The organism is Blastopirellula marina, assembly GCF_002967715.1.
GTDB classification, from domain to species: Bacteria; Planctomycetota; Planctomycetia; order Pirellulales; family Pirellulaceae; genus Bremerella; species Bremerella marina_B.
Genome location: NZ_PUIA01000030.1, coordinates 57672 through 115266, shown reverse-complemented (window position 1 = coordinate 115266; position 57595 = coordinate 57672). Strand labels below are relative to the sequence as shown.

At 56.0% G+C, this 57595-nt stretch carries 53 protein-coding genes and 1 tRNA gene (1 of these 54 running past the window's edge); 32 read left to right on the top strand and 22 right to left on the bottom strand.

The genetic code is table 11. The features are described 5' to 3' along the window. The first annotated feature begins 887 nt into the window (after positions 1-887). Positions 888-1901: a 6-bladed beta-propeller gene (locus C5Y96_RS09785; protein WP_105352571.1), complete on the top strand. Its 1014-nt coding sequence runs from the start codon at positions 888-890 to the stop codon at positions 1899-1901. A gap of 426 nt (positions 1902-2327) precedes the next feature. Here the strand turns inward: C5Y96_RS09785 and C5Y96_RS09780 are convergent, their stop codons facing one another. Continuing rightward, on the bottom strand, positions 2328-3281 hold the full coding sequence (locus C5Y96_RS09780) for a lysophospholipid acyltransferase family protein (RefSeq protein WP_105352569.1): 954 nt from the start codon (positions 3279-3281) through the stop codon (positions 2328-2330). Between the two features lie 141 nt (positions 3282-3422). Beyond that, positions 3423-3926, bottom strand: a complete 504-nt coding sequence (locus C5Y96_RS09775; RefSeq protein ID WP_105352567.1) for a tRNA (cytidine(34)-2'-O)-methyltransferase — start codon at positions 3924-3926, stop codon at positions 3423-3425. 144 nt (positions 3927-4070) lie between these two features. On the opposite strand from C5Y96_RS09775, the gene C5Y96_RS09770 reads away from it, so the two are divergent. From C5Y96_RS09770 to C5Y96_RS09755, 4 genes are all read left to right on the top strand, one after another. Next, complete coding sequence (locus C5Y96_RS09770) at positions 4071-5207, top strand: glycoside hydrolase family 88 protein (protein WP_105352565.1); 1137 nt, start codon at positions 4071-4073, stop codon at positions 5205-5207. A gap of 86 nt (positions 5208-5293) precedes the next feature. Continuing rightward, positions 5294-6436 (top strand): (E)-4-hydroxy-3-methylbut-2-enyl-diphosphate synthase, encoded by a 1143-nt coding sequence (gene ispG, locus C5Y96_RS09765; protein ID WP_105352562.1) that lies wholly within the window; start codon positions 5294-5296, stop codon positions 6434-6436. 292 nt (positions 6437-6728) lie between these two features. Then, positions 6729-7556, top strand: a complete 828-nt coding sequence (locus C5Y96_RS09760; RefSeq protein ID WP_105352560.1) for a DUF1570 domain-containing protein — start codon at positions 6729-6731, stop codon at positions 7554-7556. Then, positions 7553-8527, top strand: a complete 975-nt coding sequence (locus tag C5Y96_RS09755) for a nitrilase family protein (RefSeq protein WP_105352558.1) — start codon at positions 7553-7555, stop codon at positions 8525-8527. Before C5Y96_RS09760 ends, C5Y96_RS09755 begins: the two co-directional genes overlap by 4 nt. A 29-nt stretch (positions 8528-8556) precedes the next feature. On the opposite strand, the gene C5Y96_RS09750 is transcribed toward C5Y96_RS09755, so the two are convergent. From C5Y96_RS09750 to C5Y96_RS09740, 3 genes are all read right to left on the bottom strand, one after another. Further along, on the bottom strand, positions 8557-9510 hold the full coding sequence (locus C5Y96_RS09750; protein WP_105352556.1) for a hypothetical protein: 954 nt from the start codon (positions 9508-9510) through the stop codon (positions 8557-8559). A gap of 228 nt (positions 9511-9738) precedes the next feature. After that, positions 9739-10320, bottom strand: coding sequence for a DinB family protein (locus C5Y96_RS09745; RefSeq protein ID WP_105352553.1), 582 nt, complete (start codon positions 10318-10320; stop codon positions 9739-9741). Between the two features lie 79 nt (positions 10321-10399). Further along, on the bottom strand, positions 10400-11065 hold the full coding sequence (locus C5Y96_RS09740) for a DUF1080 domain-containing protein (RefSeq protein WP_105352551.1): 666 nt from the start codon (positions 11063-11065) through the stop codon (positions 10400-10402). A gap of 556 nt (positions 11066-11621) precedes the next feature. On the opposite strand from C5Y96_RS09740, the gene C5Y96_RS09735 reads away from it, so the two are divergent. From C5Y96_RS09735 to C5Y96_RS09720, 4 genes are all read left to right on the top strand, one after another. Then, a complete protein-coding gene (locus C5Y96_RS09735) occupies positions 11622-12635 on the top strand; it encodes a DUF1559 domain-containing protein (RefSeq protein WP_105352549.1) in 1014 nt (337 codons plus the stop codon). A gap of 55 nt (positions 12636-12690) precedes the next feature. After that, positions 12691-13131 (top strand): hypothetical protein, encoded by a 441-nt coding sequence (locus C5Y96_RS09730; RefSeq protein ID WP_105352547.1) that lies wholly within the window; start codon positions 12691-12693, stop codon positions 13129-13131. 148 nt (positions 13132-13279) lie between these two features. Beyond that, positions 13280-13717, top strand: coding sequence for a hypothetical protein (locus C5Y96_RS09725; RefSeq protein WP_105352545.1), 438 nt, complete (start codon positions 13280-13282; stop codon positions 13715-13717). A 133-nt stretch (positions 13718-13850) separates the two neighbouring features. Further along, a complete protein-coding gene (locus tag C5Y96_RS09720) occupies positions 13851-14828 on the top strand; it encodes a glycosyltransferase family 2 protein (RefSeq protein WP_158261161.1) in 978 nt (325 codons plus the stop codon). Here the strand turns inward: C5Y96_RS09720 and C5Y96_RS09715 are convergent. The 6 genes from C5Y96_RS09715 to C5Y96_RS09685 form a co-directional block, all read right to left on the bottom strand. After that, the gene (locus C5Y96_RS09715; RefSeq protein ID WP_105352539.1) at positions 14825-16129 is read right to left on the bottom strand and encodes a right-handed parallel beta-helix repeat-containing protein; all 1305 of its coding nucleotides are present in this window, start codon (positions 16127-16129) and stop codon (positions 14825-14827) included. The genes C5Y96_RS09720 and C5Y96_RS09715 overlap by 4 nt on opposite strands. Before the next feature lie 121 nt (positions 16130-16250). After that, complete coding sequence (locus tag C5Y96_RS09710) at positions 16251-17579, bottom strand: reverse transcriptase family protein (protein WP_105352537.1); 1329 nt, start codon at positions 17577-17579, stop codon at positions 16251-16253. Positions 17580-18079: 500 nt separating this feature from the next. Next, positions 18080-18277 carry a cold-shock protein gene (locus C5Y96_RS09700; RefSeq protein WP_105352531.1) on the bottom strand — a complete coding sequence of 66 codons (198 nt, stop codon included), beginning with the start codon at positions 18275-18277 and terminating at the stop codon, positions 18080-18082. Between the two features lie 171 nt (positions 18278-18448). Beyond that, positions 18449-19096 (bottom strand): DUF2625 family protein, encoded by a 648-nt coding sequence (locus C5Y96_RS09695; RefSeq protein WP_105352529.1) that lies wholly within the window; start codon positions 19094-19096, stop codon positions 18449-18451. A gap of 25 nt (positions 19097-19121) precedes the next feature. Then, positions 19122-20078 carry a bestrophin family protein gene (locus tag C5Y96_RS09690; RefSeq protein ID WP_105352527.1) on the bottom strand — a complete coding sequence of 319 codons (957 nt, stop codon included), beginning with the start codon at positions 20076-20078 and terminating at the stop codon, positions 19122-19124. A gap of 95 nt (positions 20079-20173) precedes the next feature. Beyond that, positions 20174-21730, bottom strand: a complete 1557-nt coding sequence (locus C5Y96_RS09685) for an arylsulfatase (RefSeq protein ID WP_105352525.1) — start codon at positions 21728-21730, stop codon at positions 20174-20176. Between the two features lie 293 nt (positions 21731-22023). On the opposite strand from C5Y96_RS09685, the gene C5Y96_RS09680 reads away from it, so the two are divergent. Next, positions 22024-23313, top strand: coding sequence for a hypothetical protein (locus tag C5Y96_RS09680; RefSeq protein WP_105352523.1), 1290 nt, complete (start codon positions 22024-22026; stop codon positions 23311-23313). A 212-nt stretch (positions 23314-23525) separates the two neighbouring features. Next, entirely contained in the window at positions 23526-24371 is an 846-nt protein-coding gene (locus tag C5Y96_RS09675) for an arylamine N-acetyltransferase family protein (RefSeq protein ID WP_199188668.1), read from the top strand. A 2-nt stretch (positions 24372-24373) separates the two neighbouring features. Here C5Y96_RS09675 and C5Y96_RS09670 read toward each other — a convergent pair whose 3' ends face one another. The 3 genes from C5Y96_RS09670 to C5Y96_RS09660 all read right to left on the bottom strand — a co-directional run bounded on the left by C5Y96_RS09670 (position 24374) and on the right by C5Y96_RS09660 (position 27549). Beyond that, positions 24374-25480: an SGNH/GDSL hydrolase family protein gene (locus C5Y96_RS09670; RefSeq protein ID WP_105352521.1), complete on the bottom strand. Its 1107-nt coding sequence runs from the start codon at positions 25478-25480 to the stop codon at positions 24374-24376. 172 nt (positions 25481-25652) lie between these two features. Then, the gene (locus tag C5Y96_RS09665) at positions 25653-26681 is read right to left on the bottom strand and encodes a TlpA family protein disulfide reductase (RefSeq protein WP_105352518.1); all 1029 of its coding nucleotides are present in this window, start codon (positions 26679-26681) and stop codon (positions 25653-25655) included. 361 nt (positions 26682-27042) lie between these two features. Next, entirely contained in the window at positions 27043-27549 is a 507-nt protein-coding gene (locus tag C5Y96_RS09660; RefSeq protein WP_146115591.1) for a hypothetical protein, read from the bottom strand. Between the two features lie 264 nt (positions 27550-27813). On the opposite strand from C5Y96_RS09660, the gene C5Y96_RS09655 reads away from it, so the two are divergent. The 3 genes from C5Y96_RS09655 to C5Y96_RS09645 are packed head-to-tail and all read left to right on the top strand — an operon-like array spanning position 27814 to position 29397. Then, positions 27814-28482 (top strand): esterase/lipase family protein, encoded by a 669-nt coding sequence (locus tag C5Y96_RS09655; protein WP_105352513.1) that lies wholly within the window; start codon positions 27814-27816, stop codon positions 28480-28482. A 42-nt stretch (positions 28483-28524) separates the two neighbouring features. Next, positions 28525-29046, top strand: coding sequence for a GNAT family N-acetyltransferase (locus C5Y96_RS09650; RefSeq protein WP_105352510.1), 522 nt, complete (start codon positions 28525-28527; stop codon positions 29044-29046). A gap of 33 nt (positions 29047-29079) precedes the next feature. Further along, entirely contained in the window at positions 29080-29397 is a 318-nt protein-coding gene (locus C5Y96_RS09645) for a Rieske (2Fe-2S) protein (protein WP_105352508.1), read from the top strand. Positions 29398-29474: 77 nt separating this feature from the next. On the opposite strand, the gene C5Y96_RS09640 is transcribed toward C5Y96_RS09645, so the two are convergent. Both C5Y96_RS09640 and C5Y96_RS09635 read right to left on the bottom strand, forming a co-directional pair. After that, positions 29475-29909 carry a hypothetical protein gene (locus C5Y96_RS09640; RefSeq protein ID WP_105352506.1) on the bottom strand — a complete coding sequence of 145 codons (435 nt, stop codon included), beginning with the start codon at positions 29907-29909 and terminating at the stop codon, positions 29475-29477. Between the two features lie 118 nt (positions 29910-30027). Then, positions 30028-30972: a DUF1559 domain-containing protein gene (locus C5Y96_RS09635; RefSeq protein WP_105352503.1), complete on the bottom strand. Its 945-nt coding sequence runs from the start codon at positions 30970-30972 to the stop codon at positions 30028-30030. Between the two features lie 625 nt (positions 30973-31597). On the opposite strand from C5Y96_RS09635, the gene C5Y96_RS09630 reads away from it, so the two are divergent. The 3 genes from C5Y96_RS09630 (at position 31598) to C5Y96_RS09620 (ending at position 35479) form a co-directional block, all read left to right on the top strand. Beyond that, positions 31598-32818, top strand: coding sequence for a hypothetical protein (locus C5Y96_RS09630; RefSeq protein ID WP_105352501.1), 1221 nt, complete (start codon positions 31598-31600; stop codon positions 32816-32818). Between the two features lie 133 nt (positions 32819-32951). Beyond that, entirely contained in the window at positions 32952-33557 is a 606-nt protein-coding gene (locus C5Y96_RS09625; protein WP_105352500.1) for a glycine zipper domain-containing protein, read from the top strand. Positions 33558-33742: 185 nt separating this feature from the next. Continuing rightward, positions 33743-35479 carry a PQQ-binding-like beta-propeller repeat protein gene (locus tag C5Y96_RS09620; protein WP_105352499.1) on the top strand — a complete coding sequence of 579 codons (1737 nt, stop codon included), beginning with the start codon at positions 33743-33745 and terminating at the stop codon, positions 35477-35479. Here C5Y96_RS09620 and C5Y96_RS09615 read toward each other — a convergent pair. After that, a complete protein-coding gene (locus tag C5Y96_RS09615) occupies positions 35476-36606 on the bottom strand; it encodes an ACP S-malonyltransferase (RefSeq protein WP_105352498.1) in 1131 nt (376 codons plus the stop codon). The genes C5Y96_RS09620 and C5Y96_RS09615 overlap by 4 nt on opposite strands. Positions 36607-36730: 124 nt before the next feature. On the opposite strand from C5Y96_RS09615, the gene C5Y96_RS09610 reads away from it, so the two are divergent. The 10 genes from C5Y96_RS09610 to C5Y96_RS09565 all read left to right on the top strand — a co-directional run bounded on the left by C5Y96_RS09610 (position 36731) and on the right by C5Y96_RS09565 (position 46022). Further along, positions 36731-37555: an SDR family NAD(P)-dependent oxidoreductase gene (locus C5Y96_RS09610; RefSeq protein WP_105352497.1), complete on the top strand. Its 825-nt coding sequence runs from the start codon at positions 36731-36733 to the stop codon at positions 37553-37555. Positions 37556-37562: 7 nt separating this feature from the next. Further along, entirely contained in the window at positions 37563-38987 is a 1425-nt protein-coding gene (locus C5Y96_RS09605) for a DUF6513 domain-containing protein (RefSeq protein WP_105352496.1), read from the top strand. Further along, on the top strand, positions 38974-40404 hold the full coding sequence (locus C5Y96_RS09600; RefSeq protein ID WP_233198899.1) for an anthranilate synthase component I family protein: 1431 nt from the start codon (positions 38974-38976) through the stop codon (positions 40402-40404). The genes C5Y96_RS09605 and C5Y96_RS09600 overlap by 14 nt, the downstream gene beginning before the upstream one ends. Continuing rightward, entirely contained in the window at positions 40401-41069 is a 669-nt protein-coding gene (locus C5Y96_RS09595; RefSeq protein WP_105352494.1) for an anthranilate synthase component II, read from the top strand. The genes C5Y96_RS09600 and C5Y96_RS09595 overlap by 4 nt, the downstream gene beginning before the upstream one ends. Positions 41070-41098: 29 nt before the next feature. Beyond that, positions 41099-41665 (top strand): DUF447 domain-containing protein, encoded by a 567-nt coding sequence (locus C5Y96_RS09590; RefSeq protein WP_105352492.1) that lies wholly within the window; start codon positions 41099-41101, stop codon positions 41663-41665. A 26-nt stretch (positions 41666-41691) separates the two neighbouring features. After that, positions 41692-42693, top strand: a complete 1002-nt coding sequence (locus C5Y96_RS09585; RefSeq protein ID WP_105352489.1) for a hypothetical protein — start codon at positions 41692-41694, stop codon at positions 42691-42693. Positions 42694-42718: 25 nt separating this feature from the next. After that, positions 42719-43432, top strand: coding sequence for a pyridoxine 5'-phosphate synthase (locus tag C5Y96_RS09580; RefSeq protein WP_105352487.1), 714 nt, complete (start codon positions 42719-42721; stop codon positions 43430-43432). Between the two features lie 99 nt (positions 43433-43531). Beyond that, positions 43532-44419, top strand: a complete 888-nt coding sequence (gene dapA / locus C5Y96_RS09575) for a 4-hydroxy-tetrahydrodipicolinate synthase (RefSeq protein WP_105352484.1) — start codon at positions 43532-43534, stop codon at positions 44417-44419. Between the two features lie 32 nt (positions 44420-44451). Then, a complete protein-coding gene (locus C5Y96_RS09570) occupies positions 44452-45552 on the top strand; it encodes a glycosyltransferase family 4 protein (RefSeq protein ID WP_105352481.1) in 1101 nt (366 codons plus the stop codon). A gap of 128 nt (positions 45553-45680) precedes the next feature. Then, the gene (locus C5Y96_RS09565) at positions 45681-46022 is read left to right on the top strand and encodes a hypothetical protein (RefSeq protein ID WP_233198898.1); all 342 of its coding nucleotides are present in this window, start codon (positions 45681-45683) and stop codon (positions 46020-46022) included. Positions 46023-46030: 8 nt separating this feature from the next. Here C5Y96_RS09565 and mgtE read toward each other — a convergent pair whose 3' ends face one another. After that, positions 46031-47380 carry a magnesium transporter gene (gene mgtE / locus C5Y96_RS09560; RefSeq protein WP_105352479.1) on the bottom strand — a complete coding sequence of 450 codons (1350 nt, stop codon included), beginning with the start codon at positions 47378-47380 and terminating at the stop codon, positions 46031-46033. Between the two features lie 317 nt (positions 47381-47697). Between mgtE and rnc the strand changes: the two genes are divergently transcribed. Next, complete coding sequence (rnc, locus tag C5Y96_RS09555) at positions 47698-48441, top strand: ribonuclease III (RefSeq protein WP_105352587.1); 744 nt, start codon at positions 47698-47700, stop codon at positions 48439-48441. 231 nt (positions 48442-48672) lie between these two features. After that, entirely contained in the window at positions 48673-49092 is a 420-nt protein-coding gene (locus tag C5Y96_RS09550; protein ID WP_105352476.1) for a response regulator, read from the top strand. Here the strand turns inward: C5Y96_RS09550 and C5Y96_RS09545 are convergent. Next, positions 49089-49832 (bottom strand): hypothetical protein, encoded by a 744-nt coding sequence (locus C5Y96_RS09545; protein WP_105352474.1) that lies wholly within the window; start codon positions 49830-49832, stop codon positions 49089-49091. The two genes, C5Y96_RS09550 and C5Y96_RS09545, sit on opposite strands and share 4 nt — an antisense overlap. Before the next feature lie 129 nt (positions 49833-49961). Between C5Y96_RS09545 and C5Y96_RS09540 the strand changes: the two genes are divergently transcribed. From C5Y96_RS09540 to C5Y96_RS09530, 3 genes are all read left to right on the top strand, one after another. After that, positions 49962-50540, top strand: a complete 579-nt coding sequence (locus tag C5Y96_RS09540) for a methylated-DNA--[protein]-cysteine S-methyltransferase (RefSeq protein ID WP_105352472.1) — start codon at positions 49962-49964, stop codon at positions 50538-50540. 176 nt (positions 50541-50716) lie between these two features. Then, positions 50717-50790, top strand: a tRNA-Arg gene (locus tag C5Y96_RS09535). A 362-nt stretch (positions 50791-51152) separates the two neighbouring features. Then, on the top strand, positions 51153-51836 hold the full coding sequence (locus C5Y96_RS09530) for a hypothetical protein (protein ID WP_409994415.1): 684 nt from the start codon (positions 51153-51155) through the stop codon (positions 51834-51836). 62 nt (positions 51837-51898) lie between these two features. Here the strand turns inward: C5Y96_RS09530 and C5Y96_RS09525 are convergent, their stop codons facing one another. From C5Y96_RS09525 to C5Y96_RS09515, 3 genes are all read right to left on the bottom strand, one after another. Then, positions 51899-53359, bottom strand: a complete 1461-nt coding sequence (locus C5Y96_RS09525) for a DUF1501 domain-containing protein (protein ID WP_105352469.1) — start codon at positions 53357-53359, stop codon at positions 51899-51901. A gap of 3 nt (positions 53360-53362) precedes the next feature. Next, on the bottom strand, positions 53363-56557 hold the full coding sequence (locus tag C5Y96_RS09520; protein ID WP_105352466.1) for a DUF1553 domain-containing protein: 3195 nt from the start codon (positions 56555-56557) through the stop codon (positions 53363-53365). 405 nt (positions 56558-56962) lie between these two features. After that, on the bottom strand, positions 56963-57595 hold the 3' portion of the coding sequence (locus tag C5Y96_RS09515; RefSeq protein WP_158261160.1) for a PVC-type heme-binding CxxCH protein. It continues 4047 nt past the right edge of the window; only the last 633 of its 4680 coding nucleotides appear in the window; its start codon lies off the right edge, out of view; the stop codon is at positions 56963-56965.

The following is a 57595-nucleotide window of genomic DNA, read 5'->3' as shown; positions in this document are numbered from 1 at the left end:
TCGATCGGGCGATCGGGGATGACCATCAGCACCTCACCACAGCAGGGGCAGATGATGCGGTTCCCATCGCGCACGGCAACCTGCGGAGTCTGGCTGTGATGGCCGGCTCCGTGTTGTTCAGGTTGTTCGTGGGAATGGGACATTTTTCTTGTGGGTTGAGTGGAAATGGTGTTCGCACGCCCAAGCAGACTTGGGCGTGGCACCCGGGGGATCTGTTTCCGGGTCCTGGATTCGAGGGGGAATCGCAGGGGTTCCCCTAAGATATGTGAACATGTGTATACATGTCAAATGTTTGGGGGAGATTTTTTGGAAGAGTTTTTTGCCTGGTCTTATCCGCGTAAGTCTGCGTGATCCGCAGTTGTCTTTTTTATTGAGAACTTGAGAGCTGGTACTTGGTTTGACCCTCATGCTGGCCCTCTCTCCGGCGGGGTGAGAGGACGGGAGGTTTCAGGCTTGGGCAAAGTAATCGCAGTTGGGCATCTTTGTCGGCGGGAACGTAGTCTTTGCCCGAAATTGAAATGCCCGTTTGGCAATCGTGTGTTTGGTGTTGGTGGGCAACAAGGTCGGCCTGAGCTTGGCGAGCGGTTGTTTGGCGAGCGCTTGAATGCTCTCGTGCTGCTGAGTCGTCGCCAGCAAAATGCAGTGAGGAGAAAGATTTTCCTAGACAGGTGATTCAATAGGCAAAAAGTCTTGTTATGCTGGGGAAAGGCTTCTCGTCTGCCCGAATTGCCATTGGTGTTTGGCGGCTCGGCGGTTGCCAGGCCCCCTGCACTTCCCTTGCCGATTTTCCTTTTCCTGTTGCTGCGGTCTGTCATTGGTTCCTGATGCGCGACTGCGGTGAATTTCCCGTCGAATAACCACCGAACAAACTACTCGGAGTTTCTATCATGCGTGTTCTTTCGTTGCTTCTGGCGATTGTCGTTTCCGTTGGGTCGGCCTGTTCGTTGTTGGCGGAAGAGAAGCAGCAGCCGGTGCGAATGGGCAGCGGGCTGATGACCTTCGACACGGTTCCTGGCTGGGGCCTGCGTCCTGATGGGCATTCGGCGATTGGCCCGTGCCACGGTTCGGTGGTGATCGACAAGGCCGGCAACATCTATACCAGCGCTCAGGCCGGGGTCTTTATCTTTTCGCCGGACGGCAACGTGATTCAAAGCTACCTGGGGAAAGACTACTCGAACATCCACGACATGGAGATCCGCGCCGAAGGGGACAACGAGTTCATCTACGGTGCCCGCAATAACGACGCCGAAGGGATTAAGTTCAATGCCCACACCGGCGAGATCGTCTTGCGGCTCAAGGCCCCAGAGGAAGCCGGCCTGGGCAAGATCAAGTTCAACCCGACCGCGATCACTGTGGCCGCCAGCGGCGATATCTATCTGTCCAACGGTTACGCCACCAACCATATCTTCAAGTACGACAAAGATGGCAAGTACGTGATGCACTTCGGCGAGAAGGGGAACGGCATGAAGCAGTTCAACACGGCCCACGGCATGACGCTCGATACGCGTTACGAACCGAATCGCTTGCTGATCTGCGATCGCAACCACCAACCCAAAGGCCGCCTGCTGCACTACACGCTCGACGGCGAGTTCATCGAAGAAGTAACGACCGGCCTGGGCATGCCGACCTCGGTCGCCATCCAAGGCGATTTCGTCTCGGTGCCAGATTTGCACGGGCGTCTGGTCGTGCTCGACAAAAACAACACGATCATCGCCGTGCTCGGCAACAACCCCGATCCCGCGAAAGGCCGCAACTACAACGTCCCGCAAGATAAGTGGGTAGAAGGCCAGTTCAGCGGAACGCACGGTTCGTTCTGGGATGCCGAGGGGAACCTATACGTGCAAGACTGGAACGTCGCCGGGCGAATTATGAAGCTGGTGCGAGTCGACATCACGAAGTAACGTGAATCGAAGCAAATCTGAGCCATGCCCACAAACGCGGTGGCATGCTCTTGGCGTGGGGCGAAGATGGTATGACCGACAATCCTTACCAGTCTCCGCACGAATCCTTTCAACCTTCCCATGCATCGAGCACCGCGAGCATCTTGGGCTGGCACCTTCTGGCCCCGCTGGCCAGCGGCCTGGGGACGGTCGTCCTGGTAGTGGCCGTGTTGCACGTGCACGCGGATAGAAGTAAGTCGCGGCAACCGATCATCACGTATGAGGGGCTGTTCGCGCCCTGGATGCCGCAGCTTATCTACGTGGGCCTGGGGTTGTCGCTGTTGGGTGTCGTTGCCGGTATGGTGGCCAGTAGTTCAAGGCACAAGTGGCTATTGATTGAGGGCGCATTGCACTGTCCAGAGGCACACGGAGTGTATTGGGCAGGTTCTAAGCAGCCGCAGCCACCTTCTCCGCGGCCAGTCGCTTCGCTTCCTGTTCCCGTTTCTTCGCTGGCCGTTCGTCTTTCCAGCGGTTGTGCACCCACCAGTATTGTTCGGGGTCGCGGCGGACGACTCGCTCTAGCATTTCGTTGTACCACTGGGTGACTTCTTTCACCCCTTTGGCTTCGCTTGCTGTGGCGGGGTCGTAGATGCCTTCGACGCCGAATTCGAATTGCATGGGGCCGCCGGTGCGGCGCATGTAGAGGAATACCAGTGGGGCACCGCTGGTCATCGAGAAGACGCTGATCGCTTTGTGGTACGAGGCCGGGCGGTTCATGAATTCAACCCAGCACCCCTTGGGGCCGGCGTTTTGATCGCACAGGAGGGCCAGCGTTCCGTTTTGGTTGAGCACCTGTTCGATGTACGGGGCGCTTCCCTGCTTCGGCAGGATGATCTGGCCGGTGCTGCTGCGGAACTCTTCGAGCCACTTATGCAAGAATGGATTATCCAGCGGACGGGCCACGGTGTACGTGGGGAAGCCGAGCATACCGGTGCAGTAGCCCATCACCTCGAAGTTGCCGAAGTGACCCAGCAGCACCACCACCGGGCGGCGGCCGAGGGCCTGCTCGATTTGGATGTGGATGTTCCGCATGGTGATATGCTTGTGCCAGTTGGTATCGTGCAGCTTGCGCGGGGCGTGGGCGATCTCGCAGACCATCAGGCACAAGTGGTACCAGCTGCGGCGGGCCAGCTTCTTGCGCTCTGGCGGGGAAAGCTCGGGAAAGGCATGCGCCAGGTTCGAATCGACCAGCTTGCCGCGGATCTTCAGGACGTCGCTGGCCAGCCAGGCCAGGAATTTGGAGACCTGGGCGCAGACCGAAAGAGGCGTGGCCTGCACCGTGCAGATGAACAGGCGAACGATCAGATAGACGAGGTAATCAACAACGAGCTTGGGCCTCATTTCGCCTCCGTGCGATGCTTGGCCGGTAGTGGATCGATGGGTCGCGGGCTATTGTGAGGAAAAGACAGCTATCAGGAAAGATCAATCCGCGAAGGATGTTTGGCTGCCTCAAGTTAGGCTGACTGGCAATTCAGGGGTGCTTTACCCAATTGGAGACTCCCCAATTGGTAAAGAATATTCGCTGGCCAGGGTCAGCTGGCGGACCCCTTCGTAGGCTATCACGCCGGCGGTTACCGCCAGGTTCAAGCTGCGGACGTCGGTTCGCATGGGGACCGAAATGGCGGTCTGCTGGTTCGCTTCGACCAGCTCGCGCGGCAGGCCTTTCGACTCGCAACCGAAGACGAACGCGTCTCCTTTCTGGAAGCTGACGGTGTGATAGCTGCTTTTGGCGGTCTTGGTTAAGTACCACTTGCGATTGGACTTAAGGCGGTCGTCGAGGGTCTGCCAATTGGGGACGACTTCCCAATTGAGGTGCTGCCAGTAGTCCATGCCGGCGCGGCGAAGGGCGGCATCGTCGACCTGAAAGCCGAGGGGTTCGATCAGCCACAGTTTGCTGCCGGTGGCCACGCACATGCGCCCAATGTTGCCGGTGTTGGGAGGGATCTCCGGGGCGTACAGCACAATATGAAAGACAGGGTCGTACATCGAAATTTTCTAACGTTCCTTGACCGGGTCGCTTTTCGGGCAGCGGGACTGGGGCTAGTATGCACCACACCTTCGCATTATAGCCGATATCGGTATTCGACTTTACGCCCCTATCCCGTGTCCCTGTAAGAGTTTCGCACGATCATGACCGACCAGCGCATCGAGCAGTATACCAGCGCCCTGAAGTTCGCCGAAAAGCAGGTCGCCGCGACCACCGCGCAGCATCCCGATTACTTCCCCATTTACACCGAAGGAGGGAAGTGGCGGCATGACAAAGAGTTGTGGACCGACTGGTGTGCTGGTTTCTACGCCGGGATGATGTGGCAGTTTCACCTGCGGACCGGCGACCCGGCCTGGCGCGAGAAGGCCGAGCACTACTCGGCGCTGTTGGAACACCGTCAGCACGACCGCGACGTGCACGATCTGGGTTTCATTTTCCTCAGCACCTACCTGCCGTGGTACCAGCTGACCGGCGATAAGCATCTGCACGACGTCCTGGTTCAGGCCGGGCGTACGCTGGCGATGCGTTTCAAGGAAAAAGGACAGTACCTGCGAAGCTTCGTGTCGGACGACTCGCTGTTCATCGACATCATGATGAACGTGCCGATCATCTTCTACGCGGCGATCGAAACAGGGGACGAAGAGCTGATGCGGCGAGCAGTGAACCACTGTCAGACTACCCGCGACACGATCGTCCGCGAGAACGGCTCGACGGCGCACGAAGGGATGTTCGACCTGGAAACCGGCGAATTCCTGGAGCAAACCACCCACCAAGGTTTGCGCGGCGACAGTGCCTGGGCCCGCGGTTTGGCGTGGTCGCTGTATGGGTATTCTAAGTGCTACCAACTGACGGGTGACCAACAGTATCTGGAAGTATCGATGCGTAACGCCGACTTCTGGATCGCCAACCTGCCGGAAGATAAGGTGCCGTTCTGGGACTTCGATGCCGACCTGAGCCAGCCAGCCCCCTGGGGTGCCCAGAAAGAGACTTCCGCCGGAGCGATCGCCGCTTCCGGCTTGTTAGACCTGAGCCGGCAGGTGAAGGATTCTGCGAAAGCGGCGCAATATAAGGAAACTGCCTTGGCCATGCTCGATGCATTGGTTCAGCCGGAATACCTGGCCATCCATGACGAAGGCTGGGAAGGTATTCTGAAGCACGGCGTCTACCACACCGAGAAAGACCTGGGCGTGGACGAGTCGGTGATGTTCGGCGAATACTTCTTTGTCGAAGCTCTGACGAAGGTGGTTCGGGACGACTACCCGATCAACTACAAGGCGTAAAAACCTTAACAGATCGTGATGTTGCCAAAAGTACCGCGGTTGTAGACAATACAGCAAAAGTCTTTCAACCGTGGGAGTTTACAACGTTGGAAATCGTTCGCAATCCGACGCGCAGTGTCGCAATCGGCAGCATTCAAATCGGTTCGGGCCATAAGATCGCCGTTCAAAGCATGACGGCGACCAAGACGCAAGACATCGACGCCACCGTTGCCCAGGTTACCGACCTGGAAAAGGCAGGGGCCGATGTCATCCGGATTGCCGTCGACAACAAGAAGGATGCCGAGGCACTTGCCGAGATTCGCAAGCAAACCTCAGGCAATCTTTCGGTCGACCTGCAAGAGAACTACCGACTGGCCGAACTGGTCGCTCCCCACGTCGACAAGATCCGCTACAACCCGGGTCACCTTTACCACCACGAGCGCGAGAAGCCGTGGCAGGAAAAGGTGGAGTACATCATTGGCATCGCCAAGGACAACGACTGTGCGGTTCGCATTGGGGTGAACTGCGGCAGCGTCGACCCGGCCAAGCTGGCCCTCTACGAAAAAGACGACTCGATCACGCCGATGCTGGAAAGTGCCTGGGAGCACTGCGACCTGGTCGATCGGCTAGACTTCCACCGCTTCTGCGTTTCGCTCAAAGATAGCGACCCGCAAAAGGTGATCGAAGTGAATCGCCGCTTTGCCGAGAAACGCCCCGACGTGCCGCTGCACCTGGGCGTAACCGAAGCCGGCATGCCGCCTGATGGGATCATCAAAACACGCATCGCATTCGAGCAGCTGATTGGCACTGGTATTGGCGACACGATCCGCGTTTCGCTGACGGTTCCGAACTCTCGCAAGGGAGAAGAGATCGAAGCTGGCCGCAAGATTTTGGACGACATCGCTGCCGGCCGCGTGCGAACGGTGGTCGATTACGGATTGCAGACGCTCAACATCATCAGCTGCCCGAGTTGTTCGCGCGTCGAGAACGAAGCGTTCGTCGACCTGGCCGCCAAGGTGAAAGAGCTGACCACGTATGCCAAAGATCATAAGATCACCATCGCCGTGATGGGTTGCCGCGTGAATGGCCCTGGCGAAACCGACGACGCCGACCTCGGCCTATGGTGCGGCCCGAACTTCGTGAACCTAAAGCGAGGCGGCGAGCCACTGGGCGCGTTTGGCTATGAAGAAGTGCTCGAGAAACTGAAGGAAGAGCTCGACCAGTTGATCGACGCTCAAACGGTTGGGTAAGTAAGTCACTTCCGAAGCCCCGAAGGGGCGGGATGGAATAGCCAGGGGCGTGAGCCCCTGGAAAGAGTGCCATGTAGGAAGTTTGCCCTGAAAGGGCGACATAGCACTCAAGATTAAAGTTTATGCCGCCCCGTTGGGGCTCACTTGGTAATGCGATACGTGACCAGGGGCTTACGCCCCTGGCTATTACATGTCGCCCCCTTGGGGCTAAGATTCGATTGCGATCACGGTCGTTGTATCGACAATCATCCCTCTCCCTGCGAGGGAGCGGGGACAAGACTAAGGACCACGGATGGCCTGCTTCAAGCAACTTATCGAACTTCGCCTGGCACTGTTGATTAGTTGCTGCGCGTTGCTTTCGATTGGTTGTGCGATGTGGAACAACCAGGTTCACGATGCTCCGCCGGCGTTCGTCGATGATGTTCCACTGCACATCGAAGCGGACTTCGATTTGCAGGACGATAGCCAGGTGCTGCAAGAGGTGCGGAACCTGAAGATGGAATTGCGGGACGACCTGGGCATTCCTTTCTCGAACGACAAGATCCACGTTCGCATCTTTCGTGACGGGACCACGTTCGCCGAGTTCACCCGGCAGCACTTCCCGCAGCTTAACGGCCGCCGAGCACTGTTTGTGGTCGAACGGGGCGAGTACTATGTCTATGCGATCTGGTCCGAGAGTGTGCTTTCCGACCTGCGGCATGAACTGACGCACGCATACTTGAACTCGTCGGTCGGTACCCTCCCCTTGTGGCTCGATGAAGGGCTGGCCGAATACTACGAAGTGGCTGGCGTGCCGGGACGACTCAATCGCGAACATCTTCCTTGGCTGGCCGATGGGATGAACCGAGGCCAGTGGCAGCCTGACCTGGAACGCCTGGCCACGCTGGCCAAGCCCGAGCAAATGACCAGCACCGACTACGCTGAGTCGTGGCTGTGGGTACATTACCTGATGCAGAACCAACGCTCTGATATCATCCGCGGCTACTTGGTAGCCCGCCGCGATAAACAAATCGTCGATCCGATTCCGCTGGCGATCCGCAATACGATTCCGCAAGCGGAACTCCGCCTGGCCAGCCACGTCAGCGCGACCTACCCTGCCGACAAGCCACGCCTGCCATGATCCTTCGCGCCGCGACCGTTCAGTTTCAGCACGCCCCCGGTGATAAAGCCGCCAACCTGGTCACCGTCCAGCGGTTCGTCGCATCAGCAGCCGAGCAAGGCGTGCAGTTGATCACCTTTCCCGAGATGTGCCTGACCGGCTACTGGCATGTGCGCAGTCTCGATCGTGATACGATCGATGGGCTCGCCGAGGAAGTGCCTGACGGACCATCGACGGCCGCCCTGGTGCAGCTCGCTGCGAAGTATCAGATGATCATCGGGGCCGGGCTCATCGAGCGGGCCTCAGGCGGGCAGCTTTACAACACATACGCCGTGGCCATGCCGGATGGTAGCGTGCATGCACATCGGAAGCTGCACTGCTTTATCAGTGCTCATATGAGCAGCGGCGATCGTTACACGGTGTTCGATTCTCCTTTGGGCTGTAAGCTCGGGGTGCTGATTTGCTGGGATAACAACCTGGTCGAGAATGCCCGGGCGACCGCGCTATTGGGGGCCGATATCTTGCTTGCCCCGCATCAAACCGGCGGAACGGCTTCGCGAAGTCCGCACGCGATGGGACGCATCGATCCCCAGGTATGGCTCGAACGCGAGAACGATCCTCAGCGACTGGCCGACGAGGTGAACGGCCCCAAGGGACGCGAGTGGCTGCTGCGATGGTTGCCGGCACGCGCGCACGATAACGGCATGTTCATTCTGTTTAGTAATGGAATTGGTCTGGACGACGACGAAGTGCGAACCGGCAATGCGATGATCCTGGACTGCTATGGCCGGATCGTGGCAGAAGTAGACCAGCCGAAAGATTCGCTCGTGATTGCCGACTTGGATCTGAGCCTGTTGGACAAATGCACCGGCCGGCGCTGGATCCGCGGCAGGCGTCCCGAGCTTTACGGCATTCTGACCGAGAAACAGGGAGGCGAGCTCTCCCCGCGCGAAGCGAGGTTCTCAGAGGCTTCGACCGAAGAGAAGCGTTAGCGGAGGGCACGCTCATTGCGGCCGCAAGTTTAGCTGATTACCTTGCTCATCAGGCGAAGTTCGTCGATCACTTCGAAGCCGAGGGTTTCGACGACCTGGGTGAGCATGGCGTTGTCGCTGGCTACCTGGGTTTCGACAACGGCAGTTCCTTCTTCGGTCATTTGCCGCAATGTTTCGGCCAGGAAGAACTGGGCCTGAACATCGGTGCAACCGCTCAGGCTATCCATATCGACGATACCGCTCATGCGAACGCCGCGGAGGTGGCTGAAGGCTTCCATTTGCACGACTGTCAGACGGGCCAGCGCGTGGCTGTCCTGCTTTTGAACCAGCGAGTACCGCGTGCGATGCTGATGCATGTAGATGCACGCTTCGCGGAAGTTGGTATACGGCGGGTCATCTTCGCGGAGTACGTTCAACGTCCGCCGAGCCGCGATCTGGTTGCGATCGACAGGGGGGCGAAAGCCTCGCAGGGCCCTGCTGTAAACCTTCCAGCTGCGAGCATGATCAAAACCATGCCGCGCGGCCAATTCGATCATTCGCGTATCGGACACTAAGGCCCCGCGGTTACAGCTTCCCTTGGCCAGGCCGAAGTAAAAAGGCCCCGGCTCGCTAGTGCCGCCCAGCAGGATCGAAGACGCGGACGTTTCTCGCACGATCGCTTCGGCCGCCTGAACAAGTGCGTCTTCGACTTCGGCTGCTTCGGGAATGTTCGCTGCCAGAACGATCGGCAGGTTGGCGATCTCGGCCCGAAGGCCATCCGGCAATAGCGGACCAGCCATCACCAGGTGGGCCATGCCGGCCAGCTTCCCTTCGATCTCGGCGATCAAAAGGTTCTTCGGCTGGAAATAGGGTTTGGCAAGAACCTGGGCTTCCAACAGCGTGACCGCCATCGGCTGAGCAAGTCCCCGACTGATAGGCTGATGGTTCCATAGTTCCACCAGCTTAGGAGGATCGCAGTTGGAAAAGGGGCGAACGACGATCAAGAGAGCAACATTTTCGGCAAAGTGGGGATGTGAGAATTCTTACTGTTAAGAGTATCCCAAATGTCTTGAAGCGGAAAGGTAGGCAGTTATTGATGAGTGCTGCCGACAAGGCTGCTTACCCGCAAACGCATGGGCTGTGGCACGCATTTCACCGCTGACACCTGACGCCTGGCATTCGATTCTTTGAATTTATTTGCCAGGCGTGGAATTCCATCGCGAGTGGGGCACTTAACCTTCTTGGCTTTCGTTCGGATCGCCAAAAGTGCCGCGGTTCGATCCCGTACCCCAGTTTTCTTGGTTGTACTGATCGCTTTGACCTGGCGCGATCGTGACCCACTGCCAGGGGCCTTTGTGCACCATCCGCGCGACCATGACAATCTGGCCGACATGATAGGTGACGTGCGTTACCGATCTGGTCAGGGCCTCGTGAATGGTGTGGTGGTGCCCACGGACGAACATGGACTGCTGCATGTTCGAATGTTTGATTTGCTCGATGGCGGACGTCAGGGCGTTCCAGCCGTTGTCGAAGTGAGCCAGTAGTGCCGCGCGATCTCCTTCCCAGTCTTGGAACTCGGTATCACGCGCTCGGTCCGGCTTCTCGCCATCGGTCGTCAGGAAGTCGGTCCAGCGACTACGAAGGTTTCCGCCGATGTGCCGCAAGAGAATCGCGACCGAATTGATCTCCGGAGCGGGTCGGGCATGCAACTCGGCGTCGGAAAGCTGCTCGACGGTGACATCGATCATCTCTCGATAGGAAGCCAGCGTTGCGCTAATCCCTTCGATCCACTTCTCGTTTGCGGATGGTTGCATAGCGGTCTTTGCTCGTTCATGGGGCGAGATGTGCGCATGCAGCGAATGCCTGCTCGATGCACAGACACGTTCGATCGCATTAAAGTTCGCGCAGGCGAATTTCTTTGAAGTAGAAGACGCTACCGGGGTCGTGGGCCTGGATGGCGAGGGCACCGCCGATGGGGTCGATCAATCGCTTGGCTCGGCTTTCCGCGCGCTCGGGGTTTTCGGGCTCGGTGTAGTCGACCAAATGCTGGTCGTTCACGAAGACTTGGATGTGTTTGCCTTGTACGAGGATGCGAATGGTGAACCATTTGGTTTCGTCCACCGGCGAGTCGGCGACCTGAACGACGGCATATAGGCTGCCGGTTTTGTTCTTTTCTTTCGCGGAACTATTGAGCTGAACTTCGTACCCTTTGTTCAAGTACTTGCCGCCGCGGAGTTCTCGATCGGTGTGAAAGAAGAAGCCGGAGTTCGAGCCGGGCTCGCTGCGACAAACGGCGACCAGCTCGAAGTCCTTGAAGCGGACATCGTGGTCTGTGTCGCCGACGTAGAATAGATGCGCCATGCCGTTTTTGCCGTGGGCTTTCAAGATGCCGTCGGTAACGGTGAACGATTCGGGGTGGGCGTTGGCCTGCCAGTCGGTGAGGTCTTTGCCATTGAACAGCGACTTCCACGGCGCGGCGTCGTCGGCCTGGAGAGGGGTGGAAGCAACACAAAGGGCAACGATCAACAGCGATAACGAGAGCTTCACGATGGTTTTCACGCGGAATTACCTGGCGGTGGAAGAGGCAACATGGTGGGTTTGTCAGGAGATTATGATACAGGAAACAAGGAAGCAATGATGGATAACCCGTACCAGCCACCGCGCGAAGAAGGCAAGCTGCCTGAGAGCTCCGATTCCCTTTCGTTAGGATTGGCGGTTCTACGGGCTCCCGGCAGCGGCTGATGCTCCGGATCCTGGCGGTGGGGGCTTCTGCGGGATTACTGTTGGTGTTGGCGACGCTCGACTGGGTGATTGGTCCTTGGTAGAGATGCGATCCCCCTCTTATTGCTTTATGGTTATGCCAGAAAGGGGGTGCTTGTCGGTCTGGAAGGAAATTTCTACAGAATTCTGAGAATCCAGTAGTAAGCCGAACAAAACGCGTACGAATCGTAGATAGGAGCAGTAAAGCTCCCTTAAGCGTTACGCTCCCTAAATCTTCATTTGTTTCGCTGGCTCAGTCGCAGCTTGATTCCACGCTTTGGGTGGCCATTTATTTTCCGGTCATCGACGGGGCGTTGGCAGATTCCTTATCCTTCCTTTTTCTACTGGATACCCCATGACATCACTCTCACCTCGATTTCGTCGTAGTGGCTTCACGCTGGTGGAACTGCTCGTGGTGATCGCCATTATCGGCGTGCTGATCGCCCTGTTGTTGCCAGCGGTGCAGCAAGCCCGAGAGGCGGCTCGCCGGATGCAGTGCTCGAACAACTTGAAGCAGCTTGGCTTGGCGATGCACAACTATCACGACACCTACCAGGCTTTTCCGTCTGGCTATATCCACGTGAACGTTGCGGATAACAAAGGGCACTGGACCTGGTCGGCGTTTATTCTTCCGTTTATGGAACTGGGTAACGTCTCGGATGTGCTTCAGGTCGGGAAGGTCAAGGCCAGCGACGCGCTAAGTGCCCATCAGGATGTCATGCAGGCGAAGTACGACACGTTCATCTGCCCTTCGGATACCGGTCCCTCGGTCAGCAGCACGTCTAAATGTGCCGGGTGCGCCATCGAAAACGCCAGTGGAACGAACCTTGGCCTTTCCAAGACAAGCTACGTAGCGGTCAACAGCTCGGCCTATGTACGTGCGAATCAAGCAACGAACTTTGGTGACGGAACGACTGGGGCCACCGGTATGTTTTTCAAAGATAGCGACACGCGGATGCGCGATATTACCGACGGAACGAGCAATACGCTGATGGTTGCCGAGCGTGCCTACATTCTCAATAACGAGTGGTTTGGATCGAGCGAACTGTTTGCGACGCGCGATAAGAACGCCAAAGGCCCAGACAATCATCAACACCCAGACAAGGCCAACTACGACCAGGGCCTATACCGCACCCTTTGCACGACGTTGTTTTCGCCAAACATCACGATTGGATCGACGACCTCGACGAACAAGGCTGAAAACCACGGTATGTCCAGCATGCATCCTGGCGGTGCGATGGCGGTGTTTGCGGATGGATCGGTGAGCTTCCTGCCGGAAACCATTCATAGCAACACCACGGGAACGACCGACACCGTTATGGAGTACCTGGGCAACATGCAAGATGGCCAGGTCATCGGCGCTTATTAATCATCCAATCGTACCCTGTCGCTATCTTATTGAACGCTGTCGGAGAAACCGATTCATGCAATTGATTGCTTCATTGAAAAAGACAACTTCCCCGTTGGCAATTGCGTTCGCAGTTGCCATGTGCCTGATGCTTGGGTGCTATAGTAGTGGCGGCCCGGATCTGGGCTATGTCGAGGGAAATGTCACGTTGGACGGCAAGCCGCTGGATGACGCCAAAGTGCAGTTCGAACCCGATAACGCCCGCCCTTCCATTGCATACACCGACGGAAGTGGTCACTACGTGTTGCAGTTTACTGGGACGCGTGATGGTGCCGCGATCGGCACGCACACGGTGCGGATTTTTTCGGCCCGTGGTTCCAGCGGCGGCGAAGGAGATGGTCCTTTGGTCAAAGCCCGTCCGGAACTGCTTCCAGCAAGTTACAACGATAAGTCCACTCTGGTAGCCGAAGTGAAAAGTGGCAACAACACGTTCGATTTTGACCTTAAATCGAAGTAGTTTTCGTTCAGCCTATCAATGTTCCAGGAAAAGCCACGCTCATTTTTGAAGGGCGTGGCTTTTTTTCGTTGGTGGACGGTGTCGATTGAGGGCAGTAGGCTATGGAAACGTCTGGGAAGCAGTCGATGTCTCCTACTAGAAATGGTCAATGATAGGTCGCCGGTTCATCACGGTTCTTCTGATGGCGGCTATCGCTCTGGCGGTGAATGCCTGGCCGCAAACTGGAGCAGGCTATTACGTCGGTGGAGTCCATCGCTGGACAGAGAGTCGTGAAATTGGCTGGCCCTGTCCCGTGGCAGGCTTTCTCATCGAATTTCAGGCAGACTACGGAAATCCCATTTTCAGCCAACCAACCATCTATCATTGGACAATCCATTGGCCCAAAGAGGTGGTTTGGTACGGTGCCCCCTGGTTTTCTTTAGGCGTTCATGTCAGTGGTATTATGCTGAACCTTACCTGGTGGATATCTCTGGGGTGGTTTCTTTGTTGGGTCATTTGTCGCCAGCAATGGCAGTTTGGAATGAAGGAATTAATGCTTCTGCCGGTGCTAATCGGTAGTGCGTTCTTTTTGTCGTCGCTGTTCTGATTCGGCCAATTTAAATGGGCAGTTGTAATATCTGCTTTTCCGCATTGTTCGGTATGCCAGCATTCGCTATTCTCTCGCCACGTAGTTAGGAAGGGGCAGTCAGAGATTAGTCGATTTCGGGGATATGCTAGCAATGAGTGACGTTCCAATGATTTCCGTGGTGATCCCTCTGCCGGATGATCGCGGGTACGCCGTTGAATGTCTGACGGGCTTCACTCAACAAGCGCTTGATGTATCTTACGAGGTCGTCGTTGCGACCGACGCCGCGTCATACAGCGAGATTGCTTGGTTGGTCGATGAATTCCCCCAGGTGCGTTGGGTTTATCGGCCTGGGATGCGGATGAATGCCCACTATAACGCCGGTGCCGAAGTGGCCCGTGGTAAGTATCTTTACATTACGGAATCGCACTGCGTACCGCGTCGCGACTGTCTGCAGCAGATCTACGACTTTGTCCAGCGATCGGAACTGCCGGTGGTCTGTAGTGCCAGCGACGGCCTCAATGGCAATTACCTGGCCGAGTGTGAACAGTATCTGTTCGAAGAAGATTTTCAGTGCTGGGTCCAAGACAAAAAGTGTAAGATTGCGATCCGCGGTACGCTCATCGAACGCGCGTTATGGGAACAGGTCGGCGGCTTTCAGGCCGAGTTCGGACACTTCTCGGAACTATTAATCGGTCACACTCTGGAAGCGGCCGGGGTACCGATTGGTTACGCCGAGAACTCGCGGGTCTCGCATGGCAACCAGGTAAGTTTAAAACCGCTCCATCAAGAGTTGGTCGAATATGGCGAAGACGAATGCCGCGCCTGTCAGTTATTGCCGGTCGAGAATAGAGTTATCGACCCCAAGGAATGGGGTATGCGGAAGGAACTGCAAGAGAACCCGGGCAAATTAAAGTATCGTCAGTTCAAAGCAGCGGTCCGCCAATGCGTTCGCGAGTTAGCGCTGAACTATCTTCCTTTGTCCCCTGAATCACGGCTACGAATCTTTCGCAATTATTGGCAAGACGCCATCAGCCAAGGCCGGCTGCAATATATTGCAGGGATGAAGACCGAAAACGCAGAGATCAAAGCAACCGCTACGCCACCGGCCGCCTACCAGAAAGCGGCTTAGCGAGTTTCTGGCTTAACCACACTTAGGTACCCTTGGCCAGGTACTTCTGCCGGTACTGGAGGCTTTCCGGTTCCATCCCACGGCGGCACCTCGCGCGTCGCTGATTTGTCGGCTGGCGGCGACTTTTCTTGCGGGGGGATCACTTCCGTTTCTTCCAACGCAACGCCGCCACCGCTGGCCGTTTGTCGCTTGGTGGTTTGGCAGTTGGCGATCAGGCAACGGGTAAGCGTGATTTTGTGCTTCGCCTTATCGTCGGTCATGGTGGCGACGCCGAGGCCGTAAAAGGTGCAGCCGGTGGCGGTGATCGGACCTCCATTGCACCAAAGGCCTGTGCCGCCGTAGCCGAGGTAACAGTTGTCGAGCGTGGCCGTTGTCCAGATACGCATCTGGCGGCCATTGGCCAGCGCGATGCAATCCTTTAGCCGCACGTTCTCGACCTTCAAGTCGTACCCGGCGTCTTGATTGCGAATACCTCGACACCGCAGAAACGTGACGTTCTGGGTGTTGCCTTCGACGACGAAACCGTCGCCGTTTTTGTAGCTGTTCTTCTGCAGCGGCATCATGTTGTTGGCGGCTGTGCAGTCCTCGAACATGATGTGGGTGTTCGGACGGCCGCCACTGTTAACGTTGAAGCCGAACGGCAGCAACTCAGTATGCTCTTCCCACTGGACGTCGGCCTGAGAACAGTCGGCCAGACATTGCCGAAAGGTGACCTGATCGCAGCCTTGGTTGAGGCGAAAACCATGTTTGCTGTAACGAACCAGGTCGCAGTCCTGGATCAGCAGATTATCGCAATCGTTCAGATAGAACCCAAACTGGCAGTGCTGCACGTCGACATCATGAAAAGAGAGATGCGTGCGTCCTTCTCCATTGCCGGTAGCGTCTGCCAGAATTCCAGTACGATATCCGTCGATACGCAGGTGCTCCAATGTGACGTAAGAGGCCTGGTCACTCAGCCGAATTGCCGTAGCCCCTTTGGCAGGAGCATCGATCGTCCAGGTACTGGTAAGCTTGGGTAAGCCACTACCCCTATCGACTCCGCGGATGGTAATCGGAGCTTCAGCCGTTCCGCGAGCTTTGATCTCGAGCGCCAGCTTGGCGTATTCCCCACTACCTAAAAGTAGTGTATCACCAGGTTTCAAGTTGCCGACGAATTCGGCAAGTGATGTGGCATCGTAGGCGGAATCCCAGGCCGCGCCGTCCTTCTGCCCGGCACCCTCCGGCGTCACATAGATCTCGGAAGCCCGCACAAGGGAAAAGAGACTCAGGAGTAGGCACAGGGAAAGCGTTGTTTTCAGCATATGACGATCAGCGCCAGGGAGGGAACATTCGTTCGTAGTCGACAAAACTATAATCTAAATGTAGTGCGGTTTCACGCGATGGATATCGGATTTGCGACACTTCAAGCGAGGTGCGGTACAACTACTTCGACCAGTCGATACGCTCAAGCAGTGCCCGTAATCGCCTTCCACGCTCGGGGTTGATCTGCTCGACAAAAGAGACGCGGCCTTCCAGGTGGCTGCGGAAATCATTATGAGCGTCGTGGTTTTGTGAGTCAGGGCCATGCCGCGCGCAATTGGTCAACACCGCTTTCAAGCGATCGTAGTCTTTCCGCGAGATGTTGAGTCTTCGATTGATAACCATTCCGGCCACCCTTTGGCAGGCTCCTTGCTTCATGATGCGCGTCTTGCGGAAGTGCACCGTGTAGCCTTCGTCGATCGCAATAGCAGCCGCCTGCGTTGAAAACCGCTGGCAGACCCGGGCGAAGTCCTGGTTGCCTGAAAAGGCCATGTCGTCGGCGTACCGCGTGTACGAAGCATTCACTGTGCTGGCCAGTCCGGAAAAGCGAAGGTCCATACGATAGGCACAAAGGTTGGCCAGTACCGGAGAAGTGGGTGCTCCCTGGGGAAGGTGTGGTTCGGCATACCGGCGCATCTGCCGCTGGGTCGGTTGTGCCGGCCGAGGTGCTGCGGTGGGCCAGATATCTTGCGGCGCGGAAGTCGTGCACAGGCCGGTAAGAAGATCGGCAACCGTGTCGGGGTACCCCAAAAAGCGAAAGATCGATTGAATCTGAGCGGCACGTGTGGATGGAAAGAAGTCTTGCAGGTCCATCTTGAGGACGACTTGCTTGCCAACATGGGGCGCGGCAAACGATGTAATGGAACGGCCGCGTCGAAATCCGTGCGCAGCTTCGTGCGGCGGTACATGATTCAGGATGTCTGACAGGATCCGTCGCTGGATGGCTTTTAGCCGCGGCTTAGGGGCCTCGATGAGTCGGTACTCACCGGGACGCTTCTGGAGCAAGCGGTAACGGTAATGTTGGAGCTTCGGGTTCGACTGGGCATGGGCCATTCGTCGTCGGTCGGCAAACCAATCTAACTCGCCTGGCGCGAGATTCAGCCAGCGCGATACGTCATGGGGTGTGGGCAACGCGAGGCACCCTTGCCAATTGGCCGCCGTCGCGGTCGGAATCATCTCTGGGATGGGGCCGAGTAGGTTGGCGATCTGAACGCGGTCATTATGATAGGCGCGGCAGAAACCTGCATCGGCGACCAGGAAAGCGACGATAGTGGATTTCCGGGGGTGAATCTTGCCTGCAAAAGCTTCAGCAAGGCGAACGGCCAATGGGCGCAGCCAACGACCGCGACTGGCGACAACCTGACTGCCACGCTGGACAAGCTCTTCTGGGTCGAAGCGTCCAGCCGCAAAAGCGGTTGCTAGAATGTTTGCGCTGTGCGTAACCGAGTGCATGAAAACAGGGCGGCGAAATGGCTAACGCGGCTAGTCTGGCGTGAGCAGTAATGCGTGGGGCGCATCGCAGCTCACGCGACGGAAAGTCTTACCATTCAGGATGCCCCGGGGTAGCCCCGGAGAGATTTCGTTCACTCAGAAAATGAAATCGAAATCAGCTTAACGCATTTCGCCACCCTGCGGCTATTCTATCGAAGGCCAACGACAAATGCGAAACCGCTCGCCTGGGGTTGTCATGACGCACTTCCGCTATGAACAAGAATGCAAAGTGGCTTAGCGATAGATTTCCAGCGACATGGCGAATCCAGAAAGGACAAAGGGACGCCAAACACTACGATGCTAGCGCACAAGAAGCTAGTCGCATTCGATCGGCATTTGACGAAGCAAGTCGTCAGGAGACCTTAGATGGACTAGCGATTGGGCTTGAAATCGGCTTGGCGAAGCGCCCGCCGGTGGGACGCTTCTTCGCCGACATCTAAACCGAGATGTGAAATCTGTGACTAGACAGGCTTCACGTTTTCGGCACGTGGACCCTTAGGGCCTTGGCCTTCGGTGTAGGAGACGCGCTGACCTTCGTGAAGTTCTTCGAAGCGAACGCCATCCAGGTTCGAGAGGTGGAAAAACAGGTCCTTGTTCTGACCCGTGTCGATGAAACCGAAGCCTTTGTCGGTCAGACGCTTGATGATACCTTCCGGCATGATCCATTCCTTGAGCACAAACTTTCGCAGGACAGCCGGGAAACACTTTGTTTAACGGTAGTCATTGCATAAAAGAGCATTTTACGACGAAAACCCCACGAAGGATAGGACGCTGAAAAAGTTCCTCGACATCCACGTTTTGGGGTGTTCTGATCACCTGATTCGCTCGGCTCATTCTGCTTTAAACTGCTGTAAAAAGTCGATTTTCAGGCCAAAAGCTTCGGTCGCCGGCACGTCGCTGCGGACGCTCTTTTCGATCGAACCTTCGGCCGTCCAGAGAAAAGGATAGAAGAAAAAACAGCGATCGTGGGCCAGTTGTTGGGTATCGGCCTGCCAAGATGTCCAACGCAGGTCGGCATAAAACGGGCTCAAATAGCCCATGACCGCCGAGTGGAACAGGTCGGTATAGCCCATTTCGAGTGGCTGCCAATCGAGATCGTCGGGGGCCAGGTAATAGACATTGCCGAAGTCATCGCCAAGCTTGCCCCCGTTGATGGCAAAGAAGCCTCCGACGGCGTCGTCGGCAATCAGGTAGAACCCATCGCAGCGTCCCTGGTTCCAGGCCGGCAAGGTGCGTGTGAAGCTGGGATGACCCGAGCCGAGGAATCGCAGCCAGCCGTTATCGACGACGATTCCGCCGGTCTCGTAGGCGATCGCTCCCATGGTGCTGCGGGTAGTGACCTGCACATCGAGCAGGACTTGCTCGCGCTGAGCGGACGGGGGAAGGACGACAACATCGACCGCGGCCGCCAGGGTCCACTCTCGGATGCGCTGAATCCCTGGATCGTTGGCGTCGAGTAATTCTTCCAATAATCGCATGTGGCAGGGGCGAACCTGTAGGTAGTTAGATCAGGATGTGATCGACCGGCTGGATCGGGTCAGGCAATTCTTCATCCGGGCAACCGGAAAGTTGCAGGACGTTGCGTTCGATCATGGTGGTTAGCTGCAGCAGCGGCAGATCGTTGTCGTCGGTCATGAACGGCTGTTCGATCTCGTCTCCCACCGCATCGAGGCCCAAAAAAATGTAGGCAATCATACCGACAACCAAAGGGGTAAATATGCCGACCGTGTCGTGCAGACCGAACGGCAAAGCGAAGCAGTAGATAAACACGGTGCGGTGGGTCAGCACGCTGTAGGTGAACGGAATGGGCGTGCTCTTGATCCGCTCGCATCCTCCTTGGATGTCGACCATTTCGGTCAAGCAATTGTGCAGCAGCGGGACGTGAAACGTATCGAGTCGTCCGCTTCGCCAGGCTGAGTTGATCTGACGCGAGATTCGATCGGCAATCGCCGCCGGAACGTTGTCTTGTGCCAGGTCCTGAGGCAGTTGGTTATCGTCTGGTAACTGTTCTTCCAGGTCGGCTGCGGCGTCGGTATCGCGGAGGCGATGTCGCAAGGCGTGGATATGGCAAATGATCAGCCGAACCATATGTAAACGTTGATTTTGGGCTTCGTCCGAAGTTTGCGCGTTGCTTGCAACAGCATCGTCGATCAACGTATTGATCTGCATGGTGAAGCTTCGGCAGACATTGACCATGCGTCCCCACAGCTTGCGTCCTTCCCAGTAGCGATCGTACGCCGCGTTATTGCGAAAACCGAGGAAGATTGCCAGGGCCAGGCCGACCACCGTGAATGGGCCCATGGTTAATGTGTAATATCGATCGGGAAAGAAATACGCGACGACCGTGGTCAATATCGCCCACAAAAACACAACGGCCACACGCGGCCAGATCGATTCCATCGTCGTTCCATGAACGGCGAAGATCATTCCCAGCCAGCTCTCTTTTTCCGTAACGATCATAGTTCACTTGGGCCTGACAAGCGTGGAGGTTCAGGGGTGCTTGTCGAACAAGTTACCCGATGTCCCCCTGCTATGGCAACCAAGCGACGGTATCGCTAGTTCTTCGCCGGAGTGCCGTCCTTGTTCAACAGAGGTGGCTTTTTGCCCGATACCGGCAAGGCCTGCTTTTCCTTCAGGCGATCGGTCTCGATGGCCGTTTTGTGCCAAAGCTGGGAAAGCTTTTTTACGCGTTGTGGATATTGAGTGGCGAGATCGTTGAGCTCGGTCCCGTCCTTTTCAATATCGTAAAGCTCCCACTGCGAAGCGCGGTGGGTAACGACTTTCCACTTCCCCTCGCGGATGGCACGATTGGTCGAGAAGTGAAAGTAGAGAAAGTCATGCGGCTTGCGCGTTTCGCCTGCGAGGATCGGGGTCAGCGAAAGGCCTTGCAGTGGTTCGAGCTCGCGATCAGGCCAGCTGGCGGGATAATCAGTTTTGGCGAGGTCGACGCAGGTGGCCATGAAATCGATCAGGTGGGCCGGTTGATCGGTAATTGCCCCAGGCTTGGTTTTCAGGCCGGCCGGCCAGTGGGCGATCAGTGGAGACGAGATGCCACCTTCGTGCTGGTTTTGTTTGTGCAGGCGGAAAGGAGTATTGCCGACGTGCGACCAGCCGGTGTCGTAGCACCAGTAAGAACGCGGGTCCCAAGTTTCGTACTGCTTGCCTTTGGTGCGATCGAAGGGGCAGGCTCCGTTGTCAGAGCAAACCAGAATAAGCGTGTTCTCGAAGACCCCCTTCTCTTTCAAGAAGGCGACCAGGTCGCCGGTCGTTTGATCGACCCGGTCAACCATACCAGCGAACGCTGCCATGCGGCGACGCTCCCAGTCCTTTTGTTCATCGGTCAGCGCCGTCCAGTCCGGGACATGCTCTGGCCGCGGAGACAATGCCCACTGCTTGGGGATCAGTCCCATTTCGAGCTGGCGCTTGTAGCGGGCTGCGCGAAGCTTGTCCCATCCATCGACGTAGCGGTTCTCGTACTTAAGGAAGTCTTCTTTCCGCGCTTGAAGTGGGTAATGGGGGGCGTTGTGGGCAACATACAGAAAGAACGGCTTGTCTGGGTGTTCTTCCAGGGTCTCACTAAGGAACGTCTTGGCCCACTTCACGTTGGCGTCGGTGGTGTAAAAGTCGTCGCCGAAGGCGTCCCATTTTTCGCCGTTGAGCCGAAACGTTTCGTCCCCGGTAAAGAAGTTAGTGGCCCCGGAAAGATGGCCGAAGTACTTCTGAAAACCAAAGTCGGTCGGCTGTTTACTCAAGTGCCACTTGCCAACCATGGCGGTGGAGTAACCGGCGTTGCCGAGCACCTCGGCGATGGTCACACCCCGGCGAAGGGACTCGCTGCCGGCTTGATCGCAGTACAGTCCTGTTAGCAGCGATACCCGCGACGAGTGACATTTGCCCGTGTTGTAGAAGTTGCGGAAGCGGAGGCCATCGGCGGCCAGGCGATCGATGTTGGGGGTTTCGATCTCGCTGCCGTAGCAGCCGAAATCGGAATACCCAAGATCGTCGACCATCATGATCAGGATATTGGGACGCTCGGCGGCGGCCAAACCAGGGACGAACCAGGCAGAAAATACCGCTGCCAAGAGCAAGAACCAGGAAGTTGTGTGGGGCATCGTAAGGATCCACAAAGGAGAAGCGGTCGATCAGGCTGGATAAGCTGGAAGACAAGGGAAGGTCGAGACCCTAGAGTATAGCCCCCTGCCCCTCAGTTCGCCAGAATTCCCTTTCTCTTGGGGTAATCCATTTGACGGCCTGGGACTTAAAGTGGATAATAATATCCAGAATACAGTGAATCCTTTGAGTTCGTGGCCCCACCCCATTCATCCACCGACACTTACTTGGATTACTCAGAGGTTTTGTGTCCCCACATGCTGAGTCATTCGAGAATCAAAGAACAGGTTTCGCGATGAGAATTTCATGGAAGTTCATGGTAGCGGCGATGGTGTTAACCGTTTCGCAGCTTTCCGCTCAGGAACCGTACGACGAAGCGCCCATCAACTACAGCGACAAATCGGTCGACAATCCGATTGCCCGCATTCAGGAGCAACTGGACGAGGGGCAACAGTCGCTTGAGTTCGACCAGGACCACGGCTTTCTCAAGTCGGTGTTGAAGGCCCTGGATATCTCGCCGGAGTCGCAGGTGCTGGTCTACTCGAAGTCGAGTTTTCAATTGCAGCAGATCTCGCCCCGCCGTCCGCGGGCACTCTATTTCAACGACGATTCGTACGTCGGGTGGGTGCAGCGTGGAGACGTGCTCGAAATCATGACGACTGACCCGGTACGCGGCGAGGTGTTCTACACTCTCGAGCAGCAGCCGGAAGAGAAGCCCCGGTTTGTCCGCGATCAAGGGCAATGCACCGTGTGCCATGCATCGTCGCGCACGCAGCGCGTGCCAGGGGGATTAGTGCGTTCGATGTTTGTCATGTCGAGCGGGATGCCGCACTACGGAGCGGGAACATTCAACACCGATCAAACAAGTCCCCTATCTGAACGCTGGGGTGGTTGGTACGTGACGGGAACGCACGGCAAGATACGCCACATGGGGAATGTCGTATCGACCGATCGCTACAAGCCGGAAGAGATCGACCGGGAAGCGGGCGCGAACGTGACCGACCTGAGCCAGTTGTTTCCGGTCGAGAAGTACGTGACGCCTCATAGTGATATCGTGGCACTGATGGTGCTTGAGCATCAGTTGCAAATGCAGAATTATTTGACACTGGCCAGTCACGAAGCCCGCCGTTCGGCCCATCACGACCAGGTCATGAACGAGGCATTGGAACGCCCTGCCGATCACATAAGCGAAACGACGGCCCGTCGCGTGCAGAGTGCCGGCGACAAGGTCGTGAGTCATATGCTGATGGCCGACGAAGCACCGCTGGAAGATGCCATCGCAGGTACATCCCGTTTCGCGGAAGAGTTCCAGGTCAAGGGGCCCAAAGATTCGCAGGGACGCTCGCTGCGTGATCTCGACTTGAAGACTCGGCTATTCAAGTACCCGTGCAGTTATATGATCTACAGTAAGACATTCGACGAGCTTCCGTTGAATATGAAGTCGTATATCGCCAGGCGTCTGCGTGAGGTTCTGGCGGGGGAAGACGCGAGCGGCGATTTCGACCATCTCACGCGTGCCGATCGCCAGGCCATCTCCGAGATACTGCAGGAAACCAAGCCAGAGCTTTGGAAGCTGGGCGAATAGATGCTCAATGAGCGGTCGTTCTCTGGCTAGGCTGAGGGAACTCGTCGAGCCTAGCCAGTTGAGTTTGGTGTTGTATTCAGTCCAATCGCTGGCAATAAAGACGCAATTGGTGCGAGCAAAGTTGGAGTGGTTGTTACCATAAGCACCGCGAACCGTTGCCCGCTTTGCGGCGTCAAAGGAACGTCCCATTTCAGATCATGGATAAACAGGCAATGATGGATCAGGCAGCTCTCTCGGCGGAAAACGGTACGGATTACGTGGACCTGGATGCTTACTTTCAACGAATCGGCTATGAAGGCCCCCGCGATCCGACAGCGGCTGTGCTCAGTGATATTGTCCACGCCCATGTCCTGACGATTCCGTTTGAAAATCTGGATGTCTTACTGGGGAAACCGATTCATCTGGATGCTGCTTCGCTGCAAAAGAAGCTGGTACACGATCGGCGCGGCGGGTATTGTTTCGAGCAGAATGGGCTCTTGCTGCTGATATTGGCAACGATGGGCTTCGAGGTCGCTCCGATTAGTGCTCGGGTCAAACTGGGGTATCCACGAGGAGACATCACGCCACGAACACACCTGGTAGTGCGGATCGAGATGGAGGGAAGTTCGTGGCTGGCGGATGTGGGCGTTGGAGGTCTCAGTCCGACGGCCGTTTTGAAACTGGAGCTCGACCGCGAGCAAGCGACACCACACGAGACGCGACGAATCGTGCGAGACGGGGACCTCTACTTCCACCAGGCGTTACTAGCTGGCGAATGGGAAGATGTGTACCAGATGACCATGGAAGAGATGCCGCTGGTCGATCGCGAGGTGGCCAATTGGTACACGTCGACCAACCCCAAGTCCCGCTTTAGGAACATCATGATGGTGGCCAAGGCCGCGCCTAATGGAGTGCGGCTGACGATGTTGAACGATGAGTTTTCCATTCGTGATGCCAGTGGCAAGGCGACGAAGACTCCCCTTCGCAGCCAAAATGAAATGCTCGACCTGTTGGCCGAGCATTTCGGAGTTCAGCTGACTGGAATTGATCGCGACCATTTGCCGATCATCCGCGGCTAGGCTCAGTTGGAGCTGAGGGCCTTTTCCAGGACCGGCTTGAAGATCTCGGCCTGACGCATGAAACCGAGATCGCTGGCGTGCGAAGCATCGGTGGCCCCTTCGGTATCGTCACCATAGAGGTGGTCCCCTTCGATGTAATACAGGTTCTTGACGCCAGCTTCGGTCAGCTCTTGGTAGGCCTTCTTCAGCGCGGCATGGTTGGCCGTGTGGTGCTGATTTCGAGCCGGCAAAATCCAGTCGTTCGTATTGCGTCGGTCTTCCACCAGAACGATCGGAGTATCTGGCTTGGCCGAGCGAAGCTGCTTCACCAGCGGCACGCAGCGCTGGGCGACTTCTGCGGCTCCCATGTTCGGCAGACAGTCGATCACGTAAGCAGCCGCATCGACTTGAACCAGGTAATCGCCGACTTCTTCGTGCATCTTTCCGTTCCCCGAGAAACCGAGATTGGCGACAGGGCGATCGAACCAGCGACCGAGAATCGCCGTGTGCACCATGCCAGGCCGACTGGCACAAGCACCGTGCGTGATGCTGGTGCCGTAGAACACAATAGGCTTCTCACGCGGGGCCAGGCCTTCAAACTTTGCCCCCTTCTTGACGCCGATCTTTAGCGATTCAATCCCGTTGTACAGGGGCAAATAAGCGGCAAACTCGCGATGACCAGGGGCCATGCCGCTGATCCAACTGGCTTTCACCGTTTGCGCGGTCGGCTTGGTGACGTTGACCCACTTCCACTTGCCATCTTTATCGCGGGCATAGAGATCGACCCCGCTAACGCCGGTGGCCGGCATATGTGGCATGGCGATGCCGTTGTCTTTCAGTGTGTAGTCGATCCACAACTCGGTGGCGTCGGTTTTGAAGCGGGCCACCATGCCGGCGCTATCGCGGCTGAGTCCCCAGACGGCAGCAGTGACTTTCCCTTCCGCGGAAGCAGGCAGACGATCGAACCAGCGGGCACGCTGCTGGTCGGGAAGGATTCGGCCTTCGACACCCCACTCGGTGATGTCGTGCCACTCGATGTTGTCGTCGGTTTTCTCTTGGGCAACGACTGGTTGAAGCGAACTGAACGCTACGATTGCGACGGCGAAAAAGAACGTCGAGAAGGTTCTCATGGCGTGATTCCTGTGGTGGGACGGACGGGAAGAATTCTCCGACCGTAATTGGTTCGCCAAGAACAAGCAAGTAGACAAGTGGGGCTAGTGGCGCAAGGAACGGCCCATGATTGCAGTACCATGGGCCAGCACTGGGCGAGATGGCCCAGAGTTTCTTCGCAGGGAGAATGTATTATTGGACGGAGTCGATCGCCTTTTGGGCTTCCTTGCCATAATACGTGTCGGCGTAGCGACTGATGACACGCCCCATCATTCGTTTCAGCGTGACAGGCGAATTGGCTTTTTGCTTGCCTTGGTCGTAAAGCTTCTTCGCGGTGAGCTCATTCTGGAACGTTTCGTCGTCGGCCAGGTTGTCGACGAACTCTCGGCACGCGCGGCCTTGCGGAGTCGATTTGAAATCGGTGGCTACCGTTTCGGCTAGTTCATAACCGCTGATTTGTTCCGGGATGGAACCGGTGCGCGAGGTTTTGACCTTCTCGACCTGGCGATTGAGGTATTCGGTGACGGCCGTATTGAACTCGCCGGTCAGTCCTTCGTCCATATTCTTGCGCAACGAGATCAGCGAACGTTCGTTCAGCTTGGCACCGATTTCGGCGGGCCAGAGCAACTCTCGCAGTGATGGCGACATCTCAGGAGTCAGGATCGAAAAGCTGCCACCGAGGCCGGACTTCATATCGCGGACGATCGAAAACTCTTTCGTGCCGTCGTTGTTATTGAAGTAGCTACCCGCCGAGGCCTTCTTCGACTGCATTCCTTCTTGGAAGACAGCATACCGAAAGAGCTCACTGTCGAAGCCCATTCGTTTCACGATGGTCGGGTCATCGCCGTGGAAAATATTAGGTCCGACAAGGTTGCGTTCCAACGCGTAGCTTACGCCGCGTGTGGTTTCATCGGCATTGATGGCGAAGAGGACGACCGGTTCGTCGCGAATCATTTCCTGAATCTGCTTGAAGAGCTCGGGCGACCAACCGTTGCAGATAGGGCACCAGCTTGCATAGACCATAACCACGGGCGTTTTGTCGCCGATTGACTCTGGCGATGGAACACGCCCCTGCCAACGCACGCCGGCCAGGGCCTGGTCGAGCGAAACATTTTGCACGGGAACCATCTGCATGCCTGGTCCCGCGGCCTGTCCAAAGGCAAAAGCAGGCAGCGAGAGAGCGACAAATGCGACGAGTGATGGTAAGGAAAATCGATGCAAGAGAAAGCTCCTCGGTTAACGGTCTCAATCGAACTCGATTGAAAACGCTGGGTAACCAGAAGTCAAGGTGAATTGGCTACCCCAGTGATCGGGTCTGCGGGTTTAGCGCGGAAATTGCGGGATGCCGGTCGGATCCTGGGCAATATGCCGACTGCAGTGGGCGGTTAGCATAAAATTGGAATTATCCAATAATTACACCAAGCCCATCATTTTAGACGAATGGTCTGCGACAAAGTTCCACGCGTGCGGAATGTTTCTCGTCAGAAATCCGTTGTCGGCTAGGCGATGCCGTTTTGGCGTTTCTTGATGTACAAATCGTCGTAGCCACTCTTGCCGTGGTACTTGGCACCCGCTTCGGCGATCATCGTCTGGACTTCTTTTTGAATTCCTTCATATCCCCTTCGGCGAAATACTTGGCGGCCGTGTTGAAGCTTTGCATGGTTCCTCCACTGAGGAACGAGTTCTTGTGGTACAGGAATAGTGCCTGGGCAAAATGGGCATCGGCTTCCATTTCCTGCATGCTCATTTTCCACTTCTTCAGGTCTTGAATCATGTGGGTCGCTTCGTGGGCGATGGTGCTCCAGTGGTCCGGAGTATTCAGGGCCTTGGTAGCAGACGTTAAGTACAGGCAATTCGAGTCGACGTTATAGAACGCCTTGGCACCTGCGATACTGCCTTCGGCGACGTAAATGCCGATCTTTTTGCTGGCGATCTTCTGTCCGATCTCTTCGTAGTACTTCGGTTTGTAGCCAGCCACATTGGGTAGGTGCATCCGGGGAAAATCGAACTTCTTCAGAATTCCACCGTGCTGTAAAAAGTAAACGATCTGGTTGACCTTCTCGTGCGGTAATGCGGTATCAGAAGACATAGCAATCTCTTGATTGGGGTGCTGTTGGAAAGAGGCCAAGTCGATGCTGTTGCGCCCGCTTGGCGGCAGTCTGGTAGGTAAATGGCAGGTGTCGAGGAAATCTTTCAAGGATTTTTCCTCGACCAATCGTGGTAGGTGGGGCGGTGTCTGGCAGGTAAGCCAATAACTGAATTATCGAGAAAGTTGAAATTCGGTTGCCTGGAAACTGCCAGGAATACGCGAATCGCTTGGGGAGGGGTTTCGACCTAAGGAGATTCAGGAGCTATGGAAACACAACTTCAGCAAGAATTAGATCGCCCAGAGCGAGTAATCCTGATCCACGGCCTGTCGGGAAACCGGTGGGTGCTGGGGCCGCTCAATCGATTTCTGAAGAAGCATCACTATCTTCCATCGCGGTGGTGTTACCGGAGCGTGGGAAATAGTGTGACGAACCACGCGCAGCGACTGAAAGCGTTCTTGGAAGAGGAAGCGGACTCGCGTGAGCCGCTGCATTTTGTCACGCATAGCATGGGAGGCATCATCCTCCGGGCAGTGCTGGCCGATACGAATTGGCAGCGGCCAGGGCGACTGGTGATGTTGGCCCCGCCGAATCATGGATCGAACGTCGCCGCGCTGGCATCCCGTGGGCTGCACTACCTCTGCCCTGCTCTGTCCGATATTTCCACCTCGCCAGATAGCCTGGTGCATCGCTTGCCGATGGTCCAGTCGCTGGACACGGGAGTCATCGCGGCGACGCAGGACCTGTTGGTTCACCTGGAAAGTACCTACATCGGGAACCAGGTCGACCATGTGCTCGTACCCTGCGGACACAATCGTATCTTGCGACACCCAGAATCGCTTCAGGAGATTCTGCACTTTCTTAAAAATGGTCGCTTTTCGGAAGGTGCCCTACGCGTGGCCGCTACCGCTTCGCCGGGCGGCGTTATGGTATGATGGCGGATATCGAAATCCCTATCCGCAGCGAGACCACACCCTATGCCGTTTGTGTCTTGTACCTATGAAGAGCACGCCGAAGCGATTCTCGAGATCTTCAACGACGCGATCGTGAACTCTACCGCGCTATATGACTATCATCCTCGGCCGATCGAAAGTATGGTCAATTGGTTCGCTACCAAGCAGGCCGGTAAATTTCCGGTGCTCGGGGTGGTGGACGAAGGCGGCAAGCTGATGGGCTTTGCCAGCTATGGAATCTTCCGCCCTTTTCCTGCCTACAAGTACACCGTCGAGCACTCGGTTTACATTCATAAGGATCATCGCGGCAAAGGTCTTGGGTTAATGCTGATGCAGCGGCTGATTGAACTGGCTCAGCAGAATGATTTGCATGTGATGGTCGGTGGCATTGATCTGAGTAACGTAGGTAGTATTCGGCTGCACGAGAAGCTGGGGTTTGAACATTCAGGGACGATTCGTCAGGCCGGCTACAAGTTCGGCCGTTGGCTAGACCTGGGGTTCTTTCAGTTGGTGCTGCAGACGCCTGCCGTGCCGGTCGAGGGTTAGCTTTAACTTCGCCACGATGGAAAAGGAAGTGGAATGTCGAATTGGATTGACGTGGCAGCGGAAGCAGATTGCCCGCTTGGGCAGGCTTTGGAAGTCGTTGCCGCGAAAAGGATGGTCGCGATCTATCACACCGAAGATGGCTACTTCGCGACCGATGGAATGTGCGCCCATCAAGGAGGGCCGGTTGGTCAGGGAGAACTCTGCGGCAATATTGTGACCTGTCCCTGGCATGGCTGGCAGTATGACGTTACCACCGGAAAGCACCAACTCAGTTCGATCCATCTCGATTGCTTCCCGGTGAAAGTCGAAGACGGGCGTATCTGGGTCGACGTTCCGTCGGACGACGAATAACGCTCGCCAGCCGTGAGCTCGGTTCGTCAGCGGACCGAGCGGCAAAGAATCATGCGAAGACGCTAAGAATGGCGGAGCTACTTCCCTTTGCCGTTCTTCTTCAGGTCGAAGTTCATTTCTTCGCTGGGACCCGAGACCGTCGCTGTCAGCGGGGTCAGATGCTTGGCGTTGTAATTCGGGTGGGTAATCGTTTCCAGCTTCTGGCGAGTGCCGCTATCAGGCACGCCCTTCAGGATGTACTCTTCGCCGACGACCTTAGTGCCTAAGACCATCACCTTCTTCTCGCCTGGTTCCACTTCCGCGGAATAGGTGCCGTTTTTAATTGGGGCCCCTGCGGCTGGTGCTGTATCGTCGACCGACAGGAAGGTGATCAAGCCTCCCTCAACCGGTTGGCCTTCGACCGAAACGGTACCGCTAATGGGCACGGCCGTCGAAGCCGGTCCACCGCAGCCAAGAACTAGTGAGAGGGAACCTAGTACGGGCAAGACGACCAGTAGTGGAGAGTATTTCATGACAAAAGTCGCTTATGGCATTTGGAAAAGATATCGGTTGGGGGAGTCACCAGATGGCTGGCATGTCAGGCATCGCACCGAATTAGGTGTGCGATGCCTTTTTCCTGGATAAAGCTGGTTAGGGAAGTTGCAGCGATTCGCCGCCGCGGCCTGATAATGCGGCTTCCCAAATGCTGTGACTAACGGTCTCGGTAACAAATCGAACCGAGCCGTCCATCATGCTCACGTTGACACCACCTGGGTGATTGCTGCGGGCAGCAATCTGGTATTCCTGGTTACTTCCAACCTGGGTGCATGGCATTCGGCGGTAGTCGGCATGGGACGGATCTTCGGTGGTGTCTTTACACTGACGGCACTGATCCGGTACCCGCGAGTTAGGCGTGTTGATCGACATGAAGCCAGGGCTTCCTTCGTCGTTGAGCATGTCGCCGCGATTGTCGTCCAGTTGGTTTGGCGAAGCGATCAGGATCTCGGAGAAGCCAGCCGTGTTGGACGTACCATCGGTCAGATCAGCAAAGCGATACATGTGTCGCACCCCGAATGGCGATCCGCTGAAGATCGCCTGGTCAGCCGCGTTCTGGTGTAGGTGGGTGTTGCCCATGTTGGTGACGTAGTTGCCCATGACCCGCCAGTAGGTATCGGACTGGGCCTGCGTGACGTTCACTTTGTCGGATGGGCAGTAGTAGCCAGCGACAAAGACGCGGTGGGTGTCGATGTTGGGGGATGTATAGAACGGATCAGCAATGTTGTAGCGATCGTAGAGCGCCGACTGCTCGATGAAAGGCCACAGCGAAACGGCGAAGGTGATTCGTTCGTACTCTTGGCCGTTCTCGACGGTGCCGGTGCTATTCATGGCCGCCAGCGGCATAAACTCCTGGTTGATGTCAGCGAAGTTGTGTGAGGCCAACGCCCACTGCTTCAGGTTGTTGGTGCACTGCATGCGGCGGGCAGCTTCGCGGGCCTGTTGCACTGCCGGCAGTAGCAAGGCGATCAGAACCCCAATGATGGCGATGACAACTAACAGTTCGACCAGGGTAAAACCTTGCCGTGGAGAAGTTCGCATGGTTGGCAGCTTTCAAGGAAAAGTGAGGAAAACGGTCGGAATCCAATGTCGAGCCTGAAACCGCGTGCCTTGGGACAGGTTCCCAAGTAATTTCTAGTTGACAGGTATAAAAAACGACCAAATGGAAAAGATTTTCATGACGACACAATGGATTATACAACCGGCGAAGCTGCTCGGCTAGTTCGATATTGAGAATTATTGCTGTTCGTTCCTTGTAGTTCTATAGAGGTGGTTTGGCCATTTATATGCACTAAGTTGCTAATTTGTAACCTTGTTATTGCAAAAATGTAACGAAGAAATACCCATGTAGAGGTGTATGTCTTGGGTTTGGATAATCAGCTGCTGGCGATGTGTTTTGAGTTATATTGCGGTATTGGCTCCGTGACTGCATACAGGCATCACCCAAGGCCAGACGAGCCATTGGTAAGGATGTTGGGAGGGCACGTTCGTTTCGCCAAGCCACTAGGCAGGCTGCGGGGCATTGGGATTAGAAGATCGACGAACTGGCCTGCGGGGGTATCAAGAGGTAACTATTCGTGGACGGTTCGCCTTGCCAGTCACTAGAATAGGTGGCGACCGTTCGCTCGCCGTTTCATTGTTTCCCAGGGCTAAGGAGCCTCACGTCTTGTTGGAAAACTCGACACTCAATCGTTGCTTGCTTTGTTGTTCTACCCTGTTGGTCATTGCGATCAGTTGGTGCATCGTGGGCAATGCTCTGGCTCAGGAGAAATCGGCCACCTCAGCCGGCGACGAAGAAATAATTGCTCAATTGGGGGATGATGAGTACCTGGTTCGTGAAGCAGCGGAAGATCGAATTCTGCAGCGGGGAGCCGACATTCTTCCTCTACTTAATGAAGCGAGAAGGTCTCCGGATCCAGAAGTTCGATTGCGGGCCTCGGCTCTCTATCTGCAGTTGAGCGCTCGTGTGCGGAAAGATAATTTCACTCGCTTTGCCGATATGGCGAAAGATGTGGACCTGCCAGGCTGGAAACGTTTTCAAGAACGACATGGTGATTCGAAAGTCACGCGCAAGCTATTCGTCTCGATTCTGAAAGATGAATGGGACATAATCGTCGCGTTGGAGACTCAGCCGCAGATGATGGACTATCTCTTGTTTCAGCGAGCCAACAAGATCCGCGAAGATCTTTATGGGCCCAATCACATTCAAATCTCCGAAGGAACGGCGGCAGCCATGCTGCACGCGACTTCGTTCGAGGATATTCGGATCACGGATCCGACCATGGATCAACTGAAATTCCTGCTTGCCGCTCCGCAGGTCACTAACAGCCTGCAAGATCCAGAGAGTGCCGGGCCGCTGTTGAGCGTGTTCGATCAATGGCTGGAGACGAATTTAAAGTCGGGGCGCTTTTCGCAAGAGATGCGTTTTGTTGTCTTAACAACCTGCCTGCGTGAAGGGATTAAGAGTGGCAAAGTCGTCGCCAAGCAGATGCTCGACGAGCGAGCCAGCCCGATCTATCAGAACGGATTTGGTCAGTTCGGAGCAATCAATGCGACCCAGCAGATGATGTATGCCATGCTCGCGATCGCCAAACTGGGCGGTAAGGAAGACATTGAGTACCTCAGCAAGTACTTCGACGATGACACGGAAGTATCGCTGCCGACTGTCCAGGGAGATCAGTTCAACACGCAAATGAAGGATGTCGCCCTGGTCGCCGTGCTGCACCTTTCGGGGGAGAATCCAAAGGACTACGGATTTCCACGCATCTCGACCGATCCAAACTTCTTATACAACATCCGCTCGATCGGCTTCACGACTCCCCAGCAGCGCCAGCAGGCGTTCGAAAAGTGGGATAAGAAGCAGCAGCCCACACCCATGGAAAAGTAGTGCTAGCGTGCTGGCAATTTGGATTGACCCGATTCTCTGAACTTGGCATCATTCCGCGACGTGTTTTTGGGTAGCGCCCTGGCTTGCCGTGGACGATACTTAGAAAAGCACGCTATTGCTTTAGGAGAATCGCATGCGCAGGGTCGCGCCAATCATTTACGTATTTGTTGCTGTTTCAGCTGCATCGCTTGGCTGTCGCTCGCCGTACCACCAGGACCAACTAGGTGTTTTGGGTGCGGGTACTGGGGCTTTAGCAGGAGCGGCCATCGGTAGTGCTTCGGGACATACGGCCGGCGGTGCCATAATTGGCGGGCTGGTTGGGGCCACGGCAGGTTCGGCCGTTGGGGCACATATGGACGAAGTGGAAGCCCGAAACCAGGCTCTCTTTCAACAGCGTTTAGGGCGTAGCATCGAAGGACAAACAACCTTTGATGATGTAATTGCGATGAGCAAAGCTGGCCTCGGCGATCAGGTTATCACAACGCATATCCGACGGCACGGTGTCGCTCAGGTGCCATCGGCTCAGGATCTGGTTTATCTGAAGACCAACGGCGTAAGCGACGGCGTTATCAACGCGATGCAAAACCCGCCGGTCGAAGTCGTTTCCGCCCCAGTGCGAGATCGGGTGATCGTGGAAGAACATTACTATGGCCCGGCCCCCTATTACGGCCCACACTGGCATCATCGACATTACCACCACCGACCCGGTGTTCATTGGGGCATCACCGTCGGACACTAATCGACGCCGATACGCTTAGATGGCAAACATGGAATGAAAGGGAAAGCCGAAGGGCTTTCCCTTTTTCGTTGGGCAGCGAATGAATTGTCGGTGAATTCACGCGAGCCCCCGTCGGTTCCCTGGTGCATCAGGCGTTATACTGAAGCCGCAAGCCCAGGCGGAACTTTCCATTTGACGAGAGAATCATGAGTAGTCAGTCCGGTCCCGGAAATCCGACAGCATCCCAGTCGACGGCCAGCGAGGCGTCAGCCGGCCCTGCAAGCCGCTACATTCCCCCACGCTGGATTTGGATCGTGGGCACGTGTTTTCTGCTTTTGGGAGTGGTTGGGTTCTTTGGACGCATTCTCGGAAATGGTCCCTTGGCCGACCTGTACGACGCGCTGTGGTTCTTCCGTGATCCGGCGATCTGCAATGTGATGGCGTTGATCGGCGGTTTCTTTGCTTGTTTCATCCCCCTGGTTTGGTTCACGTTCGCCAGTAGTTGGCCGGCCGCGATTCGCTTTACCCCGATTACTTTGATCGGCCTGGCCGTGATGGGTTTCTTTGCCGTGTTCGAGATCCAGGGCGTCTCCGGCGAGATGGTTCCACGATTCGGCTATCGTTTTGGCAAAGCCCCTGATCAGCGTCTGGGCGAGTTCACCGCTTCGGGAGCCAATCAGGCGGAAGACAGTCCCCGATCCGTGGCCGACGACCCGAACGCGTTTGCCCAGTTCTTAGGCCCCGATCGAAATAGCCGTTTGTCCGGTCCGAACCTCGAGACTGATTGGGCATCTCATCCACCGAAAGAGATCTGGCGTATGCCAATCGGTGCCGGGTGGTCAGGCTTCTCGGCGCTCGATGGTCGCATCTACACGATGGAGCAGCGCGACAATGAAGAACTGGTGACCTGCTACGACATGCAAACCGGCAAGCCAATTTGGGGAACCGGCGTCGAGACGCGGCATTACACGGTGATGGGTTACGTAGGGCCTCGCTGCACTCCCCTGCTCTTCGATGGACGCGTGTACGCGTTGGGTGCCACCGGAGTACTACGCTGTCTGGACCAGCGCACCGGCGACATCGTTTGGCAGCACGACCTGCTCGAAATGTACGGCGTGACGCCGGACGTGGAAGTCAAAAATATTGCCTGGGGGCGTGCCAACAGTCCTTTGGCGTACGAGTTGGAAGATCGCAAGATTGTCATCATTCCCGCTGGTGGGCCAGATAAAACCCAAAAGGACGCCATGGCCTCGCTGGTGGCTTTCGATGCAGTAACGGGTGAGAAGGTTTGGGAAGGTGGGCATCATCAGATCAGCTACGCCTCGCCCAGCATTGCTCAGGTTGACGGCAAGGATCAGATCATCAGTGTGAACGAGTCGACGATCACTGGCCATGACCCATCCACCGGCCAAGAGATGTGGTCGATCGATTGGCCCGGCAATTCTGCCGGCAATGCCACTTGCTCGCAGGTCCACTCGCTGGGGAGCAACCGCTTCTTCGTTTCCAAGGGCTATGGACAAGGTGCCAGTACGTTTGAGGTCCAGGCGGTGGGGGAAGGTTTTACGACCAAAGTACTATGGGACAATAGCCGCGTCCTTAAGACCAAGTTCACCAACGTTGCGATTCAGGACGACTATGTCTTCGGGCTGAACGATGGCATCTTGGAGAAGGTCAAGCTAGAAGCCAAACGCCCCGAGTGGCGTGAGCGTGGATTCGGTCACGGACAGCTTCTGCTGGTGGGTGATGTGCTGCTGGTTATGGGGGAAGAAGGTGACCTCGCGTTGGTCGATACGGCCTCGGAAGACTACCACGAGTTCTCGCGTATCAAGGCACTCTCAAGCGAAATCGCGCCGACCTGGAACCCGCTGTGCCTGTACGGTGACTTGCTGCTGGTTCGCAATGCAGAGGAAGCGGCTTGCTACAAGCTTCCAACCAAAGACTAAGTTGCCTTGTCGAGAAGCCAGTCTTCGAAGTTCGTTTGCTTGATCGTCGGTGCACGCAGCAAATAGGCTCGTTCGCCGATAAGTGCATTCAGCCAGGGGCGATAGACGAGCGTGGAAAGTGCTCGGGTGCTGATGCTTCCTTTGACCTGGGCTTCGACGTTTTCCGCCAAGCGGCTATAGGTGGCCGGCACGATGTTGGGTTCGGGGCCCAGATGAATGAGTGCCTCGGTGCCGCTGCTCAGCGTGTGATAGACCGCCTGCCACAGAAGTTGAGGCTTATCTACCCACTGGCAGATGAGATCGCGAACGTTGGTGTCGGTGTAACTACAGGCACCGGTAATCAGCGAAAGCACCGGAGGCTTGGGGGCTGTGAAGCCGCTTTTCATTTGACTCATCAGTAGGGCCGCACGCGAGTTGATGTGCTCGCGCCAGACAATCGGGGTGTGCATCGGCGGCCACTTGTGAGGGTTCTTCTTCACATGAACGCGATCGGCAATCGTTTCTTGAAGTCGCGTGTGGAGACGCGTTGTGGTGTCGTGTTCGCCAATGACAATGAGCGAGTTGGGGGAAAGAACGGCCGAGATTCCGATTAGCCCTTTTCCTTCGGCGTTGATCTCTTGGCAGAGATGATGAACGCTGTTAGCACTGAGTGTGGTCTTACGACAGAAGACGACCGCGAGCGTGCACGTGGGTGCGAGCTTGGCTGTATCGATGGACAACGAGAGCGGTATCGTGAGGGCGTCTTCCAAGCTCAAGCAGTGGCCGGCCACAAGTGCCGTCAATTCACCCAAACTGTACCCCATCAGGTACTGGGCGTTGGTAAGGTGAACATTGTATTCCTGCTCGAGAATATCGACCTGGGCCATTTCCGCGGCCATAATCAACGCGATGGCGTCGGGGTAGGAATCGAGATCGGTTTCTTCCCCTCGACTCACGCGGCCCAGCAAGTCGACTGGTCGATGCAACACTTCCGAGGCAATCTGGCCGCACTGTTCCAGTCGTTTCGCAACGTACCCACCAAAACGCGGATGGTTCAACAACTCTGGCGTACGTCCCATGTTCGTGACGTTGTAGCCGCGAAAGACGAACGCGGTCGTACTCAGATGACCGGTGATATGATCCGCCATGGTGGTTGTCGTCGCCGAGGTGCTTGTCTGATGGAATGACGTGCCTGAGGCATGGCATCCCGTATTGCCTATCGACAATATACAATGCAGGCAGCATCAATGTGAAAAGTAGGACAAGACGACCATGGAAACCGCCCCGGAAACCGCAACGACCGATTTCAATCTGAAGGGAAAAGTTGCCGCCGTGACGGGGGCTGCTAGCGGAATCGGTCGAGCGATTGCCCTGCAATTAGCCCGCCAGGGGGCTTCGCTTATTTTGCATACCCGCAGCAACGACCATGGCCTCCGCGAGACCGCCAACCTGGCCCAGGCCATCCGTCCCCAGATTGCCGTCGAACTGTTGATCGAAGATTTCCAGGACCCACAACAGCAAGATCGTTTCTGCCAGCAAGCCTGGGATTGGAACGGTGGGATCGACATTCTCGTGAATAACGCTGGAGTCGACGTGCTGACGGGCGAGGCGGCGCAGCTGACCTTCGAAGAGAAGCTGGAACTCGTCTATCGCGTTGATGTCGTCTCTACGATCCGGATTGCCCGGACACTGGGTACCAGGATGAAAACGATCCCTGGTAGCAGCATCGTGAACATTGGCTGGGACCAGGCCGCGCACGGAATGGAAGGAGACAGCGGCGAGATGTTCGCTGTCTCGAAAGGAGCGATCATGGCTTTCTCGAAGAGTCTGGCGAAGTCGCTGGCACCGAACGTTCGCGTCAACTGCGTGGCCCCTGGGTGGATACAAACGGCCTGGGGGGAAGACAGTTCTGACTACTGGCAAAGCCGCGCCCAGCGCGAGTCGCTCGTACAAACTTGGGGCAAGCCAGAAGACGTGGCAGCGACTGTAGGCTTTCTCGTTTCGTCGGCCGCACGATTCGTGAATGGGCAAGTCGTGACGGTCAACGGCGGATTCAATCATGGAGGTCAGCTTCCACGAGATTTGAAGGAGTCGTAACGGCGCAATGCCCCAGCCTCACATTCATTTCGTTACCGGTAAGCTGGCCGAGTCGTCGCTGCGAAACGTCTTGGCCCAATTGGCACCTAAGGCAGGTTTCGACTACTCGGTTCAGGTCCTCAACATTACAGTGGCAGCGTTGATGACGGCCGACTGGATTGCCAGGCGAATCCAGGTTCCGCCCGAAGCGACCCAGGTGATGGTGACCGGTTACTGCCGAGGAGACCTGAAGCTGATCGAGGGCGTCGCCATGGTGCCGGTCCAACTTGGTCCGAAGGACTTGCGTCAACTGCCAGATTGGTTCGATCAGCCTGCCCTGGCCGATGACTACGGCGAGTACGATATCGAGATCATCGCCGAAATCAATCACGCGCCAAGCTTCAATTTGGCAGAGATTGTAGCGGAAGGTATTGAACTTCGTGCTGCAGGTGCCGACCGCATTGATGTGGGCTGCGATCCTGGCAGTATATGGACTGGCGTCGCTGATTGCGTGAAAGCCCTATGCGACGAAGGCCTGCAGGTTTCGGTCGATAGTCTCAATCCAGGTGAGATCGCTCCAGCAGTAAAGGCGGGGGCTAGCCTGGTGCTGTCGGTCAATTCGAGCAACCGCGAGTATGCGGCCGATTGGGGCTGCGAGGTCGTGGTGATTCCGGACGATCCGAAATCGCTGAAGGGATTCGACGAAACGATCAACTATCTGGTTGGCAAGAGCGTTCCCTTTCGACTCGATCCGATTCTCGAACCGATCTCGTTTGGCTTTACCGAAAGTATCGTCCGCTACTACGAAACGCGCCGGCGCTATCCCGATGCCGAGATGATGATGGGGATCGGTAACCTCACGGAACTGACCGACGCCGACTCGGCCGGCATCAACGTGATGCTGCTGGGAGTTTGTCAGGAACTGGGGATTCGCAGCGTGCTGACCACCCAGGTCATCAACTGGGCCCGGACGAGCGTTCGGGAATGCGACCTGGCTCGGCGGTTGATGCGTTACGCGATCGAGCATCGAACGCTTCCCAAGCGGATCGAGCCCAAGTTGGTAACGCTTCGTGATCCGAAAGTGAGCGAGCCATCTCCCGAAGAGCTTGCACTGTTGCCACAGCAGCTCAAGGACAAGAACTACCGACTGTTCGTCGCGCAGCAGATGTTGCACATGATTTGTAGTGATCTGCATTTGCAGGATGACGACCCGTTCTCGCTATTCGAGAAGCTCGAAGCGACCAGCCCGACCAATTTGAACCCGTCGCACGCGTTCTATCTGGGATTCGAACTTTGCAAGGCGATGACGGCCATGCATTTGGGCAAGCAATACCGGCAGGACGAAGCACTCGATTGGGGCTACCTGACGCACGCAGAAGAGTCGCACCGGATTAACCTGCATAAGGATCATCGCAAGGATGCCAAGGCAACGGAGGCTGATGATGCATCGTAGCCCAACCTTGGGAACTCCGCTGGTGACTGAGATGGACGAGCGATTCCGGCCTGAAGGCGTCTTTGAGCGTCTGGCGAATTTGCCCCATGTGCTCTGGCTCGACAGTGCTCGGCAGGGGGATACGCTCGGGCGATACAGCTTCCTGATGGCCGACCCGATCGAAGTTATCCAGGCCGGTCCGCTTCAGATGGAAGCCGCCCTGGCGAGATTGTCCGAGCTGGAGAAATCGTTTCGCCTGGATAATGTGGCGGAACTTCCGCCATTTCAAGGAGGAGCCGCAGGCTACTTTTCGTACGACCTGAACCGGGCATTTGAAAAGGTCCCGGAGACCAGGTTCAACGAGTTTCATCTCCCCTTGCTCTCGTTTGGCATTTATGACTGGGTAGCTGCATGGGATCACGTGCAGGGAAAGGGGTGGTTGTTTTCCACGGGCTTCCCTGAAGTCGATCTGGAAAAGCGACAATCCCGGGCTAAGGCCAAAGCGGATGAAGTCTTGGGGATGTTTGACTGTGAAGCCCCTCGCCTGGAACCGGCGAAACCGGGGAGAGTTATTCCCGCAAACGATCTGGCTTCCTGCTACGCTTGCCCAGAGTTCCCTGATGTGATGAGCAACTTCCCGAAAGATGACTATCTGGAAGCGGTGCGAAAGTCGGTCGAGTACATCCACTCCGGTGACATCTTTCAAGTGAACCTGGCTCAGCGGTTGATCCTGGAAGCGAAGACGTCGTCCCCCCTGCTCTATTTGAAACTGCGTGAAAAGAACCCGGCCCCTTTTGCTGGCTACTATGATTTCGGCGCGGGACAGATTGTGTCGGCGTCGCCTGAGCGATTCATTTCGGTACGAGATCGTACGATCGAGTCTCGGCCGATCAAGGGAACGCGACGTCGTAGCGGTCGGCCGGAACTCGATATGTTTTGGGCCGACGAATTGATCCGCAGTAAGAAGGATCGCGCTGAGAACGTGATGATCGTCGATCTGCTGCGGAATGATCTATCACGGATTTGTCGGCCGGAGAGCGTCGAAGTGACGAGTCTCTGCGGACTGGAAACCTACCAGACGGTGCAGCACCTGGTATCGATCATCGTGGGTGAGTTGGAGGATGGAGTGGGAGTTCGAGAGATCCTCGAATCGATCTTCCCAGGCGGCTCGATTACCGGTGCGCCGAAGATTCGGGCGATGGAGATCATTTCGGAACTTGAGCCAACGGCTCGTGGACCGTACTGCGGCTCGTTGGGGTATATCGGGTTCGATGGTTCGATCGACTGGAATATTCTCATAAGAACGGTAATCGCCTCGGCAGGCTGGTGGCAGTTTCCTGTCGGGGGAGGAATTGTGGCCGACTCGGACCCCTTGCGGGAGTACGAGGAAACGTGGCATAAAGCATTGGGACTTCTCCACGCGGTGCTCGACGAATGATATTGGTCATCGACAACTACGATAGCTTTGTGCACAACCTGGCGCGGTATTTTCGCCAGTTGGGGCAAGAGACTGTCGTGCGCCGTAACGATGCCATTTCCGTCGAAGAAATCAAGCAGATTCGACCGGTCGCGATCGTCCTTTCCCCGGGGCCATGCACGCCGACCGAGTCTGGCATTTGTATGGATGTCGTTCGCCAACTGCAGAGTGAAATTCCCATCTTAGGTGTGTGCCTGGGGCATCAGGCGATTGTCGAAGCGCTGGGTGGTCGGGTCGTCCGATCGAATCGGCCGATGCACGGCCAGGCCTCGCAAATCACGCATGACGGAACGGGCGTCTTTCGCGAGCTTCCTTCCCCGATGCAAGTCGGCAGGTATCACTCGCTGATCGCAGAGAAGGAATCGCTTCCGGCATGCCTGCGAATCGATGCCCAGACCGAAGATGGAACCATTATGGCGGTCTCGCACCCATCGCTGCCGGTGGTGGGAGTGCAGTTCCATCCGGAGTCGGTACTGACAGAGCACGGCTATGCCTTGCTGGCCAACTTCTTGCAGATGGCTGGCCTGGCGTCGCCACCCAAGGTCAACGTGGCGATGCCCAAGATTGCGATCCCAGGCGGAGCAGCGTTTGCCGAAGGTGACGTATATTGGAGTCAGGAATTGTGAGTGATCCAAGGTTGCGCATTGTTGAGGGAATGCTCACGACACAGAATGCCGATGGTACGGTGAACGTCGCTCCGATGGGGCCTTGCGTCGACGATCAGTTCACGCGGTTTCTACTGCGGCCTTTTCCTGGTTCACGAACGTACGAGAACCTGCTACGAACACGTCAGGCAACGTTTCATGTTACCGACGATGTCGAAATGATCGCTCAAGCAGCCGTGGGAGATTTGCATCAGCCTCCTGCTTTTCTGGCGGACTGTGAAGCTGGCTATCACGTTCTGGCTGGCTGTTGCCGTTGGTATCGGTTGGAAGCGGACCAGATCGATACGTCAGGAGAGCGGGCCGCATTGAACTGCCGTGTTGTACGGCAAGGGCACATCCGGGACTTCTTTGGCTTGAACCGCGCAAAGCATGCTGTGCTGGAACTGGCCATATTAACAACCCGCGTCCACATTCTTTCGGCAGTAGAGATCGATCAGGCGATTGCCACGATGATGCCATGGGTCGAGAAAACTGGGGGGGATGCGGAAGTCCGCGCCTGGGAATTCCTGCGGACAACGATCCAAGAGCGGCGAATTGCCGCCAGGGAATCGTCCTGAGGCTGGAAGTTCGGTAAACTGCTGGAATGCCTCTCTTCAAGCCATCACCCCTGGACGGCCCCTCTTCTTCGCTGGTCGCGAAGTTGACCGTGGGGGCGCGCCTTCATTTTGGCCTGCTGGCGTTTGATTCGGATGACGCTTCGTTCGGCGGTGTGGGCGTGATGATCGATCGGCCAGGTTTGGAAGTTCATGCAAGCCAGGCTGAACAGTTCACAGCCACAGGCCCTCTGGCCGACCGCATCGAGGCATTCGCCCGGTTGTGGCAGCAGTCGACCGACCTTGATCTTCCGGCGGTACGACTGGCGACGCGGGGCATGCTGCGCGATCATGTCGGACTGGGCTGCGGTACTCAGTTGGGGCTGGCGGTCGGGACGCTGCTTTCCAAGTTGGCAGGCTACCCGTTGCCGGACATTCCGACCCTGGCCGCGACCGTCGATCGTGCGAAGCGGTCGGCGATTGGCTGTTATGGTTTTCTGGAAGGCGGTTTTCTTTTTGAAACGGGCCATCACGAAGATTCGTTTCCGCGGCTAGCGTATCGGGGCGAGGTTCCCTCGCGCTGGCGATTTGTGCTGGCGACCCAGCATGAGGTGCTCGGGCGTCACGGCGAAGAGGAAGAAGAAGGTTTTCGCCAGTTGGACCCCGTTCCGGATCCTACAACGGCGCGGCTTCGCCAACTAATCGAGGGGGAGATGATTCCGGCCTTGGAAGCGACCGATATTGGGCGTTTCGGTGAGTCGGTCTACGAGTACGGTTGTCTGGCCGGCGATTGTTATGCTGCGCTGCAAGGGGGACGCTATGCGAACCCCACGTGTACTGATCTTGTCCAGCGAATGCGTTCGTTCGGAATCGCCGGTGTCGGGCAAAGTTCATGGGGGCCAACCATCTTTGGATTGTGTGAAGATGGTGAGCAGGCCGAGGCACTTTGCACCCAACTGCGAGAGCGGTATTCTGAAAGCCAGTTACAACTGGAGATTTCCCGGCCAAATAATCGCGGTGTCCAACTTGAGTGGGCCTCGCCAGGCGGCTGATAGTATTTGAGAGGAAGCGGAGTTCATGCCTCATCTGGGCGTAAATATTGATCACGTTGCCACGATTCGCCAGGCTCGCAACACGAATGAACCTGACCCGGTTTGGGCCGCTGCCCTCTCCGAACTGGGGGGCGCAGACTGTATCACGCTGCACCTTCGCGAAGATCGTCGCCATATTCAAGATCGTGACCTGGAGGTGATGCGACAGACGGTCAAGGTGAAGCTGAACCTGGAATTAGCCGCGGAAGCCGATGTAGTATCGATTGCTTGCCGCGTGAAGCCCGACCAGGTGACCCTGGTACCGGAACGCCGCGAAGAAGTCACCACTGAAGGGGGCCTGGATGTCGTGGCCCACGAAGCTTCGATCGTCCGAGCAATCGACCAGTTCCGCGAAGCAGGCATCTCTGTCAGTCTGTTTCTCGACCCCGACCCGAAACAGATCGAGATGGCGGCCAAGCTGAAAGTAGATGCGGTCGAACTGCACACCGGGCAATATGCCCTGACGCGTGGTCGTGAGCAGCAAAAGGAGCTGGCACGACTCTCAATCGCCGGCGAACTGATCCATAAAGCGGGCATGCAGCTGCTGGCCGGGCATGGGCTGACTTATACGAATGTTCAGCCAATTGCACAGATCCCCGAAATGGCGGAACTTAATATTGGCCATAGCATCGTATCCCGGGCCGTTTTCGTCGGTTTCAAAGAAGCGGTAGCCGAAATGAAACGGCTGATCACGCTTTAGGCGGCACTGGCCAAATTTTCACGTGTATCGTATCATAGGCCGGTCCTAGACAGGCTTTTGTTCTGAGTTAATTCGTTTTCAATCTGTTGGTGTTTCAGCATGACACGCAAAGGTAGCGATTTCGCAGGCGTATCGGTAGCAATCACGACTCCTTTCAAGGGAGGTCTAGTGGACTACGACTTGCTGAAACAACAGGTCGAATTTCAGATTGAAGCAGGCGTCGATTGCCTGTGCCCGGTAGGAACCACCGGCGAATCCCCGACGCTGTCTCACGACGAGCACGAACGTGTTATCAGTGTCGTGATCGAAACGGTAGCGGGGCGCGCAAAGGTGATGCCAGGCACCGGATCGAACAGCACCCACGAAGCGCTAAAGCTAACCCGCTGGGCCGCTGGCGAAGGCGCGGACGCCGCTCTGGTTGTCGCGCCTTACTACAACAAGCCAACCCAGGAAGGCTTCTATCAGCACTTCAAGGCACTAGCTGAAGACTCGTCGATTCCGATCTGCGTTTACAACATTCCGGGACGTACCGGTAAGAATATCGAGCCAGAAACGATTGCCCGCCTGGGTGAGCTTTCGCAGATTCAACTGGTGAAAGAAGCCACCGGCTCGATGGATCAGGCATCGCAAACGCTGGAACTGACCAACCTGACGCTACTGAGTGGCGACGACAGCATGACCCTCCCGCTGATGTCGATCGGCGGTGCCGGGGTGATCTCGGTGGTTGGTAACATCGTTCCCAAGGATATGCTGCAACTGGTCAAGGCCGCAGCCGCCGGCGACTACGCCGAAGCCCAGAAGATGCACTTCAAGCTGTTCACGCTCTGTCGAGAAATGCTAGGTCTTTCGACCAACCCGATTCCAATCAAGGGTGCGATGAAGATGCTCGGCCGTGATTCGGGTGAACTGCGTCTGCCAATGACCCCGCTGTGCGAGAACGGCGAGAAGCGTCTGGCCCAGGTGCTGACCGAATACGGTTTGCTCTAAATCCTGTCACCAAGAGAGTTGCTGATGCCGCCATGCCGTTTGTCGTCTATCTCTGCGAATATGGGACGATCTACGGTGGCGAGAACTCGATGCTCAGCGGGCTTCAGGCCTTGCAGCGCCGCGGCTTTGACGTTGCCGTGGCGTGCCCAGCGGAAGGCCCCTTGGCTGGGCAATTGGCCGATCTAGGCGTCCTCGATCTACCGTTTCTGTGGATCGATGGAAAGGGAAAACGTTTGCCGCTGGAGCAACTGCGTGAGGACCTGGTCGAGATGACGGCATTATGGAAGGCTGATATCGTCCATGCCAACAGCTTGTCGGTTTCGCGGATACTGGGACCAGTCAAGCGACCTGGAAGGACCAAGTTCGTAGGGCATCTGCGTGACATCATTAAATTGAATCGTCGTGTCGTCAGCGATATTTCGGCGCTGGATGAAATCTATTGCGTATCGACGGCGACAAGATCCTTTCATCTGAATCAGGGGCTGTCGGCTGAGAAATCGTTGGTATTGCACAACGGAATCGATCTGACGGAGTTTGCCCCACCCAGTTCACGAGAAGAACGCTCTCCCCTACGGCTGGTCTATATAGGACAACTGGTCATGCGGAAGGGAGTCGATGTTCTGCTGGAAGGCGTTCGGCGAGCGATCGAGCTGGGAGCGGACGTCACGCTTGATCTGTATGGTGAATGCCACTCGACCAAAGAAGAAGCGAAGCAGTACCTGGCCGATGCCCAGAGCTATGTCGAACGCTGGCAGTTGACCGATCGTATTCGGTTTCAAGGTCGGACGGATCGAACCTGCCAGGTCCTGCAACAGGCCGACATCCTGGTTCATGCGGCTCGGCAAGAGCCGTGGGGACGCGTTCTACTAGAAGCCGGCGCTTGTGGACTACCTATCATTGCGACGGATGTAGGAGGCACCCGCGAGATGTATTCCGATGGCGAGGCACTGCTCGTTCCCGCTGATGACCCAGATATGCTTGCCCGGGCGATCGAGAAGCTGTGCCAATCGGGGGAACTTCGCCAGTCGATGGGAAGGAATGGAAGGAAACGGATCGAACAATTCGACATTAACGATTATGCGGATAAACTGGCCGACCGTTACCAAAAACTGCTGCAGGGTACCGTGAATTGACTCAAGAGGCAGGACGGACGCCGATTGTGAGCTAGGTTAATGTGACCGGCGAGGATTCGATAGGCGGATCGCGATCGGTCAGTCATTCTCTTCTGAAGAGCCTTGTCAATTCGCAATGTAGGTCTGCCATGAGCATGTCTTGCCAGGAACTTGCCAGCCGCATCGAACGAATGCAGCCCAATGCCGAACCTCGGGATGTTGCCCGACTTTGTTTGCTGCTTTCGAACTGCGTCGAGAATATTGGAGAACTCGACGACGACCATCTGTTGACGGCCGCATGGAAAGAAATGGGACTTCGCCTGCAAGCCGCTACCGATCAGCACGCAGCCATGACCGACGAATTGGACGAGCTGGCCAACTCGGATCCACGCAAGTTCTCGCCTGAGCAGATCTGGGTGCTGATCCGCGCGATCAAGGTCCAAAGCCAGATTCTACAGATGTATGTTGGGCAACCACTGATCGACGCCTAAGAGCGTTCTTACTCCAGCAGTAGAAGAGCAACCTTCAAGTAGATCACAATCCCGAACAGGTCGATCAGTCCGGCCACAAATGGGTTGCTCATTAACGCGGGATCGAGCCCAATCTTCTTAAAAATCAAGGGCAGCATCGATCCGATTAGCGTTCCAGCTATCACTACTAACACCAGCGTCGCCGGGACCACTAGCGCTGAATAGGGTGTCGGGGATTTAAAAAGCGCCAACAGCATCCCCATAAATGCCATGATCAAGCCCAGGATCAGCCCCATCGCCAGCTCGCGGCGCATGATGATCCACCAGTCACGGACGCTGGCTTCTCCCTTGTTCAGTGCCGTAATCACCAGCGTGGCCGATTGATTCCCGGAGTTTCCGCCTGTGGAAATCACCAGTGGGATAAAGATAACCAGCCATGGGATACGAGCTAGATCGGCTTCAAACTGTTCCAACGCGAAGGTCGTGAGGAAGGCCCCCACGAACAGCACGGCGAGCCAAACGCCTCGCTTGCGGCTGAGCGTCAGCACCGAAGTACGGAGATAGGTCTCTTCCAGCGGTTCCACGGCCGCCGCACGGTAGGCGTCTTCTGCCGCTTCTTCGACCACCACATCGAGAATATCGTCGTGCGTAATAATACCGACCAGGCGAAGCTCTTCGTCGACGACGGGGATCGCGAGAAGGTCGTAGTCGGCCATCTTCCGCAAAACGTCCTCTTGGTCGTCCAGCACGTTGGCGTGGATGACCTCAGTCTCCATGATCTCGCTCAGGTGCATTTGCGGCTTGCTTAGCGCCGAGACGATATCGCGAGTCGAGACAACGCCGTGGAGGCTCCCGAAGTCGTCGACCACGTACAGGTAGTAGATCGTCTCCAGGTGTTCGGCCTGTTCGGTGAGTTCTTTCAGGGCTTCGCGCGCGGTTAGGTTTTCGCTCAGCCGAGCCATCTCAGTCGTCATGATGGCACCAGCAGTTCCCTCTTCGTAATTCGAGAGCCGGAGCACGTCGCGGCGATCGTCTACGGAGAAGCATGCCAGAATCTGCTCGGCCGTTTCTTCTTCGACTTCACCCAGAAGGTCGACCTGATCGTCTGCTGACATCGTGGCGACAACTGGGGCAACCGACTCGGGAGGCCGAGCCTCAAGCATTTCGGCCTGCTTGTGGTATTCGAAGTACGAGAGGATTTCCCCCTGGAGGTTCAGATCCGCGTGATCGAGCACTCCCCAGGCCTCTTCCGGGGAAAGACCTTCCATGAACTCGGCCGTGCGTGCCGGATGCAGGGCCGTACAGAACTCGCGGAGGCCCGCTGAGTCATTTTCGGCCAGCATTTCACGAAGTTCCGGCAGATACAGGGTGTTGATCATGGGTGTCCTTGGATGAATCAGCCAAATTCGCTCAGGATTCACGTGTTTCAGGTACTATCTTACTGATCTGAGCTGTTCATGGGAGGGATGCCAACGGCCGACAGGCGTGATCCCTAGGGAGAAGTTCATGCAGATTTCTCGAAAGGATGTGCGAAGGAGCCGGGGTTAGTGATTGACTTTCCCTCCCCCTGAAAGTACTTTTTACGTATCAAATATTACCAATAGTTGGGTATTTCCTTCGTTTTGCTGGTGAGCTTTTTGGGCTGCCCCAACGAAACGAAGAAAATATCGAACGTCAAGAAATGGATCCGTTCGATATGCTACGAGGTCAAGACTCGCCGGCCACCGGTGGAGATCAGCTCTCCGAGTGCGAACAGAAGCTCGGTTATAAGTTCAAGAATCGTGAACTTCTGCAGTCTGCCCTGACCCATGCGTCGGGTGCCAATCATCGTTTGGGAAGTAACGAACGACTCGAATTTCTGGGCGATGCCATTCTGGGCAAATTCGTCTGTGAGACTCTTTTTCGGATGTTTCCGAATTACCTGGAAGGGGATCTTACCCGCATCAAGTCGATCGTGGTTAGCCGTAGTACGTGTGCACGGTTAAGCGATCAGATGGGGCTCGAACCATTTCTGATTCTCGGTAAGGGAATGGCCTCGACGCAGTCGTTGCCCAAGTCGCTATTAGCCGACGTTTTCGAGGCTATTATCGCGGCGATTTATCTCGATGGCGGCGATGAAGCGGTGAATACGTTTCTGGCAAGTGTGCTCGAAGACGAGATCGACCAGGCCTCGGCCGGCGAAGTGGGCAGCAACTACAAGTCGATGCTGCAACAGTTTGCTCAGCGAGAATACGGCACGACTCCCAATTACGAGTTGGTTGCCGAGAAAGGCCCCGATCACAGCAAGTTCTTCAACGTTGCGGTCGTGCTTCAAGGGACGCGTTACACTTCAGCCTGGGGCGCGAACAAGAAGGAAGCGGAGCAGCGTGCGGCAAAAAATGCGCTTCACGAGATCCAAGGCGAGACTCCTCCTTACTCAGAAGGCATGGAGCCAGGCTAAGTTGGGCTAGGTTCTTTGAATCTTAACAATCCCTGCCCCTCTAAGGATTCCAACCTGACCGACCGAGCTAATCGGTCATGTCAGTGCGACATTTCCGCTTAACTTAACCAACCTCTTGGTGGCGAAAACGTCTCGGCGTACTAGTTTCCACTTTAGACGATCTCTTTCATCGCATCGTCTAAGTTTCCGCCCCATCATGCCCACATTCGCCTATTTGTTGGTAACCGGGATATGGATTGCCCATCAAACACCAAGACATTACCTCCGCTTCAGTGTTTACCTAGCCTTCAGTCACTGCACATTCTGGCGACCGAAGATCAGCCATTCCATCAAGAGCTTTTGAAGCGGGCCTTGAGCCGCCATGGTGCGACCTTCCAGGTAGAGCCAGACGGAGAGTCAACGCTGGCTCGGCCTGATTTAACCAGTTTCGACGTCATCCTGCTCGACTTGATGCTGCCGGACACTGATGGTTTGCAATTGGCGAAAGCGCTGCGTGATCGAAACGTGACGGCCCCGATGGTCGCGATTACCGCCGGAACAATGACGTTCACACCTGAAGTGTGCTACGAGGCTGGCTTTCAAGGATTTCTCGAAAAGCCCTACTCGCCAATTGGATTGGCCGAAATGATTCGAGCAGTGCGCGACATTTAGCGAATCGTGATCGCCTGCTTGAGTGGCTCCAGGATGTTGCCAATGACATACTGTTCGAGCAAGCCCACTGCTTGATCGTGAAGACGCTGGAATGCGGTCACGTACGTCTCGTCCTCGTCCAAACTGCCAAATCGGCGAACGGTCAGGTAAACGCTTAGCTGTTCTTCAGGGAATTCCCCGGTGCGGACGTGATAGGCGGACGTTCGCGTCTCGATACTGAGCCGGAACTGGGTTCGACACTCATCGTCCAGGCTACACTGAATTGCCGGCTCGAAGCCAATAATCCGGTTTTCGCTACCCTGTACCATTCGTTCCAGTGCCGGCGGAAGCCCTAGCGCATCGGCGACCAACTGGTTGTGGTTTCCGCTGTACGTGAAATCAAACCCGTACATCGCGTTAAGTGATTCGCAGTCCAAGGGACTGATCGAGAGCGCATAGGGAACCTGGTCAAGAACAAACCGATGCTGTTCAACCGCTTCGTCAAACGAGCTTGGATTGACGTGCCCAGACAAGATGCGTTTGGGTTCAACGGATGTCCAGCGGTAGCTGCCGCCATCTTTGTCTTCTTCCAGAACGAACTCGTTCCGATCGCGCGAGTAGAAGTTCCGCATCTTAGGATAGCGTTTGCGGACCTGCTCGAAAAAATGAAGAACCGTGTCTCGCCCGCTAGGTAAATCCATCTCCGTATTGAGATTCATGTTGATATAAAAATCGTCAGTCAGCGAGCGGATATCGACCATCCAATCCTCCTTATGCTGTTTGTACGCGGCGAACCACGGGGCCGGCAGGAGTGGCACAACCCATTTGCAAGTATAGAATGACCGTCACAAAAGTGTCAAAGGTGCCACGCTAGGTGAAGGACACCGCCTGTGACGATTCGAGATGATGTTACTATCCAAAAAGACAGTCTTTCCCTCAAAACGGTTCAGCTAGAAACTACTCTCGGCCCAGCCGAACTTAGCTGGAATGGTGAAAAGCTCGCCCGCTTCGCCTGGCTTCCCAAGCGTGCCAAACGGAAGTCGGGACTGGTTGCCGCCGATCTCACGGACACTCAACGGGACTTGATTCAGGATGTCGTCGATTACGCTGCTGGCATCCGTATTGATTTTGCGAAAGTTCCTACAGACTTGTCGCATGGGACCCCGTTCCAGCAGAAGATCTGGGAGGCCTGCCAGAGAATTCCTTATGGCGAAGTCGTCACTTACGGAGAGCTTGCCCGGCTTGCCGGAAGACCCGGTGCCGCCAGAGCCGTGGGAACCGCAATGTCCCAGAACCGGATCCCCCTGATCATTCCCTGCCACCGCGTTATTTCAGCGGGAAACAAGATCGGCGGATTCACCAGCCCACAAGGAATCAGTCTGAAAAAACGGCTGCTAGATCTGGAAGCTGGTAGTCCCACCGATTTTAAAATGCCGCAGAAAAGTAATTTCGGGAAAATGCCGAAGTAAAAAGGAGACAACGACTTAGTAGTTGCTAGATTTTAAGACCCGAATCGACATTTTTTCCCGATCCTGAACCTAACTCGGTCCGAGGCGTCTTTACGGGAACCTAACGCATCACTATAATCCAGGATCTTGTTTGAGAGGGAATCGTAGATAAGGTACCCATTCAAACAAAACAACCTGTGGGTGTAGCTCAATTGGATAGAGCATCGGTCTACGAAACCGAAGGTTGAAGGTTCGAGCCCTTCCACCCACGCTAAAAGAAAAGGCCGTAAACCAAAGAGTTTGCGGCCTTTTTCATGCGCTCTCTCTGGCGTCAGTGGATCTCACCAAATCTTCTATTTTGGTCGGTTTTAGTCTCCGTTTGTTCGCACCATAGACGCAAGTTTTTAAATAGCTTGGGAAGGTTTGCATTCGAGTAGTGCATGCGCATTTCAACTGAAACCAGATCCGCTGTCACCACTGATCCGCACAATTGCAGTCGGTGCCTCCAGCAGACACAATGGCGGATGGCATTGAAAAGAGCGAGTTGGATCGGTCGATCTTTTTCGCTGAAGTTGTTTTGATTGAGGAGATGTGAATCCTGTGATTAGTACCAAGTTTCTCGCGCGAGTATGCCTGACGTCTATACTGGTGGCGTCGGTATTCTTTCTGGTGACCGCAGATGCCCATAGCGATGATGCACCAAAGGGAAAGGTCGTGTTTTCTGATGACTTTGATGGGACCGCCGCGAAACCAGTTCAGTCGCTTGACGACCTTAAGCATTGGGAATTCCTCGATCCCAAAACTTGGACCTGGAATAATACAAAAGACGCTGGAGGTCAGATCGAGATCACTGAACGCGGCAGCGAGTACAAGCCTCCCACACGCAGCCCGGGTCATGTCGCCTTGGTCAAGGACCTGGAAGTTGGCAACTGCGAGATTCGCTTCCGTGTTCGCAGCACCAAGGACACTGGCAACCACCGCGACTGCTGTATTTTCTTCGGCTATCAAGACGCATCGCACTTCTATTACTGCCACCTGGGCGCGAAGCCAGACCCGCACAGTGGCCAAATCATGATCGTCAAAGAAGCTCCGCGGTTAGCACTGACGAAGAACGAGAAGCTGACCCCCTGGGACGATCAATGGCATCAGGTTATGGTACGTCGCAATGTCGATACCGGCCTGATCGAAGTCTTCTTCGACGACATGACCACGCCACACATGAGTGTTACCGACAAAACGTTTGGCGCAGGGCGAGTTGGTATTGGATCGTTCGACGATCTCAATGCCTTCGATGAGTTCACGGTATCAACCTTCTGACGAAGTGATGCGTCCGGACGCTTTGCACGTGCAATCCGTGAAAGCGACAGGAATGCCCTGCTCTACAGCAGAATATCCCTGACCACCTTCGTCGGTTCGACCCCTGTCAGCCGTTGATCCAGTCCTTGGTGGCGGAAGGTGAGGCGGTTGTGGTCGATGCCCATCTGGTGGAGTATCGTCGCGTTGAAGTCGCGGATGTGGACCGGGTCCTTGAGGATGTTGTAGCTGAAGTCGTCGGTCAGCCCGTACTCAACTCCACCCTTGACCCCGCCGCCGGCGAGCCACATTGTAAAGCACCGGCCGTGGTGGTCGCGGCCGTGGCTATCGTCGGAGAGCTTCCCCTGCGAGTAGATCGTCCGGCCGAACTCGCCGCCCCAGACAACCATGGTGTCGTCCAACATTCCGCGTTGTTTGAGGTCTTTTACAAGGGCCGCCGCAGGTTGGTCGATGCCTTCGCATTGTCCGCGGATCAGCTTCGGGAGGTTGCCGTGTTGGTCCCAGCCGCGGTGGAACAGTTGTTGAAATGGCACGCCGCGTTCCGCCAGCCGGCGAGCAATGATGCAATTTCGGGCGAATGTGCCGGGCTTCTTCGAGTCGGGGCCATAAAGCTCGAACGTGCTTTCCGGCTCGTCGGAAAGGTCGACTAAGTCTGGCACGCTGGCCTGCATGCGGAAGGCCATTTCGTACTGTGCGATGCGGGCTTGGGTTTCAGGGTCGCCGAAGTCTTCGTAGTGCGACGCGTTGATCTCAGCGATGCGATCAAGCATGCGACGTCGCATATTACGGTCGACGCCTGCCGGATTTTCGAGATACAGGACCGGCTCTGCTTCGCTGCGTAGTTTGACACCTTGATGGCGGGATGAAAGGAAGCCCGCACTCCAGAGCCGCGCGTAAAGGGCCTGCTTTTGCCCGGGGCCGCGGGAGATCATCACCGTGTACGACGGTAGATTTTCGTTGGGACTGCCAAGGCCATAGCTAAGCCAGGCTCCCAAGCTAGGCTTGCCCGGCTGTTGGCTGCCGGTATTGATGAAGGTAATGGCCGGATCGTGATTGATCGCCTCGGTGTTCACCGATTTTACAATGGCGATGTCATCAACAATGCCAGCGGTGTGCGGTAAGAGTTCACTGACCCAGGTTTGATGCTCGCCGTACTTTTGGAACTTGAACATTGGAGCGACGCATGGGAAAGACTTCTGCCCGCTGGTCATCCCTGTGATGCGCTGATCGCCGCGGATCTCGGCGGGCAACTCTTTGCCGTGCATCTCGCGGATCTTGGGGTGATAGTCGAAGGTGTCGATATGTGATGGCCCACCTGCCATGAACAGGTAGATCACCCGTTTGGCTTTCGGGGCGAAGTGGGGCAAACCTGGCAACTGGCCACTGGAGGGTTCCGCAGCCATGGCCATGTCTGTAAGACCTGGGGGCATCAGCGACGCCAGGGCCGCCGCGCCGAACGCACGGGATGTATTGCCCAGCAGTTGGCGACGTGTCTGCAGCAGGGAGAATTCGCGGATGGGATTCATTAGTTATCCTCTCGTGAGGGTTTCATCGAGATTTAAAATCATGCTCATCACGATGGTCAGAGCGGCGTGTTCGGCCTGAGGGATCGACTCGTCACGCTTAGATTCACCAATCTTCAGCAGAGCTGCAGCCTGTTCGGGGGCGGACTCATAATACTTAAGCTCATCGCGATAGGCCGCTGCCAGAATTTCGAGCGTGCTTGGCTTCGGTCGAACGCCTGCTGCCAATCGATATGCCTTCGTGAGGCGATCGTCGAGCTCCTGCGCGTCTGGGTCGAGAAGCAATCTCTGGGCCAACGCCCGAGCTGCTTCGACAAATTGCGGATCGTTGAGCGTCACCAACGCTTGCAAAGGCGTGTTGGTACGGGACCGCCGGATGGTGCATAGTTCGCGGCTGGGAGTATCGAAGATAATCATGCTCGGTGCCGGGGCGGAGCGTTTCCAGTAGATGTACATGCTACGACGATAAAGGTTCTCGCCGTGGTCCTGCTCGAACCGAACGTTGCCGTTGAGACTAACTTCGTTCCACAACCCCGGAGGCTGATACGGTTTGACTCCGGGGCCACCGATCGTATCGACAAGCAGGCCCGATGCCGCGAGGGCGTTGTCGCGAATAAACTCGCCCGCCAGTCTAAAGCGTGGGCCGCGAGAGAGCAGCGCATTCTCTGGGTCGATTTCCATTACTTCATGCGTCACCTTGGTCGACTGCCGATAGGTTTGCGACATGACCATTTGCTTGATCATCCGTTTCACGTTCCACCCGCTATCGACAAAATCGACGGCCAGCCAATCGAGCAATTCCGGGTGGCTGGGCCATTCACCTTGGGAGCCGAAGTCTTCAAGCGATTTGACCAATCCGCGACCAAACAGCATGTACCAGTAGCGATTCACGGTGACCCGCGCGGTAAGCGGGTGATCTGGCTGAGTCAGCCACTGGGCGAGTCCGAGCCGATTGTTGGGAGCACCTTCCGGTATGTTGCCCAGGATGCTGAGCACGTCGGAGGTTATCGGTTTCTCTTTGTCCGGAGAGGCGTAGTTCCCCCGCGTCAGCAGATACGTTTGCCGCGGCTTAGGCAGATTCTGCATGATCATGACGTTGCCGACGGGCTTTTCCGCCACTGCAATGGCCTTCTTGAGGCGGTTCTGTTCTTTAGTGATCTTCTGGGCCATCTCATCGTATGAAGTAAAGTATACGTTGCGCAGAGCAGCAAGATCGACTTCGGTTCGTTCGTTGGCGGGCTTGGCGATCAGCGAGAGATGCAGTTTGCCATCGGCAAGTGCCGCGACCTCGTCCTCGGTCAATTGCCTGGCGTACATACGCACATTATCGATTTGGCCTACGAAGTTCGAGCCACTACTGCGGCGACCGATATTGAGAGAAGTATTGGCTGCGGTCGTGGCGGACAAGCTGTCTTGCTCAACGTTTACCTCCTGTAATTGTCCGTTAACGAACACCTTCACTCCCCCGGATTTTTGGGAGCCATCGTACGTGATGAAGACGTGTTGCCACTCATCCTTTTTCAGAGGCGTCTTGGTGACCACCTTGATCGCGTTATCGGGCCAGCTGTGAATCAAATGCATCCCGACGTGCCCGTTTTGCAACCATAGGTCATACCCGCGGTGGCTATTGCCGTCGTTCATCCGTGCCAACACCGCTCCGCTTATGTTGCCGCCCGGGCGAATCCACGCTCCGTAGCTAAAGCTCTGCGTGTTGTCGAATGCGGCCAGGTCGCCGAACTCGACGAAACTCTTGCCGTCGAGTTGGAGGGAGGAGCCGTGCTTACCTTCGGCGTGCTGAACAGAGCCGTTGCTGGTCCCTGCCAGGCTGTTGTCGGCGGAATTGGCGATCTGTTGCGTATCAGCCTCTTCGAAGGTGCAATAAAGCAGCGCGTCATCGATCACGTAGGTCTCACCGTTTTCAATGGCGGCCTCCATCTTCGTGAGCCACTTTGAAAAGGCTTCTTGCGACGAGGTTTGGTGGGCTTCAAGTTGTTTTGTGACGCCCACAAGTTCATTTTTCAGCGTTGCTGCTTCAGCCAAACCACGATAATTCGGAACGTCGATTACTGGCGATTGATTGCCATTTCGCGTTTGCATTCCGGGATCAGCAGACTGATTGAAGAAATCGTAAAAGGCATAATAGTCTCGTTGTGAGATCGGATCGTACTTGTGATCGTGGCACTGAGCACACTCAACGGTCAGCCCGAGCCAGACTTGGGCGGTTGTCCGTACGCGGTCCACCGCGTACTCCACACGGGCTTCTTCTGCGATCACGCCTCCCTCGTCAGTCGAGGCGTTGTTCCGTAGAAAGGCTGTGGCGATTTTCTGCTCCACGGTTGCGTCAGGAATCAGGTCGCCGGCCAACTGCTCGCGGGTAAACTCGTCGAAAGGTTTGTTGTTGTTGTAAGCATTGATGACCCAGTCCCGCCACGGCCACATCGTCCGTGGACCGTCCGCGTGAAACACGCTCGTGTCACCGTACCGGGCCAGATCCATCCAGGAAACCGTCATGCGCTCGCCATACCGCGGAGATGCGAGCAGGCGGTCGACTACTCTTTCATAAGCCTCTGGGGAGTTGTCGGCGAGGAAGGCGTCTATTTCTGCAATGGTAGGAGGAAGGCCAGTTAGGTCGAAGGTGACGCGTCGCAGCAATCGCTCTTTGTCGGCTTCTTTCGCAAGTGTGAGTCCGTCCTTCTCGAGTCGCCGCTGAATGAAGGTGTCTATCGCGCCGCGAATCCGTGCATCGCTGTTGACCTGAGGCACGCCTGGCTTTACCGGCGGAATGAATGACCAATGTCCTTGGAACTCGGCACCTTGCTGAATCCATTGCCTGAGGATGTCGCGTTGTTCAGATGTAACCTCAAGATGCGAGTCGGGTGGCGGCATGACTACATCGGCATCGTCCGAGAGAATCCGCCGCCAGCCTTCACTCTTTTCCAGATCACCAGTGCGAAAGGCGTATTCAATCCCTTCTTCGTTATCCAAACGAAGGTCCGCGGCACGCTGTTTTTCGTCCGGTCCGTGACAATGAAAACAGGCGGTGGACAAGATTGGACGGACATCTCTGTTGAACGAAAGTCGAGCGGCTTTGTCCGCTAATGCAGACCTCGCCTGCGTAAAACCAACCAGCGACATTGCCGCCGTAAGCAGTGCAAGAATCTGGAACCGAGTATGGGGCGGTATGGTGCGAGTGGACAACATCGCATCACCTGTAAGAATGAGGCCGGATTAAGGTGGCGTCAGGTGGGCCCGTCTCGCAGAAAGATACGCTAGCGCGTTGCGGACGGTGTTCGGCCGGTGAGACTTCTACAACCAAACCGGAATTTTCCAGTCGGGTTAAATGATGTTGACCCTGAAACCGTTCCAGGGCTTTCACCAGTGCTATATTAACATCGCGTCCCCCACTCTTGAAGAGATGTTTTGGGCAGAATTCCCCATGCTTTCTTTGGGGTGCCAACGTTCCAGGAGGGCTGCACCACGATAGCCTATCGCTTTGACGTACGTTTTTCTGTGGTTGCCGCAATGTCCATATGACTATTTGCCGCCGCTATCCAAGCCTGCGGAGGTTTAGCGGATCGCATTCGTACAAGGAGTATGATGTAAGCACTATTCCGCCTTGGCCTCTGCAATGTATCGGATCAAGTCGGACAGTGCTTGCGGATCCAAGACCTGTTCGAATCCTTCCGGCATGAGAGAGCGACTGGTACTGCGTAGGTGCTCGATTTCCTCACGCAAAACGGTTTGCTCCTTACCCCCTTGGCCGCGCAGCGTGACGCTTGTGCCGCTTTCCGAGGCGAGTATCCCGCTGAACGTGCGGCCATCGTCAGTTACCGTCGCGTACTCGATAAACTTGTCCTCTACGGCACGGTTCGGATCGAGAATCGCCACGGCCAACGCTTCCGGGGATTTGTTCGTCAGGCCTGTTAAATCTGGCCCCACGTTAAAGCCTTTTCCTTCCAGGCGATGGCAAACACTGCAATGGGTCACGAATAGAACGCGTCCTTTTTGGACGTCCCCTGTGTTACGTTGCCAGGCCGATTCATAACGCTGCATCACCTCGGCTCTTGACGCGGTCGAACTTTGCGCCAGTTGCGCCCTGGCGAGCGTTGCGATCTCCTTGTTGGGATGTTCCAGAAGTCGTTTCCTTGCATCGGAGCCTAGATCGGCTGGACTGATTCGCTGGTGCTCGATCTCCCGCAGCAATTTCAGGCTCCATGAGGTACGGGTTAAGACCGTCTC

What these genes read in the sequence shown, in the direction of transcription:
- C5Y96_RS09700 (WP_105352531.1), bottom strand. Translation starts at nt 18,277, where the DNA reads ATGCCGGAAGGTATCATCAAGCGTCTGACCGACAAAGGCTTCGGTTTC.
- dapA (WP_105352484.1), top strand. Translation starts at nt 43,532, where the DNA reads ATGACACGCAAAGGTAGCGATTTCGCAGGCGTATCGGTAGCAATCACG.
- C5Y96_RS09590 (WP_105352492.1), top strand. Translation starts at nt 41,099, where the DNA reads ATGCTCACGACACAGAATGCCGATGGTACGGTGAACGTCGCTCCGATG.
- C5Y96_RS09675 (WP_199188668.1), top strand. Translation starts at nt 23,526, where the DNA reads ATGATGGATCAGGCAGCTCTCTCGGCGGAAAACGGTACGGATTACGTG.
- C5Y96_RS09625 (WP_105352500.1), top strand. Translation starts at nt 32,952, where the DNA reads ATGCGCAGGGTCGCGCCAATCATTTACGTATTTGTTGCTGTTTCAGCT.
- C5Y96_RS09645 (WP_105352508.1), top strand. Translation starts at nt 29,080, where the DNA reads ATGTCGAATTGGATTGACGTGGCAGCGGAAGCAGATTGCCCGCTTGGG.
- C5Y96_RS09550 (WP_105352476.1), top strand. Translation starts at nt 48,673, where the DNA reads ATGGATTGCCCATCAAACACCAAGACATTACCTCCGCTTCAGTGTTTA.
- C5Y96_RS09735 (WP_105352549.1), top strand. Translation starts at nt 11,622, where the DNA reads ATGACATCACTCTCACCTCGATTTCGTCGTAGTGGCTTCACGCTGGTG.
- mgtE (WP_105352479.1), bottom strand. Translation starts at nt 47,380, where the DNA reads ATGATCAACACCCTGTATCTGCCGGAACTTCGTGAAATGCTGGCCGAA.
- C5Y96_RS09650 (WP_105352510.1), top strand. Translation starts at nt 28,525, where the DNA reads ATGCCGTTTGTGTCTTGTACCTATGAAGAGCACGCCGAAGCGATTCTC.
- C5Y96_RS09545 (WP_105352474.1), bottom strand. Translation starts at nt 49,832, where the DNA reads ATGGTCGATATCCGCTCGCTGACTGACGATTTTTATATCAACATGAAT.
- C5Y96_RS09635 (WP_105352503.1), bottom strand. Translation starts at nt 30,972, where the DNA reads ATGCGAACTTCTCCACGGCAAGGTTTTACCCTGGTCGAACTGTTAGTT.
- C5Y96_RS09690 (WP_105352527.1), bottom strand. Translation starts at nt 20,078, where the DNA reads ATGATCGTTACGGAAAAAGAGAGCTGGCTGGGAATGATCTTCGCCGTT.
- C5Y96_RS09620 (WP_105352499.1), top strand. Translation starts at nt 33,743, where the DNA reads ATGAGTAGTCAGTCCGGTCCCGGAAATCCGACAGCATCCCAGTCGACG.
- C5Y96_RS09755 (WP_105352558.1), top strand. Translation starts at nt 7,553, where the DNA reads ATGATCCTTCGCGCCGCGACCGTTCAGTTTCAGCACGCCCCCGGTGAT.
- C5Y96_RS09725 (WP_105352545.1), top strand. Translation starts at nt 13,280, where the DNA reads ATGATAGGTCGCCGGTTCATCACGGTTCTTCTGATGGCGGCTATCGCT.
- C5Y96_RS09710 (WP_105352537.1), bottom strand. Translation starts at nt 17,579, where the DNA reads ATGCACTCGGTTACGCACAGCGCAAACATTCTAGCAACCGCTTTTGCG.
- C5Y96_RS09655 (WP_105352513.1), top strand. Translation starts at nt 27,814, where the DNA reads ATGGAAACACAACTTCAGCAAGAATTAGATCGCCCAGAGCGAGTAATC.
- C5Y96_RS09785 (WP_105352571.1), top strand. Translation starts at nt 888, where the DNA reads ATGCGTGTTCTTTCGTTGCTTCTGGCGATTGTCGTTTCCGTTGGGTCG.
- C5Y96_RS09680 (WP_105352523.1), top strand. Translation starts at nt 22,024, where the DNA reads ATGAGAATTTCATGGAAGTTCATGGTAGCGGCGATGGTGTTAACCGTT.
- C5Y96_RS09745 (WP_105352553.1), bottom strand. Translation starts at nt 10,320, where the DNA reads ATGCAACCATCCGCAAACGAGAAGTGGATCGAAGGGATTAGCGCAACG.
- C5Y96_RS09730 (WP_105352547.1), top strand. Translation starts at nt 12,691, where the DNA reads ATGCAATTGATTGCTTCATTGAAAAAGACAACTTCCCCGTTGGCAATT.
- C5Y96_RS09600 (WP_233198899.1), top strand. Translation starts at nt 38,974, where the DNA reads ATGATGCATCGTAGCCCAACCTTGGGAACTCCGCTGGTGACTGAGATG.
- C5Y96_RS09580 (WP_105352487.1), top strand. Translation starts at nt 42,719, where the DNA reads ATGCCTCATCTGGGCGTAAATATTGATCACGTTGCCACGATTCGCCAG.
- C5Y96_RS09660 (WP_146115591.1), bottom strand. Translation starts at nt 27,549, where the DNA reads ATGTCTTCTGATACCGCATTACCGCACGAGAAGGTCAACCAGATCGTT.
- C5Y96_RS09585 (WP_105352489.1), top strand. Translation starts at nt 41,692, where the DNA reads ATGCCTCTCTTCAAGCCATCACCCCTGGACGGCCCCTCTTCTTCGCTG.
- C5Y96_RS09775 (WP_105352567.1), bottom strand. Translation starts at nt 3,926, where the DNA reads ATGTACGACCCTGTCTTTCATATTGTGCTGTACGCCCCGGAGATCCCT.
- C5Y96_RS09615 (WP_105352498.1), bottom strand. Translation starts at nt 36,606, where the DNA reads ATGGCGGATCATATCACCGGTCATCTGAGTACGACCGCGTTCGTCTTT.
- rnc (WP_105352587.1), top strand. Translation starts at nt 47,698, where the DNA reads ATGCTACGAGGTCAAGACTCGCCGGCCACCGGTGGAGATCAGCTCTCC.
- C5Y96_RS09695 (WP_105352529.1), bottom strand. Translation starts at nt 19,096, where the DNA reads ATGCGATTATTGGAAGAATTACTCGACGCCAACGATCCAGGGATTCAG.
- C5Y96_RS09525 (WP_105352469.1), bottom strand. Translation starts at nt 53,359, where the DNA reads ATGAATCCCATCCGCGAATTCTCCCTGCTGCAGACACGTCGCCAACTG.
- C5Y96_RS09685 (WP_105352525.1), bottom strand. Translation starts at nt 21,730, where the DNA reads ATGCCCCACACAACTTCCTGGTTCTTGCTCTTGGCAGCGGTATTTTCT.
- C5Y96_RS09780 (WP_105352569.1), bottom strand. Translation starts at nt 3,281, where the DNA reads ATGAGGCCCAAGCTCGTTGTTGATTACCTCGTCTATCTGATCGTTCGC.
- C5Y96_RS09605 (WP_105352496.1), top strand. Translation starts at nt 37,563, where the DNA reads ATGCCCCAGCCTCACATTCATTTCGTTACCGGTAAGCTGGCCGAGTCG.
- C5Y96_RS09520 (WP_105352466.1), bottom strand. Translation starts at nt 56,557, where the DNA reads ATGTTGTCCACTCGCACCATACCGCCCCATACTCGGTTCCAGATTCTT.
- C5Y96_RS09715 (WP_105352539.1), bottom strand. Translation starts at nt 16,129, where the DNA reads ATGCTGAAAACAACGCTTTCCCTGTGCCTACTCCTGAGTCTCTTTTCC.
- C5Y96_RS09570 (WP_105352481.1), top strand. Translation starts at nt 44,452, where the DNA reads ATGCCGTTTGTCGTCTATCTCTGCGAATATGGGACGATCTACGGTGGC.
- C5Y96_RS09720 (WP_158261161.1), top strand. Translation starts at nt 13,851, where the DNA reads ATGAGTGACGTTCCAATGATTTCCGTGGTGATCCCTCTGCCGGATGAT.
- C5Y96_RS09565 (WP_233198898.1), top strand. Translation starts at nt 45,681, where the DNA reads ATGAGCATGTCTTGCCAGGAACTTGCCAGCCGCATCGAACGAATGCAG.
- C5Y96_RS09760 (WP_105352560.1), top strand. Translation starts at nt 6,729, where the DNA reads ATGGCCTGCTTCAAGCAACTTATCGAACTTCGCCTGGCACTGTTGATT.
- C5Y96_RS09610 (WP_105352497.1), top strand. Translation starts at nt 36,731, where the DNA reads ATGGAAACCGCCCCGGAAACCGCAACGACCGATTTCAATCTGAAGGGA.
- C5Y96_RS09595 (WP_105352494.1), top strand. Translation starts at nt 40,401, where the DNA reads ATGATATTGGTCATCGACAACTACGATAGCTTTGTGCACAACCTGGCG.
- C5Y96_RS09670 (WP_105352521.1), bottom strand. Translation starts at nt 25,480, where the DNA reads ATGAGAACCTTCTCGACGTTCTTTTTCGCCGTCGCAATCGTAGCGTTC.
- C5Y96_RS09770 (WP_105352565.1), top strand. Translation starts at nt 4,071, where the DNA reads ATGACCGACCAGCGCATCGAGCAGTATACCAGCGCCCTGAAGTTCGCC.
- C5Y96_RS09640 (WP_105352506.1), bottom strand. Translation starts at nt 29,909, where the DNA reads ATGAAATACTCTCCACTACTGGTCGTCTTGCCCGTACTAGGTTCCCTC.